This is a genomic window from uncultured Polaribacter sp., from assembly GCF_947497695.1.
In the GTDB taxonomy this organism is placed as follows: Bacteria; Bacteroidota; Bacteroidia; order Flavobacteriales; family Flavobacteriaceae; genus Polaribacter.
In genome coordinates, this window is sequence record NZ_CANMHM010000014.1 from 1 (window position 1) to 57,671 (window position 57,671).

The following is a 57,671-nucleotide window of genomic DNA, read 5'->3' on the forward strand; positions in this document are numbered from 1 at the left end:
AAGCAATGTAAAACTTATAGTTTTACATTGCTTTTTTTTAGTGCTTGTGAAAAAATAGCTTACTTCTGAAAGTGCCTCAAGAATACTCGATCATTTTTTAGAGCTGTTTTCTAAATTTTCGAGGTAATTTTTTTATCGATTTTATTTGAATGTTTTTGTAAAATACTTCTGCAGCTTCAGACTGAATTTGAATTCTACCTTTTGTTAAAGGTTCAATTTCTCCTTCAGCATTTTGGAATTTCGAATTATACAATGCCATCACTACTTTTCCATTTACAACATGCAAACTTGTTCCTTCAAAACAAATAAGTTCTAAAGTATTCCATTCTCCATGAGGTTTTTCATTATCAAAACCTTTATTTGCATGATTTGGAGGTAAACGTTGTAAACTAGAAAACGGGTGTAAAGTTCCGTTTTTTGTATAGCTAAATTCTTTTTCTCCATCTTTTTTTTCTGATGGAATATTTATTAAAGTACCACCTAAACCATAATAATCTCCTAAATCTCCTTCTTGTACTTGAAATTCTTGAGAAGACATCCATACATTCCAAAAAGTAGTATAAGGCCCATAACAGTGATATAAGATTCCACTATCTCTTTCCCTTAAAAGACGAGGTTCCCAAACTTTTTCTTCCCATTTAAATTGTAGTTTTAAATGATAGTTTTCAAACTCTTGCTTACTGGTTAAAGCACCATAAATTTCACCAGAAATATGTAATATATTTTCGCTGTTTTCTTTTTTAAAAACAAAAACATTTTTTGGATCATTATTTAAGCCTAAAGGTACTGCGTTTTTGCCATTACTATTTGGATCTACATTTTCTAAACCCTTAATAGTTTTATGAGGTGCTCCAATAAATACATCCCAATTTTTGGTGTAATCATCTTCAAAAAGAGGTGTCCATTTTTTAGTTGATGGTTGTTTTATTTGTTGCAAATTAGCAGCCCAAAGAATGCCTCCTTTTATCATTTTTTGAAAACGAATATCTAAATAAGAATCTTTTGTGTGGCCTAAACCTGTGTAAAAAACACGACCACCATCATAATGATGATGCCAAGTTATGGGATGATTTTTGGTGTTCATCTTTTTACCTTTATAAGAAGATTCATCAAGCAAAGCTAGTACATTTACGTGTTTGGCAACTGGCTTTAAAAAATTATACCATTCATCTTTAAACACAACTTTTTCTTCTAGATGAATTATGGCAGGATGTTCTGTAGTTTTATCTATAAGCAAAGTTGCATTTTGCACTTTTGGATGGTCTTTAAAAGTAGCTCCTACCATATTTGTAAACCAAGGCCACTCTTTTTCAGTATCAGATGCAGCATGGATTCCTACAAATCCATTTCCATTACCAATATATTTTTGGAATGCTTTTTTTTGATTTTCATTTAAAATATTTCCACTCGTATTTAAGAAAACAATTACGTTATAATTTTTTAAATTTTTTTGGGTAAAGTCGTTTCCATCTTCAGAAAAATCTATTTTCCAGTTTGTTTCTTTTTGCAGGCTTGTAAAGTAATTAATTCCAGCAGGAATCGATTTGTGCCTAAAAGCAGCTGTTTTGGTAAACACTAAAATGGCTGGTTGATTTTCTTGAGCAAATTCAGTAAAAAAAGAGAATAGGCAAAAAATTACAATTAGTTTTTTCTTTAAATTCATTTTTTAATTATTTAATACGTTCTATTTTTTCGTTTACGCATTTTATTAGCTTGTTTATTTCCTTTAAATTTCTCTTTTTCTGGATTCCAAATAAGTGTTTCGCCTAATTCATAAGCAATATTTGCAGCGTTGCAAACAGTGGCTGTTCTATGTCCAATTTCTGCGTGGCAAATAGGCTGCTTGTTTGTTTTTATGCCATCTATCCAATTTTGATAATGGTTTCCTTGGTTTTTCATTATAAATTCTAAATCCACATTAATGGCATCTTTTAAAATAGATGCAGGTGTTGTTTCTAGATAACCTCTGCTTACATCCATAGTGCCTTTTGTTCCAATAAAACGAACACCCCATTTTCTACCAAAATCTTCATGCACCATTTCAATGCCATTTTCATAAAACATTTTTAACCCTCTTTTTGCAGTTGTATTTTTTGGAGGTATAAATTTTACAGGACCTGTATGATCCATATTTAAACACCATTGTGCAATATCAAACATGTGTGCTCCCCAATCTGCTAAAAGTCCTCCACCAGTTTCTTTATAATCTCGCCAATCTGGATATTTTTGCACCAATTTAGGTGCAATTTTATCATTATAACCAATTAAAGGAGCAGGCCCACACCATTTGTTCCAATCTAGTCCATTTGGTATTGGTTCTGTTGGTAAATCATAAGTTCTTGCAGGATCTCCAACATTTACTAAAACTTTTTTAATTTCTCCTAATTTTCCAGAACTTACAATTTCTTTGGCAGTTATAAATTTAGCCCAAGAACGTTGCATGCTTCCTGTTTGAAAAATTGTATTTGTTTTTAGCACAGTATCTGCAATAGCTCTGCCTTCTGCAATGGTATTTGTTAATGGTTTTTCGCAATACACGTGTTTGCCAGCATTCATAGCATCTATAGATTGTATGGCGTGCCAATGATCTGGTGTGGCTACAATAATGGCGTCAATATCTTTTTGGTTAAGCAAATTGTTATAATCCAAATACGTATCTACTCCTTTAAAAGAGCTTAAATTTCTGTGTTTGGCATATAAGTTTTCAAGATTGTTTTTAAAAAAAGTTCTTTTAGAATTCCAAACATCAGCGCCAGCAATAATTTGAACGCCAGTATTTGAAAGAAATTTATTAGATAAGATATTGCCTTGTTTTCCCAAACCAATAACTCCTAAATTTATTTTATCACTGGGTGCAATAAATCCCTTCCCTAAAACATGTCTGGGCAGAATTGTAATACCTGCAAATACCAAAGAGGTGTTTCTTATAAACTTTCTTCGAGATAAAATGTTAGAGTTTTTATCTTTTCTGTTTGATGCACTTTTATCTTTTGTTTCCATTTTATTGCTGAATCATACTTGTTTTTAGAGTCATTTTTTTTCAAAATAAAATTCGTTTTTTTATTTTCAATTTTAAAAGATAACAAGATAAGTTTTTTTTACTAAAAATTAGATGCTAAAATATTCCAACGTTTTTTGTTGAATATAAGAACGTTAAAATACAATTAACAACAAGAAAAAAAACCTTACAGTGCAGGATACAAATAAATGATTATTTCTATACTATTGATATTCATAAAACAGTAAAAAGTAAATCGCAAAAATGAGAAGTATTGCACTTTTAATAATTATAAGTTTTGTAGGTATTGTAAATGCTCAAAACATTCGTCACATAGAAACTGTAAACGATAATTGGCATTTTTATAAAGGCGAATTAGAACTTCCTTTTTCTATTGATAAAACAAAAGTTTGGGAGCCTGTAACCATACCTCATTCTTGGAATACGCAAGATATTTTAGATGATACAGATGGGTATTATAGAGGAGATGGTTGGTATAAAAAAACAATGGTTGTTCCGCAGATTTATAAAAATCAGCAAGTATTTTTATTGTTTGAAGGGGCAAATCAAGTAACTACTTTATATGTAAATGGTAAAAAAATAGATAAAGATCATATAGGAGGTTACACCACTTTTGCAAGAAATATTACAAATGCTTTAAAAGTAGGGGAGAACCAATTATTTATAAAAGTAAATAATGCGCATAATGATGAAATTGTGCCACAATCTGCAGATTTCTCTTTTTATGGTGGTATTTATAGAGACATTCATTTAATTATTACCAAACCTATACATTTTGAAGTGGCTAATGTTGGTGCAAATTCGGTTTTTATTAGCACTCCAGAAGTTTCTAAAACCAAGGCAAAAATAGCTGTAAAATCTAAATTAGTAAGACCAAAAAAGGGAACATTTTATGTAAAACATTCTTTGGTTGATGCTGATAATAATCTTGTAAAAACTATAAAAACCAAATCTAAATTTGAAAAAGATAATGTTTCTGAGTTTTTAATTGAAAACCCTAATTTATGGTCTCCAGAAAAGCCGTATTTGTATAAATTAGTTACAGAAATTGTAGATAAAAACGATGTTGTTTTTGACAGAGTAGAGAATCCTGTGGGTTTTAGGTGGTTTCATTTTAATGCCAATAAAGGTTTTTTTATCAACGGAAAAAACACTAAATTAATTGGTACTTGTAGGCATCAAGATTTTTACGGAAAAGCAAATGCAGTAAGTGATGAAGTGCACAGAAACGATATGAAATTATTAAAAGAAATGGGTGTTAATTTCTTAAGAATTGCTCATTATCCTCAAGATCCTGCTATTTTAGAAATGTGTAATAAAATGGGAATTGTTGCTACTGTAGAAATTCCTTTTGTAGACAAGGCTGCTGCAAATGAGGCTGGTAAACAAAATAGTGTAAAAATGTTACAAGAAGCCATTCGTTTTAACTACAATCATCCTTCTATTGTCGCTTGGAATTTAGGGAACGAAACTACTATGAAAGCGCCAGACAAATTAGGCGAAGAATACACAAAACATTTTATAGAAACGCATAAAGTTTTAGCAGAAACCATTAAAGAAGAAGACAAAACACGTTATTCTTATTCCGTATTTTTTAGAGAACCAGCGTATCAAAATAAATTAGGCATTAGAAATACACAATTGGTAGGTTACAACAAATATTACGCTTGGTACAAAGACGAATTAGAAGACGTAGATAGAAATTTAAGAGATTTGGTAAAACGTACACTAGCTTTAAATCCAGGCAAACCTTTAATTTTAAGTGAATATGGAGGAGGAGCAGATCCAAGATTAAGAACGTATAACCCAACCAGATTCGATTTTAGTGTAGAATATCAATTTTTATTGCACAAAGCTTATATGAAAGCAATTTTAGAGATTCCAGAAATTGTGGGTGCCAATGTTTGGAATTATGCCGATTTTCAAGTAGAACACAGAAAAGATGCAGTGCCACACATAAATAATAAAGGTTTGGTTTCTGCTGATAGAAAAAAGAAAGATGCCTATTATTTATACCAAGCTTTATTAAATAAAACGCCATTTGTAGCTATTGCTTCTAAAGGATGGTCTAAAAGAGCAGGTATTGCAGATACAATTAATGGTACTGTTGCCACACAACCTATTACTATTGTTGGTAATGGAAAAGAAGTAGAATTACTTGTAAACGGAATCTCTTTAGGTAAAAAAATATTCGATTTTTCTACCACAACTTTTAATGTGCCTTTTCAACAAGGACAAAATTTAATTGAAGTAATTTCTGAAAAAGATGGAAAAACAATCAAAGATTTTACGCATATAGAATTCACGTTACAACCTAAAAACTTAAAAAGTAAAACCAATCCGTTTAAAGAAATTGCCATTAATGTAGGTTCTTATTGTTATTTTATAGAAACCAATAATGTAGATTATCTTTGGTTGCCAGATAAAGCATATACAAAAGGCAGTTTTGGTTTTATTGGTGGAGATTATTTAAGATTTAAAAGCAAACGAAGAAATAATATTGGTACCAATGTTAGTGTAAAAGGTACAGAAAACGATCCTGTTTTTCAAACACAAATTATTGGTTTAGAAGCTTATAAGTTTGATGTTCCAAAAGGTACGTATGAATTAACTTTAGCCATGGCAGAGTTAAAATCTAGAGGAGAAAATAGCATGGATATTTTAGTAAATGGTAAAAAAGTTTGGGAAAATCTAAATTTAAAAAAGGAGTTTGGTAATGACAGAAGTGTAACAAAACGTTTTACAATTTCTGTTTTTGATGAAAACGGAATTACCATAAATTTTAGGGCTTTAAAAGGAAAAACTAGGTTAAGTGGAATTAAATTAAGGAAGGTTAATTAAAAATTATTATTAAATTTTAGTTTATATGAATTTGTTTAAAATTATAGTAGAAAAAGTAATTTGAACAGTACATTTTTTTTGAATACGGAGCAATAAAAGTTATTTAAAATTGTAGATAATTACCTACAGAAATATTGTTTTTAAGAGAAAAAAGTATAATCGCTTTTAATAATGATTTAAACAGCATCAATATAGCAAATATGCTGTTTTGTAAAAGTTAGTTTTAGTTAGCAAAAAAAATAATAAAAAAAACAGTATAGTACAGGATACTGTTAGAAGATAAAATTTCTATATTGCGATATAAATTTATTATAAACTTAAAATTTTTTTAATTATGAAAAAACATTTACTTAAATTATCATTATTAGCATTTGTAATGCTTTTTAGTGCATCATCAATTCAAGCACAAGCATTATATACAGTACAAGGTTCATATAAGATTTCAACATCAGGTGTTACACCAGAACTTTACATGACAATTAGTCAATCAGGTGGTTTAGAGTGGGCAGCAGAATTGCCAGGTGATGATCCAACACAAGTTTGGACTATACAGGATCATACTATGCCACTTTCAGCAGGATATGTGCAAATTACTGCATCAATTCCTGGTCTTGCAGATTTTACTATGGTTGCAGATCAATCAAGTATTGATGCTAAAAACATTAGACTGACTGTCAGACCTGGAAATCCAATAATTGACACTGAAGATGCTAATTACGGTTTTGATCAATTTCAAAGAAGAAAAGCTAAAGTAGGTGCAGATGGTTTAGCTGACTCTGAAGGAACTAACCCAGCAGCTGGAAACAATGCTTTATTTGTGAAAATACCTTCTGAAGGAGGTTCTAGATATGGAGCAATACCAACTGCAGCAGGTGAAGCTGTTCAGTTTGATGGTGCAGGTATTGATGTACTTCAATATCATCTTATAGAAGAATTAGTTTTAGATATAAACACATTTAGCCAAGATGCTTTTACAGTTTCTAATCCTGTAAGTAGCCAGTTATTTATTAAAGGTGATACATCAGCAGTTAACCAAATTGTACTTTACTCTGTTTTAGGAAACAAAGTATTGGCTCAAACAATTAACAACACTAGTGGAAGTATCAACCTTAATGTAAGTAACCTTTCAAAAGGAATTTATATTGTTGAAATTAATGGTGAAAATGGTCAGAGATTAACAAAGAAAATAATTAAAAAATAAGTTTTAGTAACTTAATTTTTGTTATAAACATTCTATCTTTATTTTTAAAGATAGAATGTTTTTTTTTAATCAATTTTTAGAAAAATAATAAAATTATGAAAAGACTAGCTTTTAAAATGAAATTAAATCCTGGGCAAAAAGAGGAGTATACAAAACGTCATAATGAGCTTTGGTCAGAATTAAAAAAGCTTTTGAAAGATAATGGAGTAAGTGAATATTCTATTTTTTTTGATGAAGAAACACATACCCTTTTTGCTTTTCAAAAAGTATCTGGAGATGGTGGATCACAAGATTTAGCATCCAATGAAATTGTAAAAAAATGGTGGGATTTTATGGCAGATATTATGGAAGTAAATCCAAATAATTCTCCGATTTCAAAACCACTTGAAGAGGTTTTTTATATGCCTTAATTTTTTAATACCGAAGGTTCATATTTTTTATAAGAACTATTTGTTTTTATTTGCAGGTCATTGCAAGATGGTTTAGTTGTTTTTCAGCCTTAAATTTATAGAATTAAATAAAACAGTAAGAATGAAAAAAATTAAAAGCTATTTTCTAGGTTTCCAGACTATTTTCCTTTTCGTAAGTTTTTTTTCTTTTTCACAAGTAACTTTTGAGAAAGAAGTAAAAATTACAGATATAGGTTTACATTTTAATGGCAGCAAAGTAACAAGTGGTGCAAAATTTAATGCTGATGATGGAAATACCAATTCCTACGATTATTATTTTGGAACAAGTATATCAGCAAAAGGTGATTGTCTAAAAACGTATGGAGACTTTGTTTTTATGACTTGGTATAGAGGAGGAGAATCTGATCGTTATGTAATGTTAACACGTTACAATACTACAACAGGTAAAAGTGTAGATATAGAGTTTCCTCATAGACATACAGGATTTCAAAATAAACCTTGGATAGGCGAATCTCATAATACAATAGCAGTAGCTATAAGTCCTTTAGATGGCACAATTCATTTGTTATATGATATGCATGCTTATGGTACATCAAGACCATCAAATGGTAGTTTATCTAAAGATTATTTTAGATATAGTTATTCCGTAAAAAATGCTGCATCTCTTTCAGATGAAAATTTTACTTTAGACAAGTTTGTAAAAAACAGTGCTAATGGTTACAAACATTTAAGTTTAAATAGTGGTAAAACTGGTTATCCAGATGAAGAATATTCTAAATACGCAGCTTTAACCTACCCACAATTTTTCACTAACGACTTAGGAGATATTTTTATGTACATGCGTGAAGGTGGAAATAATAATGGTGCTTACAAGTTTTCTAAATACGATACAACCACTTCTGTTTGGTCAGATTTTACACATTTCAATGTCTTAAATGCCAAAAGTCAATCTGGTATAACGCACAATTGGGGACTTTATGGAAATATGAAATATGTAAATGGAAAAATAAGAATTGGTTTTCAAAGAAGATCTGCTAATAATAGCGATAAATATCTATATCAAAATGGAGTTTATTATGCCTATTCAGATAATCAATCAGGAGCAGATAGTTGGAAAAATCACTCTGGAGAATCTTTTACATTGCCTCTATATGATGCAGATAAAATTAAAGTAATGGAACCTGGAGATTATGTAAATACAACACAAGAAGATCAAGTATATATTGTAGGTAATTTTGACTGGACAGTTACTCAAAATGGAGATGTACATATTATTAGTAAGGTTCAGGATAGAGAAAATAATGTTACAAAATCTTTACATACCTACAAACCTGCTGGCGCCTCAGATTTTATAACTACTGAAGATTTTGCAGGGGGAACATCTATTTATACTGCAGGAGATGACGTATTTATTATTGGTCTAAAAAACAATAGAATTTTTGTACAAAAAACGCAAGGAGGAACAAATAAATTTACCACAGTTTATCAAGCAACTTCAGGCAGGTCTTTTGATCACGGAAGAGTGCACATTGCAAATGGGAAACTCTATTATTATTTAATGGAGAAAAAATCTGGAAATGCACAACCTTTGTATTTACAAATTATAGATTTAGACATTGTAAAAGAACCTTTTAGAGTTTCAATTACAGCTCCCGAAAATGGGCAAAAAGTTAAAGTCGGAGAAACTATTGCAATTACTGCAGATGCCGTTAATGAAAATGGATCAATCTCTAAAGTAGAGTTTAAAATTGATGATACTCTTTTTGAAACAGCTACATCAGCACCCTACAAAGTAGATTGGATTCCTTCTGCACAAAAAGAGTATAAATTACAAGCTATAGCTTACAATCAATCTAATGAATCAGTTACATCTACAGAAATTACTGTAACAGCAAGCGTATTTAATCCTGAAGATTTAACAGAAGATATTTATAGATTAAGAAATGTAGCCACAGGAAAATTTTTAACAGATTCAGGAGCAGCTGCTACACCAGTTACTATGACAGATTCTGGTATAGCACAAAATACACACTGGACTTTTGTAGAAAGTGGATCTTTTGTGAATATTGATAGCGAAACATATGGTGTTTTGCGTGGACCAGGAGCTGGTTTTGCTGGTGGAGCTTATAGGGTAGTTAGTACTGGTAAAGCACCACCAACTGCAGATAATGATAAAGTTTGGCAAATACATTATAACGCCTCAGATGAAACATATAGATTTCAATCTGGTAATAGTGGTCGATTTTTATACACTGAAGAGAATGGAAATGTAACCCATATTATAGTTAATGAAACAGATAACAGAAGTAAATGGAAAGTGATACCAACAAGTCAAACGTTAAGTATAGATGATAATAAAATAGCAGATACTTCAATTAATATTTATCCTAATCCAGCCAATAATAATTTTACAATAGCAGTTAAAGGAATAAATAAAGCTGATATTAAAATTTATAATTTGATAGGAAAACTTATTTATCAGGCTTCTACAGATAAAGAAACTACGCTAATTAATAATTTTGGAAAATTTAAATCGGGTATTTATTTAGTTAGAGTTATTGGTGATAATCATAATATTTACAACCAGAAGCTTATAATTGAGTAAAAAAGTAAGACATTTTATATTTTTAGAAAAGAAGGAAATAATTTAATTGTTTCCTTCTTTTTATTTAGATTATTTACGGACAGTTCAGGATAGTTTTTGAGAAAAAAAACAGCAACTTGCTTTATATCAAAATGAAATTCTAAAAATTTACAAAATCAACCTTAAACAATGTCTTTTAAAAGTAATTTCAGATGTATTTTTTACGCTATAAGTTGTTTAATCCTTGTGAGCTTAATTTCTTGTACAAAAGAAACTGTATTAGATAGTGCAGACGAGTTAACAATTTCAGAAGGTTTTAAAAATCCAATAGGTTTTTACAACTCAAAACCCACTTTCTCCTGGAAATTACCAGCTTCAGAAAGCAATAAAAGTCAATCTGCATATCAAATTGTAGTTGCAAGTACTCCAGATTTATTACCAGATAATGCTGATTTATGGGATTCTAAAAAACAAAAAAGTAATCAATCTACTTTTGTAAAATATCAAGGTCAAGCACTACAATCGCGTCAAAAAGTATATTGGCAAGTTAAATATTGGAATCAAAATGGAGAAGTATCTCAATGGAGTAATATCAATTCTTTTGAATTTGGGTTGTTAAAAAACTCAGATTGGAAAGCAAAATGGACAGGATTAGATACTGCAAAAGATAGCATTAAAGGTGTTAGAAAGTTTTTAATGCACAGACCACAATATTTAAGAAAAGGTTTTGAGTTAGCTTCTGATGTTGTTTCAGCAAGAATGTACATTACAGCAAAAGGTGTTTTTGATGTGCATTTAAATGGAAAAGACGTTAGTAACGATGTTATGACTCCGGGTTGGACACCATACAATCATCGTATAGAAACATTGACTTATGATGTTACAGAAATGCTATCTTTAGGAAAAAATGCATTGGCTGTAGAGTTAGCTTCTGGTTGGCATTCCGGAAGAATTAGCAGAGGTAAAGCGGTATATGAAAACTTTGCATCACCTAAAATTTTGTGTCAGTTAGAAGTGACGTTGAAAGATGGAACAAAAACAATCTTAGTTTCTGATGAATCATGGAAAGGTACTACGAATGGTCCAATAAGATTGGCAAGTCTTTATGATGGTGAAGTCTATGATGCTAACTTAGAAATTCCAGATTGGACAACCGCTACTTTTAATGATGCGTCTTGGGAAGTAACAGAAACAGAAGTTATTTCTGAAGATGTAAAGTTAGAGCCAAAGCGACATGAAACGGTTAAGACAACTGAGATTTTAGAAGATGTTGAAATTGTTTCAAGTACAAAATCCTCTGTAATATTCAATATGAAACAGAATATGTTGGGTGTTCCAAAGGTTAAAGTTCCTATGAAAAAAGGAGACACGCTTACCATTCGTTTTTCTGAAATGTTACTGTCAGATGGTACGTTTTATACTAAAAACTATCGTTCAGCAAAATCAACAGATTATTATATTGCATCAAAAGATGACATTATAGAGTATACACCAAAATTTACATTTCACGGATTTCAATATATAGAGTTATCGGGATTTGACAGTTCAGCAAAGCCAAGTTCTACTTGGATAAAAGGTTTGGTGCAACATTCTGATATTAAAAAGAACGGTTCATTTACATCATCGCATCAAAAATTAAATCAATTACAAAGTAATATTACTTGGGGGTTACGAGATAACTTTTTTGATGTGCCTACAGACTGCCCACAACGTGACGAACGTTTGGGTTGGACAGGAGATGCGCAAGTAATTGCACCAACAGCATTGTTCAATTATAGTACTCACGCTTTTTGGACGGCTTGGTTGCAAAGTCTAAGAGAAAATCAGTCTGAACACAAAAATGGTTTAGTGCCTTTTATAGTGCCAGATGTATTGCAAAACAAAAATGGTGGTTCTGGTTGGGGCGATGCCTGTGTTATTGTTCCTTGGGATATTTATAACATAACAGGAGATGTTACTGTACTTGAAGATAGTTATGAATCTGCAAAAAAATGGGTTGGATACTACCAATCTAAAGTTAGAAAAAAACCTTATATCCCGATAATGCATTCTTTTGGAGATTGGTTGCAGCCATATCCTTCTAAAAGTTTAAAAAAGGGAAATAGAGGAGATACGCCAAAGGAATTGATTAATACCGCTTATTTTGCGTATTCCGCACATTTAATATCTAAAATTGCTGGTGTTTTAGGTAAAACGGATGATGCAAAAAAATATGCAGCTTTATACAAAGCTGTTGCCAACGCTTTTGAAAATGAATTTTTTGATGAAAACGGAAAGTTTAAACAGGAAAGACAAACGCAAACAAGTTATTTACTAGGTATATATTTAGAATTATTTCAACCAGAAACCAAACTAAAAGCACAGAATCACTTGCTTGAAGAAATTAAGAATGCCGATTATCATTTAGGAACAGGATTTTTAGGAACACCAATTTTACCTAAGGTTTTAGATGATATGGGCGAAATTGATTTAATGTATAAAATACTATTTAAGGAAACTTATCCGTCATGGTTTTATTCAATCAATCAAGGCGCAACGACTATGTGGGAACGTTGGAATAGTTTTAGTAAAGCCGATGGTTACAACCCACAAAGTATGAACAGTTTAAACCACTACGCTTACGGTGCTATTGGACAATGGATGTATGAGCGCCTCGCAGGTTTAGCACCTTTGGCTCCTGGTTATAAAAAAATAAGAATAGCACCTTTACCAAATACTGAGTTTTTAACATCAGCTTCAGCAAGTGTAAAAACACCTTATGGAAAAGCGTCATCATCTTGGGAAATTGAAAACGGAACCTTTAACTTAGATGTCGTGATTCCTCCAAATACAACCGCAGAAATTCATTTACCAAAAGGAGCATCAAAAAGTGAATTATCTATAAATGGTAAATCAATAGATGAGCTTTCAAATATTAAATTGATAGAAACCAAAGACAAAATTGTTATTCTATCTGTAAAATCGGGAACATATCAAATAACAACCAAACTAAATTCTTATGAATAAAAAATCAATTTTCAATAGTTGTATCATCGTTTTTTTAAGCCTACTTAGTTTAGGTTTTATATCTTGTGAAGAACAGCCTGTATTAGAAAGTGCATCAGAGTTAACCATTTCAGAAGGTTTTAAAAATCCACTAGGTTTTTACAATCCAAACCCAACATTTTCTTGGAAATTACCAGTTTCAGAAAACAATAAAAGTCAGTCTGCATATCAAATTGTAGTTGCTTCAAGTCCAGATATGTTGCCTGATAATGCAGATTTATGGGATTCAAAAAAACAAGAAAAAGACCAATCAGTTTGGATAAAATATCAAGGAAAACAATTACAATCGAGACAAAAAGTATATTGGCAAGTTAAATATTGGAATCAAGATAAAGAAGCTTCAAATTGGAGCGCCATCAATCATTTTGAATTAGGTCTATTAAATAATAAAGATTGGAAAGCAAAATGGATTGGTTTAGATACTAAAAAAGAGAAAGTTTTAGGAAGTGAAAATAATATAATCCACAGACCACAATACTTAAGAAAAGATTTCGAATTATCTAATGATGTAGCATCAGCAAGATTATATATTACAGCAAAAGGTGTTTTTGATGTAGCTATAAATGGAAAAGATGTAAGTGACGATGTAATGCCTCCAGGATATACACCTTATAAAAAACGTATAGAAACCATTACTTACGATGTTAGCAGTTTCATAGAATCTGGGCAAAATACTATTGGTGTAGAGCTTGCTGCTGGATGGCATTCAGGAAGATTAGGATGGCAAAAATCTTATTGGATTGATACAGAAACGCCTAAAATGTTATGTCAATTGGAGCTAACTATGAAAGATGGTTCAAAAGAAATGATACTTTCTGATGAGAATTGGAAAGGAACTACAAATGGTCCTATTAGACTTTCAGAAATTTATGATGGTGAATCTTATGATGCCAATTTTGAAATACCAAATTGGAATACGAATAATTTTAATGATAAAAATTGGGAAACTGTAAATGCATTTTCGACCACTGATGACATTCGTTTAGAACCTAAAAGACACACAACTGTAAAAACAAAAATAGAACTAGCAACTAAAGAAGTTCTTGAAAAAGATGGTGCTGCAATTTTTGATTTTCAACAAAATATGGTGGGTGTGCCTTTGATAAAAGTTCCGATGAAAAAAGGGCAAACATTAAAGGTTAGATTTGCAGAAAAATTAGCTCCAGATGGCACATTCTATACAAAAAACTATAGAGGTGCCTTATCCACAAATTATTATACAGCAAGTAAAGATGGTGTTATTGAATACAAGCCAAAATTTACTTTTCACGGGTTTCAATATGTTGAGTTGAGTGGATTTGATAAATCAAAAGAACCGTCAAAAGATTGGGTTACTGGTTTAGTCCAATATTCAGATTTTGAGGAAAATGGAACGTTTACATCATCTCACGAAAAATTAAATCAGTTGCAAAGTAATATTGTTTGGGGATTAAGAGGTAATTTCTTTGATATTCCTACAGACTGTCCTCAACGTGATGAAAGAATGGGTTGGACAGGAGATGCGCAAGTTTTTGGACCAACCTCTATGTTTAATGCAGATGTGTATAAGTTTTGGGCAAGTTGGATGCAAAGTGTACGAGAATCGCAGTACGAAAATGGAGGGATTCCTTGGGTGGTACCAGATGTTTTAAATAATAACAAAGTAAGTGCTGGTTGGGGAGATGCTTGTACCATTATTCCTTGGAAAATTTATCTAAGAACAGGTGATAAAAAAATCCTCGAAGAAAATTTTGAAATGATGAAAGCTTGGGTTGCTTATCACGAAAACACCTCTAAAAATGGCATCTCTAAGATGGGCTTTTTTGCGGATTGGTTACAGCCACTTCCTGAAAATGGAGACAATAGAGGAGATACTTCTAAATCTTTAATCGGTACTGCATTTTTTGCACGCTCAGCAAAACTAACCGCTAAAACAGCCAAAGTTTTGGGTAAAACAGCTGAGTTTGAAAAATATAATACTATATATAAAAATGTAGCAAAAGTTTTTGAAAAACGTTTTTTTGAAAATGGAAAAGTAAAAGGTAAGAATGTCACAGAAACACAAACCTCTTATTTACTAGGTTTGGCTTTTGCATTAATTTCAGAGGAAAATAAAGCAAACGCTAAAAAACATTTATTAAGAAAAATAGAAGAAGCAGACAATCACTTAAGAACAGGATTTTTAGGAACTCCATTATTATCTAAAGTTTTAGATGAAACTGGCGAAATAGATTTAATGTACAAATTGTTGTTTAATGAAACCTATCCATCTTGGTTTTATTCCATCAATCAAGGCGCAACAACTATTTGGGAACGTTGGAATAGTTACAGTAAAGAAGAAGGGTTTAATTCTCAGAAAATGAATAGTTTAAATCATTATGCCTATGGTGCAATTGGCGAGTGGATGTATGAGCGTATTGCAGGTATTGCACCTTTAGAAGCAGGTTATAAAACAATTAGAATTGCCCCACAAGTTAGGCAACCTTTAACTTCTGCTGCTGCAAGTGTAAACGTTCCTTATGGAAAAATTTCTTCTTCTTGGGAATTGAATGGAAATGAGTTTCAGCTGCATTTAGAAATTCCGCCAAATACAACTGCAAAAGTTAGTATTCCTGGAGATATTACAAAAGCATTATTGCTAAATGGGAGTAAGGTTGTAGATGATGAAAATGTAAAAGTAGAAAGTAAAAAAGCACAATCTTTTGAGCTCTTAGTGCAACCTGGTAGTTACAAATTCACATCAAAATTTTAGTTGGTGTTTTTTAAGTATAATTAATTGTAAAAACTCAAAAAAATAAATGATTAGTAACAAAATACAATTATAAATTATATAATATATTTGGGCGTTCCCAAAAGGGTCGGGCTTTTCGCTATATCTTTTGTTTTTTATTTCCGTAAGTTTAGAAAATTTAAAAATCATATAGAATAGCATAAAACATCACTAGTATTTATAGAAAAAACAAAAGGATGTCGCTGCAATCCCTAACGCAATCTCGTTAATTCAATTAAATAAATTACCTTAACAAAAAGCTTATTAAAACACTAAATACCTTTAATAAATGAAAAAAATAGTATTCTTATTTTGTCTTACCTTATCTGTTTTCACAACTTTTGCTCAACAAGAAAAACCAAACGTATTAATTTTTTATGTAGATGATTTACGTGCAGAATTAGGATGTTATGGCAGTGAAACAGCCAAAACACCAAATATAGATAATCTAGCAAAAGACGGAGTATTATTCAACAAAGCTTACGTTCAGCAAGCTATTTGTGCGCCCTCTAGAATGAGTACTTTAACAGGTTTACGCCCAGAAACATTAGGTATTTATAGCATTTTTACACCACTTCGTAAAATACACAAAAAGGTAGTTTCTATGCCTCAATTGTTTAAGAAAAACGGTTATAAAACGGTTAGTATTGGTAAAGTCTATCATCATAGTGTAGATGATAAAAAAGTATGGACCAATTATTTTGGAAAAGAAGCAAATAGCTATGTAAAACCAGAAAATATAGCGTTAATGAAACGTTTAAAAGCCGAAGGCGTAAAACCACTTAAAGGGCCTGCTTTTGAAGATGCAGATGTTGCAGATGATGCTTATAAAGATGGGCGTGTATCTAATTACGCAATACAAACCCTAAAAGAAATTAAAGACGATAAGTTTTTAATGTTTGTAGGTTTAAGCAAACCACATTTACCTTTTAATGCACCAAAAAAATATTGGGATTTATTTGATAGAAATAGCTTTAAAATTCCTTCTAGAAAAAAACCAGAAGGAATGTATCGTTTGGCTTTGAGCAAATGGGGAGAATTAAAAGGCTATTATGGTATTCCTAAAGAGGGCGATTTAGACGATGAGTTAACAAAAACTTTAATCCACGGCTACCATGCTTCCGTAAGTTTTATTGATGCGCAAGTAGGTAAAATTATGCAAACTTTAGAAGAACTAGATCTTAGAAAAAATACGATGGTTATTTTTATGAGCGATCATGGTTATAAAATTGGCGAATATGGTGCTTGGTGCAAACATTCTAATGCAGAAATAGATGTAAGAGTTCCGTTAATTATTAGTAGAGAAACCAATTATAAAAAGAGAAATACAGGTAAAACTTCTAATGCTTTGGTAGAAAATGTAGATATTTTTCCAACTTTAGTAGAGGTTTGTGATTTAAAGAATGCTCCTGTTTCTGATGGTAAAAGTATAACCCCAGTATTAAATAAGCCAAATATAAAATGGGATAAAGCTGCCTATAGTGTGTATGCTAGAGGGACAAAAATAATGGGACTTACCACAACCGATGGAGATTGGAGGTATACAGAATGGAGGAATTCGACAACGCATAAAGTTTTAGAAGGAGAGTTGTATAAACATAAAAACAGCTTGGTTTCTTATGTAAATTTATATGGAAATAAAAAGTACAAAAAAGTAGAAAAGAGGATGAAAAAACTACTTGAGATACAATTTCCTAGTGATGGTAAAGCTTTTTTACAGCATGATATTCCAAAAAAAAATAATATAATTTTTTTTAAAAACTAAATATTTATTTGGGAGTAGTTCATAAGAAAACTTTTTATTTGAAGTGATTTTTGCAATAAATAGATTGGTGCTCTTTGTTTAAAATTTAACTTAACCTAGGAGTACAGGATACAACCCAAGAAAATCTTATATAGTTTTAGGGTATTATAAATTTTAGTATTTTTATTACATAAAAATTAAAAACATGAAAAAAATTGTGAGTTTAACTGTATGTTTATTTGCAGTAATTTGTCTTAGTAGTTGTTCTCAAGTAAAAAAAGAGGAAATACCTTGGACATCGTTAATTGAAGACAATACCCTAAATGGTTGGGAAATTAAAGGAGGTAATGCAACTTATAGTATTGATAAAGGGGTGATTACAGGAACTACTGTGAGTAATACACCAAATACTTTTTTATCAACAATAAAACATTATGATGATTTTATATTAGAGTTAGAATACAAAGTAGACCCTAGTATGAATTCTGGGATTCAAATAAGATCAAATAGTTTACCTCATTATAGAGACGGAATGGTACATGGTTATCAGATAGAAATTGATCCTTCTAAGAGAGCTTGGAGTGCAGGTATTTATGATGAAAAACGTAGAAAATGGCTCAATACACTTAAAAATAATCCAGAAGCTCAAAAAGCTTTCAAACAAAATGAATGGAATCATTACAGAATTGAAGCAATTGGTGATACATTAAAAACATGGATAAACAACGTGCCAGCAGCTTATTTAATAGATGATAAAACAGCATCTGGTTTTATAGGTTTACAAGTACATAGTATACATGGAGACAAAAAAGCAGGAACTACCATTTCTTGGAAAAATGTAAAGATATTAACTAAAGATTTGGCCAAATACTCAAAAAATACACCTATAGAACCAATTCTAACAAAAAATCAATTAACTATTGATGAAAAAAGAACGGGTTGGAAAATGCTTTGGGATGGAAAAACTACAAAAGGTTGGAAAGGAGCTAAATTAGATTCATTTCCAACAAAAGGATGGGAAATTAAAAATGGAGAATTATTAGTGCTTTCTTCTGGTGGAGCAGAATCAGCTGCAGGAGGAGATATTGTTACTGAAAAACTTTATGGAGATTTTGAGTTAAAAGTAGATTTTAAATTATCTCCAGGAGCAAATAGTGGTATAAAATATTATGTAGATACCAATATAAATAAAGGGCCAGGGTCATCTATAGGCTTAGAATATCAAATTTTAGATGATGCCCTACATATTGATGCAAAACGTGGAAGCCATGAAGGAAGTAGAACAGTATGTTCTCTTTACGATTTAATAAAAGCAAACCCTAACAAACCAATGAATGCTATTGGAGAGTGGAATAGTGCTTATATTAAATCAAAAGATAATCATGTAGAGCATTGGCTAAATGGAATGAAAGTTTTAGAGTATGATAGAGGAAGCAAAGCATTTTTAAAAATTGTGTCAAAAAGTAAATATAAAAAATGGCCAGGTTTTGGATTATTAGAAAAAGGTCAAATTTTATTACAAGATCATGGAGATCTAGTATCATTTAAAAATATTAAAATTAAATCATTATAATTTTATGACATCTAGAAGAAATTTTATAAAAAAAGCAACATTAGCAGGTGCAGCAATCACTGTTGGAAATTCTGCTATGGCAATGTCTGCTAAAAGTTACAGAAATATTATTGGAGCAAATGATAGGTTAAATATTGCAATAGCTGGTTTGGGTAGAAGATTAAATGCATTTAAAGGACCTATAGCAGCAAAAGAAAGTAATGTTAATTTATCATATTTATGTGATGTTAAAGAAAGTCAGCGTCTTAAAGGGTTGAAACAGTTTAGAGAGCATATAAATTATGATCCTAAATTAGAAAATGATATTAGAAAGGTTTTAGATGATAAGGATGTAGATGTATTAATAAATGCAACTCCAGATCATTGGCATACTCCAGGTTCTATTATGGCTATGAAAGCAGGCAAGCATGTCTATGTAGAAAAGCCATGTAGTCATAACATGTATGAAAATGAGCAATTGGTTAAAGCATCGAAACACTTTAATAAAGTGGTTCAAATGGGAAATCAACAACGTTCATCTGGACACACGATTGAAATTATAAATGAAATTCATAATGGTATTATAGGAAAACCATACAAAGCTGTGGCGTTTTATAATAATAGAAGAGGTGAAGTACCAGTACAAAAAAGTGCACCAGTACCAAATGGTTTAGATTGGGATTTATGGCAAGGTCCAGCCCCAAGAAGAGCATATACTTCTGAAACTTGGAATTACAATTGGCATTGGTATGGTTGGCAATATGGTACTGCAGAAGCAGGAAATAATGGAACGCATGAATTAGATGTAGCACGTTGGGCTTTGCAAGTTGATTTTCCAAATCATGTATATGTTGAGGCTGAAAAACGACATTTTTTAGATGATGGTTGGGAAATGTATGACGATATGGAAGCAACTTTTAAATTTGAAGATAACAAAACCATTAAATGGGATGGAAAATCCAGAAATGGATATGGTACTTATGGACCTGGAAGAGGAACAATCATTTATGGTACAGAAGGTTCTGTTTTTGTAGATAGAGGATCATATACTTTATACGGAAGAAATGGAAAGGTTATTAAAACCAGTGAAAACAAATCAAATGAATCAGGTTTAGCTTTAGGAGGTGGAGGAAATACATCAACAAAACATGTTCAGAATTTATTTGACACGATTCGTGGTAAAACTCAATTAACGGCTCCTATTGATGATGCTAGTAAAAGTATGGCAATGGTACATTATGCCAATATTGCTTATCGAATTAATAAAGGGTTTGATATAGATGCTATTTCAGGTAAAATGTATGATAGAGATGCCATGAAGCTCTGGTCTCGCGAATATGAATCTGGCTGGGAACCAAAATTTTAATAAGCAACAATACTACTAAAGCCTGATAAATTTATCAGGCTTTATAATTAGTACTAAATTAATTTCTAAAAATAATAGAAAGTTTTGAAATGGATAGACGTAAATTTCTAATAAAAGGAGGTGCTGCAACAGCAGCAGTAATAGCATCATCATCTGTTTTTGCTAGCATTGGTAATGAGTTAGGTTCTAAAAAAATTAATATCGGTATTATTGGTACTGGTCAGAGAGGAAGTGGTTTAATACCTTTTATAAACGAAATTAAAAATTTAAATGTACATGCCTGTTGTGATATTATACCCTTTAGACTTAATAATGCATTGAGTAGAACTAATGGAAAAGCAAAAGCATATAATGATTATAAATTATTATTGAGAGACAAAAAAATTGATGCTGTTGTAATAGCAACACCCTTTAATACACATTCTCAAATAGCAATTGATGCTGTAGAAGCAGGGAAACATGTATATTGTGAAAAGACAATGGCTAAAGGTTATAAAGGAATTTATGATTTGGTAGCTAAAGTGAAACAATCTAATATTATTTTTCAAACAGGTCATCAATACCATAGTTCTAGGCTCTATACCCATGTAGTTAAAATTATTAAAGAAGGCAAAGTAGGAAATATTATAGCGTTTGACTGCCAATGGAATAGATTTGGTAATTGGAGGCGTAAAGTGCCAAAGCCTAACTTAGAAAAAGCAATTAATTGGAGAATGTATAAAGCTTATTCTGGAGGGCTTGTTGCAGAATTATGTTCGCATCAAATAGATTTTGTGAATACTATTTTAGAGCAAAACCCATTACAAGTTATGGGAACAGGTGGTGTTGATTATTGGAAAGATGGTAGAGAAACCTATGATAATATTCACTTAATTTACAACTACCCAGAAGGTGTTAAAGCTAAATTTACTTGTTTAACAAGCAATGCAAAAGAAGGGTATCAAATTAAAGTGATAGGAGATAAGGGTACTTTAATAATAACCACAAATTCAGCAAAATTTTATCCAGAGGGTAAAAAAAGAAAGAAAATTAAAGCACCTAAAGATGTTGATGGTGTTTCTGGTGCTACATGGCAAAAAGATGATTTAGGTTATGGAGAACCTATCAATATTGTTCATGACAACCCAAGCAAACAAGCATTGTTAGATTTTAGAAATAGTATTTTAGATAAAAAAGAACCAGTTTCTAATGTTATTACTGGAGCCAAAGCAGCTGTTTGTGTACAAATGGGTTTAGATGCCATGTATAAAAACGAAATTATATATCAAGATTTAAAATTTGAATTTTAATAAAATTTATGAGTCACAAAAAAATATTTTATGAAATAGTATTTTTACAGAAACTATATTAACAGAGATGCTTTTTTAAACTAATTTGTTGTAATTAAAACTTTTGGTTACACTATTTCAGATTTTTAGTTTAATGATTTATCATAATTTTATACAACTTAAAACAAGTTGACAATATGATAGATTATATAATGTTAGATCTTAATTCTAGTGTCCCAAAATACATACAGATTATTGATTGTATAGTTAATAATATTAGTAAAGGTCAATTTAAAATAGGAGATAAAATGCCCTCAATGTCTAAATTGAGTAAAGAGTTTTATATTTCTAAAGATACTGTAGAGAGAGCTTATAGGGTTTTAAAAAAACGAAGAATCATTATTACCATCCAAGGAAAAGGGACTTATATTGCAGAGACTAGAGCAATTTCAAAACCTAAAATTCTTTTTTTAGTCAATAAGTTAAGTCCTTATAAAATAAAAGTATACAATTCATTTTTAGAACAACTAGAAGATAGTTCAATAGTAGATATACATAGTTATCATTGTGATGAAACATTGTTTCTAGAATTAATGAAAAAATATGAGTCATCTTACGACTATTACGTAATAATGCCACATTTTAGAACCAAAAACTTATTACATGTTAGTACAACAGACAAAGTAACTGAAGTTATAAAAAAAATACCTAAAGAAAATTTAGTTTTATTAGATAACAGTGATCATAAAATAGAGGGTGATTTTAATGAAGTTTATCAAGATTATAAAAATGATGTTATTGATGCATTAAATAAAGGGAATAAAAGTATTGCTAAATACAATACAATAACAATTGTATATCCTAAGACCTCTTTTTATCCTTATCCAAAAAGTATTTTAGAAGGTTTTAAACAATATTGTGCCCAAAATAGTTTTAAATTTAAAATTATTGAGGAGGTAACTCTACAAACCTCAATAGCACCTAAAAACTTGTTTATTACATTGGTAGATAACGATTTGGTTAAAATTGTAAATAAAATAAAAAGCAGTAAATACAAATTAGGAAAAGATATTGGGGTAATTTCATACAATGATAGTCCTTTAAAACAACTATTAGGAATTACTGTTATAAGCACAAATTTCTCTTCTATGGGAAAAGAAGCTGCAAGAATGATTTTTGAAAAGAAAAAAGAAAAGGTTCAAATTCCCGTTAACTTTATCAATCGAGAATCGTTATAAATAAAAATTTTTTAAATTAAACTAATTAGTAAATACAATCTTAAAAAGAGACTTCCTTTTTTTTATAAATAATAGTATCAATTAAAATGTATTTTTTACCTTAGAGGATATATTTTTTATTTTTAGATATAATTAGTTTTTAATGAAGCAGAAACAATTTTTATTATTATTTATATTTGTTACAAACTTATTATCTGCTCAGGTAAATAATTTTAATTTTAGAAGTATTAATATTTCTGACGGACTTTCCAACAACACAATTACATCAATAAAAGAAGATAAATTTGGGCAAATATGGTTTGGAACAAGTAATGGATTAAATAAATATAATGGACAAGAGTTTACTATATACAGAAATGTTCCAAGAGATAAATATAGCATAAGCAATAGTGGCGTTTCTGATATCTTAGTTGATAAACAAGGATATATCTGGGCAGGAACTTTTAACGGTTTAAATAGATTTAACCCAAAGACTAATACCTTTAAAAGGTATTATAAGAGGCCTTCAAACAAAAATTCTCTAACAAATAGTTTTATAATTTGCAGCTTAGAAATGCCAAAAGGTAATATTTGGTTTGGAACTTCAAATGGTGTTTCTATTTATAATGAAAAGAAAGATACCTTTAAAAGGTTTTTACAAGGGGATTCACAAAATGGAATAAGATCTATATATGATATTTATCGCGATAAAAAACACAGAATTTGGCTAGCTACTAATAATGGTATTGTAAAAGTTGATAGGGACAAGAATAAAAAATTTGTAGTTAAAGAATATAAAAAAGATTCTAGTAGAACAGATTTTATTATTAATAATATTTTAGATGTATCATCTAACATTATTGGTCTTGGTACCAAATACAATGGCTATTTGTATTTTAATACCGATACTGAAAAGTTTATGCGTCCTAAAGAAATAAATATACCCCAAAATTTAGATATCAGGGACCTTCAATTTGATAATGATAAAAATTTATGGATCGCCACAACAAGTGGTCTTTTTATTGTAAACCCAGAAAATAGAACAACTTATATCAAAGAAAATAATGTAGGTAATTATAATACAACCCAAAACTTTATAAGAAACATTTACAAAGATAAAAAAGGGTTTATTTGGTTAGGCACTCAAAATGGAGGGGTAATTACTTGGGATAAATCTTATCAAAACTTTTTACATTTTAACAATAAAAAAGTATACAATAATATTACAAACAGTATTGTTGCAGATAAAAATGGGAATATTTTCTTTGCAACAGAAGCAGGTATTATTAGCATGTTAGATAAAAAAGGGAATGTTTCTGAAATATTTAAAATAGTAAGTTCAGAAAAAAATATCAACTACCCAATTAAATCGTTATACTATAATAATGCTAACAATTTATTGTTTATAGGTACACAAAACAAAGGGCTTATTGTTTATGATGTAAAAACTAAAAAAACTCGTGAAGATCTTATATCTAATGATTTGCAAGCTTTAATAGGTAACTCTCTAATATATGATATTAAAAAAGATTCTAAAAATAATTTACATATTGGTACTTTTAGTAAAGGATTGATTCGTTACAATTGCGAAACAAAAAGAATTAGAACTTTTACAAAAAATAAAATAACTACAAACATTGTAAAGAGTATTTTTATTGATGATAATGACGATTTGTTAATAGGAGGTTTGGGTGGTGTTTCCGTAATAAAAATTGATAAAAATGGAGATGCTATAACAAAAAAATACTTTAAAAAAAGGCCTTTAATAACGTATAATATTAGTGTTGTAATAAAGGATGCTAATGACGTAATTTGGGCAGGAACTACCACAAGAGGTTTATATCGTATTGAAGGGGATAGCTACAAGCCTATTACTTTCCCTGATAGAAATAAGTTTTCTACAGTTAATTCAATCTTAGAAGGTGAAAAAGGAATTTTATGGCTAAGCACAGATATTGGTATTGTACAATACAACACTGTATCAAAAAAGAGTTTTACTTATGATCATAATAATATTATTGCAAATAATACTTTTAGAGAAAATGCTGGTTTAAAAATTGGGAATCAGTTTTATTTTGGAGACTTATATGGTGTTACAACTTTTAATCCTAAAAAGATTGTTAAAAGTAAAGTTGTTCCTAAAGTTATTTTATCTGAATTAAAAATAAAAAATGAAATTGTAAACATAGATAAAGAGAATGGAATTTTATCTAAAAGTTTAAATTATACAAAAGAATTAGATCTAGATTATTATAATTCTAATTTTTCTATTAGTTACGCATTGCCAAATTATATAAATTCTAAAGGAAATAAATATGCCTATCGTTTAAAGGGTTTAGACAATTCTTGGACCTTTACAAAACAAACAGAAGCTTTTTTTACCTTACAAAGTGCAGGTTCTTATACATTTCAAGTAAAAGCTGCCAACCATGAAAATGTTTGGAATAATACACCAACTAATATAAAAATAAGAATTCATCCTGCGCCTTGGAAAACATGGTGGGCTTATGCTTTTTATCTCTTTATATTTCTTGGAATAGTTTACGGTTTTATGTGGTTTTTTCAATCAAAATCTAGATTAAAAAATAAGTTAGAATTAGAATATATTGCCAATAAAAAGAACGAAGAATTAAATAAAACAAAACTTCAATTTTTTACTAATATCTCTCACGAGTTTAGAACTCCCTTAACCCTTATTGTAGCTCCACTTCAAAATATTTTATCAAATTATACAGGTTCTAGCGAAGTTTATAAAAAATTAAAAATTATAGAAAGTAGTACCAATCATCTCTTAAGATTAATTAACAGATTAATGGATTTTAGAAAGTTAGAAAATAATCAATTTCAGTTAAAAGCTGCAGAAGGCAATATTGTTAAGTTTTTACAAGAAATTTTTCTATCGTTTACAGAACATGCTAAAGATGGTAATTATAAGTATCAATTTAGCTCTTCAGAAGAAGAAATTTTGGTGTATTATGATCGATATAAATTAGAACGTGTATTTTATAATTTGATTTCAAACGCATTTAGATACACAAAAAAAGGAGGTGCTATTTTTGTAAAAGTAAAACAAGAAAATAAACAAGTAATTATAGAGGTAGAAGATACAGGAGTTGGAATTTCAGATGAATTTATAGATAAAATATTCGATAGATTTTTTGAAGTAGCAGTTCATAACCAAACAGATGTAAATCATTTAAAAGGCACAGGTATTGGATTGTCTATTGCTAAAAACATCGTAAAATTACATCATGGAGATATTTCTGCTGTAAACATAAAACCCAATGGTGCAAAGTTTTCTGTAGCGCTTAAATTGGGCAAGCAACATCTTTTAGATAAAGAAATTATCAAAGATTTTAAAAAAAGTGATGATGTTTCTCAATACGTAACACAAATAGATTTATCTGAATATGATAGCAAACCAGACTATAAAGAGTTAACATTAGAAGAAAAAAAATATACCATATTGATTGTTGAAGATAATTTGGTTTTAAGGTCTTTTATCAAAGAAATTTTAAAAGAAAAATACAATGTTTTGTTGGCAGAAAATGGCGAAGTAGCTTTAAAAATGGCTATTAAGCACCTACCAGATTTAATAATTAGCGATGTTGTAATGCCAAAAATGGTAGGTACAGAGTTATGTTCTAAAATAAAAACTACATTAGCAACTAGTCATATACCAGTAATTTTATTAACATCTAGAACCTCTTTAATTTACAAGTTTGAAGGTTTAGAAAGTGGTGCAGATGATTATATTACAAAGCCTTTTATTTTACAAGAATTTAAATTAAAAATTAAGAATATCTTACTTTCAAAACAAAATTTAAAAGATAAATTTATTTCAGATAGTAGTTATAAATCTCTAGATGTTTCTTTAACTTCATTAGATCAAAAATTACTAGAAAAAGCATTTAAAATTGTGAAAGACAATATCTCGAATCAGGATTTTAATATTGCTCAATTTTCGGAAGATTTAGGTGTTAGTCGCTCTATGTTGTTTACCAAAATAAAAGCTTGGGCAGATGCTACACCAAACGATTTTATTCAAGAAATAAGGTTGAATCATGCTTCAAAATTACTAGAACTTAATAAACTTAACGTTTCTGAAGTGAGTTATAAAGTGGGTTTTAAAAGACCGAAATATTTTAGTCAATGCTTCAAGAAAAAATACGGGTTAACACCAACAGAATTTTCTGAAAAATTTACCACTAACTTGTAAGAATTCTTATTTATAACTTATTCTATTATAAATAAAATCAAATATTTTCATATCCTGACAGTACAGGATTATTTTTTAGTTTAAAAAAGTTATGTTTGATTTTTCTGTTCATAAACAAAAAAATCAAATGAATAAACTACTATTAACCTTTTTTTTACTAGCATACACAGTTATATTTAATGCTCAAAGAATAGAGACTAACTTCAATAACAATTGGAATTTCATTCCAGAAGATAACCCATCATTTTCAAAAGAAATTTATGACGTTTCATCTTGGAAAAATTTAAACGTTCCACACGATTGGTCTTTTGAAAAAGGTGTTAGAAAAGGTGGAGATCAAGGTCAAGGTGGTGGTTATCATGATGGTGGAATTGGCTGGTACAGAAAGCAATTCAATATAAAAAAAGAAAGTCTTTCAAAAATCACTTACATCAATTTTGATGGGGTGTATATGAATAGTGAAGTTTGGGTAAATGGCAATCATTTAGGAAAACGACCTTATGGATATATTAGTTTTAAATATGATATTTCTAAATATTTAAAAGAAGGGAAAAATACAATTGCAGTTAGAGTTGATAATAGTCTAGAGCCTTCAGCAAGATGGTATCATCCTTGTGGAATTTACGCGCAAGTAAAATTAATAGAAGTAAATCCTACACATTTTAAACCCAATTCTATTTTTATAAAAACACCAACTATTTCAAAAGAAAAAGCAAAGGTTACTATTGATGCAAAAATCAACGGAAAAATAAAGGATTTAAAATATGAAGTAAAATTATTTTCTTCGGATGGAAAAGAAATCACTAAAAAATGTGAGAAACTAAAAACAGCAAACCCAACTTATCAATTTGAGGTAAAAAACCCACAATTATGGAGTCCAGAAACACCTGTTTTATACAAAGTTGTCACTCAAATTTTAGAGGGTAAAAAAGTAATTGATGAAATTGAAACTCGATTTGGTTTCAAAACTGTAAAATGGGAAACTAAAACAGGATTTTGGTTAAATGGAGAAAACGTAAAATTAAAAGGTGTTTGCGAACATTGGGAAGGTGGCCCAGTTGGAGGTGCTTGGACAAAGCCTTTATTACGTTGGAAATTACAATCTTTAAAAGATATGGGCATCAATGCCATTCGTCCTTCTCACAACCCAACGCCACCAATGTTTTATGATATTTGTGATGAAATTGGCTTGTTGGTCATGGATGAAATTTTTGATGGTTGGCACAAAAAAGCACCACAAGATTACGGTAAACAAGCGTTTGATGTATGGTGGCAACGTGATGTTACAGAATGGATTACCAGAGATAGAAATCACGCTAGTATTTTTGTCTGGAGTTTAGGAAACGAAACGCACAGTCCAATTGGTCCAGAATTGGTAAAATTCGGTAAAAAAATAGATCCAACACGTTTATTTACTTCAGGCGCAGGAAATCCAGAAGATATGGATATACTGGGTGTAAATGGAGGTTCTGAAACCAAAAGCTTTATAGATGGTATGAATGGAAAAACATTAGAAAAAGCCTTTATTTCCACAGAAGCGCCACATACTTGGCAAACTCGTGGATATTACAGAACACAAACTTGGTGGAGAGACAATGAATTACCAGGAACGTATGAATTGCCAAATCTAACCGAAAAAGAAATCTTTTTTTACGAAGGCATCAACCCAAAAAATTGGAGAAACAGAAAACAAAGTTTCAATTCGTCTTATGACAATGCTACAGTAAGAGTTTCTGCAAGAAAATATTGGGAAGTAATGCGTGATAATCCTTGGCACAGTGGTCATTTTAGATGGACAGGTTTTGATTATTATGGAGAAGCAGGTTTGGTTCACGGAGGTTTACCTTTCAATTTATTTATGGGAGGAGCTTTAGATGTAGCAGGTTTTAAGAAAGATTTATTTTACTTTTATAAAAGTCAGTGGACAAAAAAACCAATGATTCATATGTTGCCACATTGGTCGCATCCAAGAATGAAAAAAGGAACGGTTATTCCTGTTTGGGTATATTCTAATGCAGATGAAGTAGAACTATTTCTAAACGGAAAATCACTAGGAAAAGACAAACCAGGAACCATTTGGAACCAGATGCAATGTGAGTGGATGGTACCTTACCAAGAAGGAAAATTAGAAGCAGTTGCTTATATTGATGGAAAGGAAGTCAAAAGAACGTCTTTTGCAACCAGTAAACAACCTTCAAAATTAAAAACAAGCATTCAAAAATTAGACGCAGAAGATAGTTTTACAACAAGTTATATTATTACTTCAGAAAGTTTAGATGAAAATAACAATCTGTATCCTTATGGAGAAAATAAAGTCTATTATAACATTATTGGTGATGTAAAAACCATTTCTATGGAGAATGGGAATCCTATTGATCCAACAAGTAGAACAAAATCAGATTTTAGAGCCTTGTTTTTCGGTAAAAACAGATTGTTTTTAAGAGCGTTGCCCAATGCTAAAAAAGCATCAATTATTACAGCATCAATTTTAGGAGATAAAGCACTTTTTACATCAAAAAAAATAACTATTGATGCAAAACAAATTTCGGTTTTAGGGAATTCAAATTTTAACGAATTAACTATTTTATATGCTACAAATGGAGAAAATCCAGAAACCAATGGAATAACATATAAAAACGCTTTTGAAGTTTCAGAGGGGACTATTGTAAAAGCAATTGTAAAACAAAATGACAAAATCGTTTTAAGATTGGAAGAAAAATTCGGTAAAGACGAAGGTTTATTTTGGGGCGATGCAAACTCTAAAGATATGTGGATTGGTAGAGGTGTAAATATTTCTGCAGAAGAAGGTATTTTAAAAGGAAGTGCAACAGCCAGTACAAAAGCAAGACGCTTTAAAGGTTCTGGTTTTGTAGATTTTAAAGGCGGAGAAGGTTCTGTAGAATTTTATCAAGAAAATGATGGAGAAGGGGGCGATTATAGCATTCGTTTTAGATATATGCACAACAATGTAGGGAAATTACATCCTTTAAAATTATATGTAAATGATGAATATATTAGAACCCTAGAATTTAAAGCCACAGGTGGCTGGGAGAAGTCTTGGAAATTTGTACCAACCATTATTCGTTTAAAAGCAGGTGCAAATAGCATCCGTTTGGAAACTACAGGACAAAGCGGGCCTTTTATAGATGAGTTGTTTATTGATTAAATTTTAATGATTTGTCAGTTCAAGAGATTCCAATTTTTTTATTGAGATGGTATCGAGAATTAATTCATAAAAAAGTATAATGAAAAATCGTTTTATATTTTATCTACAACTAGTTTTGATGCTTTTAGTAAGTGTTTCTAGTTGTACGAATGCTCAAAATAAGGCTAAAAACGATAATTATTTGCTTCAAAAAGCAGATTCATTATTAACGGTAAAACCATTTTCAGTAGTTAATAAAACAGGGTTGCCACCTAGTAAAAACAAACATGATTACATGAGTATTGGGCCTTATTGGTGGCCAAATCCAAATACAGCCAACGGTTTGCCTTACATTAGAAAAGATGGAGAAATAAACCCAGAAACACGAAATAATTTTACAGATTATGTAGAAAAAAACAATTTTATTTCTGCTGTAAAAACATTAAGTAAAGCCTACCAGACAAGTAATAAAAAGAAATACGCTACTAAAAATTTAGCATTGATTAAAGCTTGGTTTTTAGATGATGAGACGAAAATGAATCCGAATGTGAATTTTGGACAATACATTCCAGGAAAATCAGAAGGAAGATGTTTTGGAATTATTGAGTTTGGGGGAATTACAGCAGTTTTGCAATTTTTAGATGTAGCCAAGGCAAATAATTTACTCGATAAAAAAACCGAACAAGGAATGTATGATTGGTTTCTGGAATATAGCAATTGGTTACAAAACAGCAAACTAGGCAAAGAAGAAGCCACAAGAAAAAATAATCACGCAACACATTACGATGTACAATTGCTAACTATTTTAATGTACCTAAATAAAGTTGATGAGGTTAAAAACTATTTATCAACAACCACAAAAGCAAGAATTTTTAGTCAAATAGAACCCGATGGAAGTCAACCACTAGAACTAGCAAGAACCAAATCATTTTCGTATTCCGTTATGAATTTACACGGATTTTTAGAATTGGCAGAATTGGGTCAAAAAGTGGGCTTAGACTTATGGAACGTCACTTCAAAAGACGGCAGAAGTATAAAAAAAGGCTATGAATTTATGTTGCCTTATATAACCAACAAAAAAAAGTGGGAATACAAACAAATTAAAAGTAAAAAACACCCAGAAGATAAATTAATAGCCGATTTAAAAAAGGCTCGTCAATTATTTAAAGAAGATAATTTTGATGAAGCATTAGCTATGATAAACCAAAGAAATACACTGAAACATTAATCTATTTTAAAAAAAAAAATAGGAAATAATCTACTTATGAAGTTACAAAGAAACTTTCTTTTTTTAATGTTGCTCATCACCATTGGTTGTAATAAATTCAATGATAAAAAAGAAGTAACGGTTTCTTATCCACAAAACTTACATGAGTTTCACAAGAATGTATGGACTTATTATACAAATAAAAATGTAGAAGATGCAAAAATAGAAGATTTGTTGGCTGATTTAGCACAAAATGGTGCATTTACTACAATTGATTATACCAACAAAATTAGAAGCAATTGGCCGGTGAAAGAGCATTTGCAAAATGTGCAAGATTTAGCCATTAATTATAACAATACATCTTCTAAATATTATCAAAATAAAAAGCTTTCAGAACAGATTCATACAAGTTTAAATTACTGGTTAGACAACGATTTTTTAAGCACCAATTGGCACGATCAACAAATTGGTGTTCCAGAATTGTTGTTACCAACGTTGTTTTTAATGGAAAACGAATTGACCAAAAAACAGCTAAATAAAGCCGAAGTTTTACTGCAACGTGCCAAAATAAAAATGTCTGGGCAAAATAAAGTTTGGTTGTCTACCAATGTATTGTTGCGTTCTTTATTGTTTCGAAAATCAGATTCTGTGGCCCTTGCCAGTACAGCCATTCAAAGCGAATTAAAAATTGCAAAAAGAGTGGGCGTAAAATCAGATTGGTCGTATCACGAACATGGTGCACAATTGCAATTTGGTAATTATGGCTTGTCGTATTTAGAAGATATGATTAAAACCTATACGTTCTTAGGCAATACACCTTTTCAATTTCAAAAAGATAAGATTAAGTTTTTAAGAAACATCATTTTAGAAGGTCAGCAATGGATATTGTACAATAATAGTTACGATACAAATGCCTGTGGAAGACAGCTTTTTCCTAATGAGCAAATTAACAAAGCGAATCGTTTAAAAGCCTGTATTCAAAAAATGAAGGTTTTAGATGAAGAATTTACAGAGGCTTTTAATGATGCTCTAAACTCTAAAAAATTATCAGTAAATAAGCATTTTTGGAAATCAGATTTTCAGGTGCATAGAAGGAAAGACTTTTATTTTTCGGTTAAAATGAGTTCAAAGCGTGTGGTAGGAACTGAATCTGTAAACAAAGAAAACGTACAAGGCTATTATATGGGCGATGGTGTTGCTCTTTTATCTACAAACGGAAAAGAATACGAAAATGTGTTTCCTTTTTGGGACTGGAAAAAATTGCCTGGAACAACAATAATTCAAGATAAAAAACCACTTCCAATCATCAAGTTTAAAGAATTTAAAACCAACAGCACTTTTGTTGGTGGCGTTAGTAATGGCAAAAACGGAATTGCTGTAATGGATTACAATAGAGACGGATTAAAAGCCAAAAAATCGTGGTTTTTAATTGATGATACAATTGTATGTTTAGGCAGTGGTATTTCAGCAAATACAAATTATCCTGTAACTACAGCTGTCAATCAATCTTTTTTAAAAGGCAACGTTGTTGTAGGTAAAAATGATGCAATACAAACCAACTTAAGAAAAGGAAACGCAATACAACCCAATTGGATTTTACACGATAATATTGGATACCTATTTCCAAAAGAAGGAAACATCAATTTTTCTACAAACATTTTAGAAGGCAGTTGGAATAAGGTGGCAAAACGTTACAGACCAGTATTATTAACAGAACATATTTTTAAGTTATGGATCAATCACGGTACACAACCAAGAGATAAAAGTTATAATTACCTACTTGTGCCAAATGCAACTCAAGATAAAATGTTGCGTTTGCAAAAAAATAATCCATTTAAAATTATCAACACAAAACAACAACAGTCTGTAGAAAGTTTAGATAAAAAACAAGCAGGAATTGTTTTTTACAAAGCAGGAACATCAAAAATTAAATGCGGCATTACTGTAGACAAACCTTGTGTGGTTTTAATAGAAGAAAAACCAAATCAATTAATGTTGGCAGTAAGTGATCCTTCACAGCAACTAAAAAATATTAACGTCACAATTCAGGGAAAATATATTGTAGAAAACAGCAATTATAACAAGGGAAAAACACAATTTACAGTCAATTTACCTCAAGGAGAATATGCTGGTAAAACTGTAGAATTAACATTAGAGAAAATTTAGTGAAGGAATGAAAAAAATAATAGTATTTGTAGTCTGTTTTGTATTCATTTTATTTTCGTGTAAGAATGAAAATACAAATACCAATTCAGCAAAAGAAATCAATTTAAAAGCAGGTTTTCAAAATCCACCACAAGAAAGCAAACCTAGAACTTGGTATCACATTAATAGTGGAAATGCTTCCAAAGAAGGTTTTACAAAAGATTTAAAAGCCATAAAAGAAGCAGGTATTGGTGGCGTATTGGTGTTTAATGTTTCTATGGGTTTGCCAGAAGGCGATGTAAAATACAACTCGCAAGAACATCGAGATGTTTTAGCACATGCTGCTAAAGAATGCGAAAAACTAGGATTAAGTTTTGGTGTGCATAATTGTGATGGTTGGACCTCTAGTGGAGGACCTTGGGTAACTCCAGAAAACGCAATGAAAGTTGTGGTGAATAGCCAAGTAATTGCTAAAGGAGGTAAAGAAATCAGCATAAAATTACCACAACCACCAGCAAGACATAATTTTTATAAAGACATTGCAGTTGTTGCGTATCCGTCTTTAGAAACAGAGTTAACAGACCATAGCGTAAATCCTGTAATTACATCGTCAGATAAAGCCTTTAATGTAGCTTTAGCAACTGACAAACAAACCAATACACACGCAGATTTAGGAGCAAAAAATTGGGTGCAATATGATTATGGAAAACCACATACAATTCAATCTATGTCTGTGTTTATTAACAAAAGAAAAGGACGCTTAAAATTGTTAAAATCAAATGATGGTGTCAACTTTACTTTGGCTCATAAACCCAATGAAGAACGTATTGGAAAAGACGAATGTTATTTTGAAGAACATTTTAAACCCACTACCGCACGTTATTTTAGAATAGTAACCGAATTAGATACAGGAATCTACGAAATGCAGCTTTCTGCCAACCATACTTTGGGCAATAAGTTAGAATTTACTTCTTATAGAAAACGTAGAAGACCTTTAGGAAATCCTGATGCAAATACCTACATCAAAAAAGAAAATATTATTGTTTTAACTGATAAAATGACGAGTAATGGTGATTTAAAAACAACATTACCAAAAGGAAACTGGACAATTATGCGTTTTGGATTCACAGCTTCAGGAGCAACAAATGAACCAGCTTCTGACGAAGGAACAGGATTAGAAGCTGATAAATTCAGTAAAAAAGCATTAAAAATTCATTATGATGCTTTTGTGGGTAAATTGGTAAAACAAGCAAAAATTGATGCACCAAATGCTTTACAATATGTAGAGATTGATAGTTATGAAGTTGGGCCACAAAACTGGACTGATGATTTGGAACAACTTTTTCAAGAAAGATTTGGGTACGATTTTACACCATTCTTATTGATGTATGCAGGAAAATCTATAGAAAATAACGAAACTATTGAAGCTGTTTTTTGGGATATGAAACAATTGATTAGCGATTTAATGGTCACTAATTACTTCGATTATTTTACAGAATTATGCCATGAAGATGGCTTAATTTCTTATGTAGAACCTTATGGATTTGTGGGCCCTTTTAATAGTTTAGATGCTGGTAGAAGTGCAGATATCCCAATGGGAGAGTTTTGGTTAGGAAAACCCAATAAACACAAACGTGCTGCAGTTTCTGCGGGGCATATTTATGGGAAAAACGTAATTTCTGCAGAGGCGTTTACAAGTACCAAACTCAATTGGGGTTTTCATCCTGCTTTAGCCAAACAAAAAGGCGATTACGAATGGACAAACGGAATTAACGAATATATGTTTCATCGTTTTGCGCATCAATCTAACACACACGTAAAACCAGGAATGAGTATGAGTTTTGTGGGTTCACATATAGATCGTACGCAAACTTGGTGGGACAATGCAGGTCCTGAATGGTTCAACTATTTGGCTAGAGGTTCTTATATGTTACGTCAAGGAGATCCTGTTTTAGATGTGTTGGTTTTTGTGGGCGATAGAGCTCCAAGTCACGTTATTCACGCCAATCAAATGCGACCTAAATTACCTGCAGCGTACAAATACGATTGTGTGAATTCTGATGTAATTATCAACCGTTTAAAAGTAGAAAACGGAAAATTAAAATTACCAAATGGAATTACCTATAATGCGTTGTCTTTACAGAGAAACGATATCATCAATTTAGAAACTTTAAAAGGTATTCATAAACTTTCACAACAAGGGGCTTTAATTGTGGGTAAAAAGCCTAAAAAATTAGGAGGATATTTAGTTACTAAAGAAATGCAAACCGAATTTGATACTTTGGTAAATGAAATTTGGTCGAGTAAAAAAACGTATAACACTGGTAAATGGGAAGAAATTTTTGAGGCAAATAACATTCAAAAAGATTTGATTGTTGAAGGACAACCCGATTTTAATTTCTATCACAGAAGTACTGAAAAAGAAGATATTTACTTTGTGTACAATCACAACCTTACAGAACCAGAAACCTTAAACTGTAGCTTTTTAGTAGAAGGAAAAGTACCTGAACTTTGGAGTGCAGAAACAGGAGAAATTACCAAATTAGTGGAGTACACCACTAAAAACGGAAGAACAGATATTGCTATTAAAATGAATCCACAAGAATCGGTTTTTGTAGTGTTTAAAGATGTAAAAAAGGAACAACCTAAAGTTAGTTATGAGGAATCTAATACGTTGCCAAAACCATCATTTGGTTTAGATAAAGACAATAATTTAGAAGTTGAAGTTTATGAAAACGGAAATTACAATGCAATTGTAAATGATTCAGAAAATTGGAATATTAACGTCAACGATATTCCGAATTCTGTTGAAATAAAAGGCAATTGGACAATCAATTTTAGAGAACAAGACTTTTACAAAGCCAGCCTAAAAACAGATAAATTATTCGATTGGACAACACACGAAACTGAACAAATAAAACATTATTCAGGTACAGCAATTTATAAAACAACTTTCAACATCGAAAAAGGTTTATTGAAATCAGACCGACAATTTCAAATCAATTTAGGCGAAGTAAATGTGATTGCAAAAGTCATTTTAAACGGAAAAGAAATTGGTGTAAGTTGGTTAGCACCTCATCAATTAAATGTTACAAATGCTTTAAAAGAAGGCAAAAATTCTTTAGAAATTCAGGTAACCAATCAATGGACAAATCGCTTAATTGGTGATGAAAAATTACCAAACCAAACAGGATATAATGTAAAAAGAGGAAGTCCTGGTTTTGGAGATTCTGAATTTAGAGGCAAGTTTAAAAAAATGCCAAAGTGGTTTAGAGATAATCAACCACTTCCAGAAGGCCCAAGAAGTACATTTAGTGCCTATTCCTTTCAAAAAGCAACAGATAAATTATTGCCTTCTGGATTGTTAGGACCTGTCACTATTTCATCATCAAAAATTATTAAAAGAAAATAACCAATGAAAAATATAGCTGTTTTAATTCTATTGTCTCTTTGTTTTGGATGTAATCCTCAATCAGAAAAAGAAACACAAACTATAACTTTAGAAGAAGGCTTTAAAAATCCTCCAAACGAAGCCAAAGCCAGAACTTGGTGGCATTGGATTAGCGGAAATGTCTCTAAATCTGGAATTACAAAAGATTTAGAAGCGATGAAGGCAGTAGGAATTCAAGAAGCACAATTATTCAACGTGCATCTAGGTTTTTCAAAAGGCCCTGTTAAATATCTAAGCGAAGAATGGTTAGATTTATTCAAGTTTTCTGCGGAAGAAGCCAAACGTTTAGGTTTAGAAATGGCATTTCATAATAGTGCAGGTTGGTCGTCTTCTGGTGGTCCTTGGGTTACCGAAGAAAACGCGATGCAAACTGTCGTTTTTAGTGAACTCTTAATTTCAGGTGGAAAATCAATAAAAGAAACCTTACCAAAACCAAAAACCAAATTTGACTATTATAAAGACATTGCTGTTTTGGCATTTCCAAAACCAAAGGAGACAAAAAAAATAGATGGTTTAGATTATAAAATATTATCCGAACGTGTTCGTAATCATTTATTACCAGACACTAAAGATATTGCTAAAGCTTCAATAGTTTCAAAAGAAAAAGTTATCGATTTATCAGATAAGTTTTCCAATGATGGAGTTTTAGAGTGGAATGCTCCAAAAGGAGATTGGATTGTTTTAAGATTTGGACATACACCAATTGGTACAACAAATCGTCCTGCACCACCAGAAGCCAAAGGTTTAGAGGTTGATAAAATGAGTGAAACTGCGGTTGATGCCTATTGGAAAGGTGGAGTTCAGCCAATAATTGATAAACTTGGAGATTTAATAGGAACCACTGTAAACAATTGTTTGATTGATAGTTACGAAGTAGGTTCTCAAAATTGGACTGCTGGTTTAGAGCATCAATTTAAAGAACTAAGAGGTTATAATTTAACATCGTATTTACCAACTTTAGCAGGCTATTATGTAGAAAGTGGAGAAATTACAGAGCGTTTTCAGTGGGATTTTAGAAGAACTATTGGCGATTTAATAGCTGAAAACTATTATGGACATTTTGCAGAATTATGCCATAAAAACAAACTAAAATTTTCTGTAGAGCCTTATTGGGGACCTTTTGATAATATGCAAGTTGGCGCCAAAGGAGATATTGTTATGTGTGAGTTTTGGAGTGGTGGTTATCCGTTTTTTGACTCGTCAAAATTTGTGTCTTCTATTGCTCATTTAAACGGAAGTAGTATTGTTGGTGCAGAATCCTTTACAGGAATTGGTGGTTGGGACAAACACCCAGCAACTATAAAATCTATTGGCGATAAAGCTTGGGCAGAAGGCATTACACGTTTTATATTTCATTCGTACGTTCATCAACCTTGGGATATTGGACCAGGAATGGCGTTAAGTTATCACGGTTTCGATTTTAATCGTTTGAATACTTGGTGGAAGCAAAGCAAAAGCTATCTAGATTATATTGCCAAATCACAATTTTTATTACAACAAGGCACTAATGTAGCTGACGTTTTGGTGTTTACTGGAGATTCTTCTCCAAACACCGCTTTTTTATTACCAGAACTAAAAAAATCTGGTTATGATTATGATTTAATTGGAGCTAATAAACTAGCAGAATTATCTGTAAAAAATGGAAAAATCGTTACGAAATTTGGTGTAGCTTATGAAGTATTGCTTTTACCAGATAGTGATTGGATAACTGCTAAAACATTAAAAATAATAAAGGCTTTGGTTAAAGATGGAGCCAAAATTATTGGGAAAAGACCAAAAAAATCTCCAAGTTTAACCAATTATCCACAGAACGATGTTGTTATTAAAAATACTGCTAAAAAACTTTGGGATTCTAATTCGATTAAGGATGTTTCCATCCATCAATTTTTAGAGAAAAATAAACTTATACCAGATTTTTTAGTTGAAAAAGGCAGTAAAGACGACATTAGTTTTATTCACAGAAAAACAGCAGAAGCAGACATTTTTTTTATCGCCAATACAAAAAAAGAAAGTAGAGAAATTGTTGGAAGATTTCGAATAGAAGACAAACAATCTGAACTATGGAATGCAGAAACTGGCGAAATAAAAAAAGTAGCAGTTTGGAAAAATAATGAAGATGGAACCATAAGTATTCCTTTAAATTTAAAAAGTGAACAAGCTGTTTTTGTCATTTTTAAAAAAAATTCAGTAGATAAAAATTACATTGTTGAAGCTGATGTAAAATTAGAAAAACCAAAACCAACACCTTTATCAAACTTAAAAATAATCAAAGCAGAATTTGGTAATTTTTTACAAGAAGGATTGATAGATATTACAGATAAAGTAGTAAAAGTTGTAAAAAACGGAAAAGTAAATTTTAAAATGTCTAGGGCTTTTTGTGATTGTGATCCAGCAATGGGTTATGTAAAAGAGTTTAGAATGGAGTATCAAATTGGTGATAAAGTCGAACATATTCACGCAGAAGAAAGAGAGCTAGTTAGCATTGATGCTGGTAATCAACCACTCAAAATAATTTCTGCTGTGTTTGGGAAATTCAAAGCAGAAACCAAAGGAGTTCCTAAAAACTTTGAAGCTTTTGATGTTACTAAAAACATTCAAAAACAATTAGTTTCTGGGAATTTGAACATCAAAATTTCAGATGAATTGGTAAATGGCAAAACATTAAAAAATCCTGATAATTTTCTAAAAATTACATTTGAAACCGATGGAAACTTAAGAACAGCTATCATTCCTGAAGGCGAGTTTTTGAACTTAAACAGATCTGAACCTTCTTCAGAAATATACAAGGATAATGGTAATATTATTTGGAAAACACCTTTTTCTGGAAGTTTATCCTATAAAACTTCCTTAGGAAAATCAAAAAAAGTAGCTGTAAAAGTACCAGAATCTATGGTATTATCTGAAGATTGGCAGGTTACTTTTCCTTTAAAAAACGGAACATCAATTAAAAAGAATTATAGAACACTAACATCTTGGTCAGAAGCAAAAGAAGAAGAAATTCAATATTTTTCTGGAACTGCGATTTATGAAAAGGAATTTACGCTAACTAAACAACAATTATTAAAAGAATATGCTTATGAATTGGATTTAGGCAGTGTTTCAATAATTGCAGAAGTTTTTATTAATGATAAAAAAGTAAGCACTTTGTGGAAAGCACCTTTTAGGGTATCTATTGATGATTATGTAAAAGAAGGTAATAATAGATTAAAAATAAAAATCACAAATTTATGGGTAAACCGTTTAATTGGAGATGAACAACAACCTTTAGATTACAAAAGAAGAGGCACAAAAACCAAAGCCCTTCCTAGTTGGTTGTCAAATCCAGAATCTCGTGATTCTAAAAGACAAACCTTCTCCTCTTGGAAACATTGGAGTAAAAATGATGAATTAAAAATGTCAGGATTATTGGGACCTGTCAATATTAATGTGTTTAAATTTAAGATCTTAAAATAGATTTTTACATAAAAATTAGAAAGAATATATTAATTTTTTCCAACTCAATTTTCATTTTTAAGATGTTTAGCAGTGTATAATCAAACTTATTTAAACACAATGAATTAATTTTTTTGTCAGTAAACTTCAATCAAAATAAACCAACTAGAAAAACTTCCTTATAAGACAAAAGTTACATAAGTAAAATGAATAGATATTTTTGAAATGAGAAAAATGAAATGTCTAAAAATACTTTTTAAATAAGCAGGAGACTCAAGGATAGTTTGGTCAATTTGTCTTCTTAATTTTAAAGTCTTAACTATTATCAGTTATTTTTTGACAGACAAAATTCACAAATTGTTACAATAATAGACGTTAAATTAAATTTCATCAAATGAAAAAAATTGTATTCTTATTAATTCTAATACAAAGTTTTGTTGCAACATCACAATCTTTAGAACATCCAATTATTTGGACTACTGCTGCTGAAAAACCAGCAATTTTACAAAAAATTCAAAATTATGATTGGGCAAGTAACATTGTATCTCAAATAAGAGGGCTTGTAGATACTAAAGTAAATGCTCATATTTCCAATCCAGCAGCATTTTTAAATACTATTCCAGCATTAGCCGCAGACGATAACGTATCTGAAGCAAATGCAGGTTCTGCCATTTCAGGACATGCTTCAATTTTAAATCACGCATCATACGCAGCTATGATTTATTATCTTTCTGGAGAAGAGAAATATGCTCAATTTGCTGCAGATGTTTTATGGTATTATATAGAAGAACTTGCTCCAAGAACACCAGATAAGACTGCAATGAGCGGTAATTACTTTGCAGATCCTAGAACAGGCTATTTGCAATTTGCGATTGCATATGATTTTATGGTGAATTATTTAAAGAAACCAGAAACGAAAGTGTATCAAAAATCTTCAGATAATAAAATTCCTTTCGATAATGTAAAAGCTCAAAAAGCAGTACACAATATTGCAGTAAATGCTCTAGGAGAATTTACTGGTCAAGACACCAGATATGGCAAAGTAGTTAGTAATCACCCTATTTTAACTGCACCAGGTTCTTTATTTACCATACTTTGTGTAGAGGATGATGCTGAAAGAGAAAGATTGTTTACTATTTTTTGGGAAACAGGAACAAAACGTCAAAATTCTTTTACCAAAACTGTTTTACCAATATTTGGAGATCAAGGTATTTGGCCAGAGCCTATAAGCTATAGTTTTATGCCCAATGTAACTATGGTACTCAATATGGTAGATAGATTGAAGCCAGAATTGAACGTTTTGAACAATTACACAAAAATATTAGACGGAAATTTTCTATTTGATAATTTAAGGCATCCTAACAGGACTTTTGTACGATTTGGCGATTCTAAAAGATACAGTGATCAAACAAGAAAAATTTACAGATACACACACAATTTTGCATCAAGAAAGGGGTTAAGCGATTATGTTCAAAAAGCAGAAATAGCTTTAAGACAAGCATATGACGCTGTTGGAGGTTATACACCAAACATCAAAATAAGTACGTATGAAAACGTAGATGCTTTTGAACAATTGTTTTGGGCTACAGATATACCTAAAACTATAGCTGGAGAAATTGATTTTGAAAAACCAACTGTTATTATCAAACACGCAGGAGTCGCCTTGCAACGTAATTTAGTAAAAGAAAATAATGAAGATTATGGTCTTACTGGTATTATAGGAGGTGCACACTATGTGCATTCTCATGCTACAGGAATTACTATGGAATTGTATGGGGCTAATTATATTATGGCTCCTGGTGCAGGGTTACCCAAAACAGTTGCAGAAAGGAAATTACCAGAACACACAAATTATTTTTGGCGACATGCAGGAAATAATACAATGATTGTTAACGGGACTACGCACGGTATTCAACCCGGTTCTTGGAATTCAAATTCTTATTTATGGATGAACACCACCGTTAATGAAGCTGCAGAACCAAAACATTTGGAAGATCCTATTAACTCTAATTTTAGTTTTGCTACACAATTCTTAGACGATAAGGTTAATAATGACCAACAAAAAAGAACCTTAAGTACAATTAGAACCAGTAAAACCACAGGATATTATTTTGATATGTTTCGTTCAAAATCTTTGGGCGAAAATAATTTTCATGATTACATATATCATAATATAGGTGATGTAACGAATGTAATGACAATGGATGGAACAGAATTAGCGGTTTCTCCAACAACCAGGTATCAAAATGATATTGGCGATTTACAAAAATCTCCAGGTTGGCGATTTTTCGAAGATACCAACGTTACACAATCTACAGATGCAGCAATACAGGTTCGTTTCGATTTGAATGAGACCAACACGTATATGAATATGTTTGCTCCATCTGGAGTTTCTAGAGAATACACAAAAGCTTTAGGGCCTGCAACTCGTGAAGCTAAAGGAGGATACATAAATAAAAAAACACAAATACTTGCCATAAGACAAGAAGGAGAGGCTTGGGACAAACCGTATGTTCATATTTTTGAACCTTCTAAATCTATAAATACAAGTGTTAAATCTGTTGAGCATTTATATAGAGATAACGTTATTGTTGGAGCTAAAGTAGAGAGTCAAATAGGTGATAAGGTCATTGTAGATTATATCCTTACACAAGAAGATGCTACAAAAGTACTTAGTATTGCTAGTTTAGGCATCAACTTTACGGGTCACTTTGCAATTATACGACATGAACAAGATCTTGAAAAAGCGTTCATTACATTATACATTGGGGAAGGTAAAAGTTTGTCTTTTGGAGAACATTCGTTACAAGTAGGTAATGAAAATAAAGGGCAAAAAATTATTGAAGTAGCAGTTGATAATAGTAGAGTTCTTGGATTTAAAAATCTTGTGAATAATCAAGAATTTGCGAAAGGTGCAGATGTAACAGTTGAAGCATTGGTAGGTACAGATTTTACAGAAGCTACATTATATGTAAATAATACAAATGTCGGTAAAAAAACAGTAGCTCCATTTGTTTGGTCTTCTATACCTGAATTAACAAACCTAACAGAACTTAACTATGTACTTAAAATTGAAGCTAAAGATGCACAGGGTAATGTTGTAGAAAGGTCGTTAACCATTGTAACACCTAATCAATGGGCATATACTTCAGATAATCAACCACATTCTGTTCCAGGGAAAATAGAATTTGAACATTATGATAATGGTGGAATTGATATTGCGTATTGGGACAAGAAAAATCAAAATAGTTCATCATTTAGACCAAATGAAATGGTTGATATTAGTACTAATGGGCAAATTGTGAGAGATATAAAAAATGGAGAGTGGTTAGAATATACTATTGATGTTACCCACGCAGGAAATTACGAATTAGAGGTTACACATCAAACAAGAAGAAGTCCAGCATTTAAACAACTTACGGTTTCTTTTCCTGATGAAAATATAACATTTTTAAGTGATGTGATCTTAACCAATACTGGTACTGGTACATATTTAACAGAATCTATTGGAAGATTTGATATGGAAGCAGGACAGCATGTTCTAAGGTTTAGTATGTTAAATTTTGGTTTCGATTTAGATTCTTTTGAGTTAAAATTAAAAAGTCTTTCGGTATCAGAAATACAAAATGAAGATAAATTTAATCTAAATGTATTTCCTAATCCTACAAGTGATTCTTTTACAATAAAAGTGAATAAATCTAATTGGAAAAACGTAAGCATTTATAATGTTCTTGGTAGAAGAGTTTATACGAATAACAAGATTCAAAACGAATTAACGATTAATACTCAAGAATATAAAATGGCAAGTGGAATGTATTTTATTGTTGTTCAAGGCGAACAAGGAAATCAATTTACAAAAAAACTCATCGTAAAATAATGACAAGCAATGATTCATAAGCGTTATATTGTTTTATTTTTCTTAGTATTCATCCTATTGGGTTGTAAGTCAAATAAAAATGACTTACAAGGCAATGATGGAGAAAACCAAATGGTAGACTATTTTGCAGACAACGGTTTTGGAAATGCAGTTGCGATTGTGCAACATCCTTCTGGCGTTTATTACAAAGGGATTACCTACGTAGCTTACCAAGGAGCATTAGAAGATCCTTACGTAGCTTCCTATAATCATACGACTAAAGAATGGAAAGGTCCGTTTAAAGCTGGTGTTAGCCAAATGGGTAAAGACCCAAATCGAAAGAAAAAGATAGATAATCATGGCAAGCCTGCACTTCTTATTGATGATGCAGGTTATATTCATATCGCTTTTGGAGGTCATGGAGGAACTCCCTCAGATGGCAATAATCCTTTAGGAAATCATCATTATGGAAAAAACCTACATGCAGTTTCTAAAAAACCTTTAGATATTTCTGAGTGGGAAACACTAGATAATATTTCCATATTTGGTACATACAGCCAGTTTGTAAAAATGGATAATGGAGATATTTATTTGTTTTATCGTCATGGAGCGCATAGAAGTAATTGGGTGTATCAAAAGTCTACAGACAATGGTGTTACTTTCAACGAGCCAGTTTCCTTTTTAAAACACAAACGTCAGCAAAATATCGAAGCTGAAGATTCTTGGTATCCTTGGGTAAGTAAAGGAAATGGAGATGATATTATTGTAGCATTCGATTATCATATTTGTAGAGACAACAAAAATAGTCAAGATGCAAGAGGACACATTCCAGAAAGGCATAATTTGTATTATATGGTTTTTGATACAAAAAAAGATATCTGGAAAAATGTTAAAAATGAATCTTTAGAAATGCCTTTAACTAAAGAAATGGCAGACGAAAAAGCATTGGTAAATAAGATACCAAACGATTGGACTTTTCAGGCGATTGCAGATGTAGATCCTAATGGAAATCCGCAAGTTATTGTGCTAGTTGGGCCAGATATTGGTGCTAAAAGAAGCGGTCCAAAACGATTACAACATTATAGATGGAATGGACAAGAGTGGCTGCAAAGTAAGAATACTGATTTGCCTAGAGGAAATGGAGATTTGGAAGTAACATCAGCAAAAGAAGTTAGCATTTATTTAGAAAGTGAAACAAACAATGATGTTGGCGAAATAAGCAGATGGGATAGTTTTGATGGAGGAGCTTCTTTTAAAAAGAACAAAATTTTTTTAAGTAAAGAAAATTCAGGATTTGTAATATCTGCGCTTATTGATAACCCACATCCTGATGCTAGAATTATTGTTGGGCAAAAAGAAGAAGGCTCAGATTTTAGAAAAATGTATCTTGTAGGAGATAATGGACCCATAAAACGAAATAAAAAAGAAACTATACTTGAAAAACCATTAATAAAACAAACCAAAAAATAATAAATCGAACCTAAAATGAAAATGATTAAAAAAATATCCCTAGTAATATTTGCTGTAAGCATTTTAATTTCTTGTGGTAAAGAAACTAAAAAAGAGACCGAAAGTACGTCTAGTAAAGCGCAAAATCAACCAAACATTGTATTCATTTTGTCTGATGATCAATCTTGGACAGATTATAGTTTTATGGGTGATGAAAATATAGAAACTCCACGTTTAGACAAGTTTGCTTCCGAAAGTTTAACTTTTACAAAAGGTTACGTTCCTACTCCTTTATGCTCTCCGTCATTGGCTTCAATAATTACAGGTCTGTATCCTAAAAACCACGGAATTTTAGGAAATGATAAAGTTTACGATCGTGTAAAAGGAGATCGTAAAACAAGTCAAAAAAATAGGGCAGAAGCATATAAACCCATCATTTCTGCATTTGAAAAACAAACTACATTGCCAGATATGTTAAAAGAAAAAGGCTATTTGTCGTTTCAAACAGGAAAATGGTGGCATGGAAATCACAAAGTTGGTGGTTTTGATTATGGTATGACCCATGGAAACCCTAAAAGAGGAGGAAGACATGGAGATTATGGTCTTAAAATTGGAAGAGAGGGTTTAGATACCATAAACAATTATGTAGATTTAGCATTAAAAGAAAAGAAACCTTTCTTTTTATGGTATGCTCCATTTTTACCTCACAGACCTCATAACCCACCACAGCATTTGTTCGAAAAATATAAAAAGAAAACAGACTCTGAGCATTTGGCAAAATATTGGGCAATGATAGAGTGGTTTGATGAAACTTGCGGACAGTTATTCGATTTAATAGAAGAAAAAGGTTTAACAGAAAACACCTTATTTGTGTATGTATGTGATAATGGTTGGAGACAAAACCCTGATAAAAGTGGGTATATGTCAGATTCTAAACGTGCTCCTTATGATATGGGGATTCGTACACCAATCATGTATAAATGGGCAGGTAAAATAAAACCTAAAATGGATACAGAAACCGTTGTTAGTAGTATAGATATGGTACCTACAGTTTTAGATATTTTAAATATAGAAAAACCTAATAATTTACCAGGAATAAGTGTTTTAGACAAAGAAACGTTACATAAGCGTAAAGGTATTTTTGGAGAAGTGTATGCACACGATTTTGATACCATTGAAAATAGTATGTTTTACAATATGGCAATTTTTCCACCTTACAAGATAATCGTTCCAGACCCAGTTAGAAAGAAAGGTGAAGTTGTTCAATTATTTAATATTGATGAAGACCCTTATGAGAAAAAAAATATTGCAGCAAGTAATCCTGAAATTGTGAAAGATTTAAAAGAAAAAATAGCAGGATTTAGAGCTAATTAAAGAATATAAAATTATGAAAAAAAGTATATTATTAGTGGTTTTATTGGTGAGCATATTTTCCTGTAAACAAGAAAAATCCGATCTAAAGAAAAACTCAACCTCAAAACCAAATGTACTTTTTATTGCTGTAGATGATTTAAACAATTGGATTAGTCCTATTCAAAATTTTTCAAATGTAAAAACGCCCAATTTTGATAGGCTTGCAAAAATGGGCATTACATTCACAAACGCACACGTGCAAGCTCCATTATGTGGGCCTTCAAGAGCTTCTTTAATGACGGGTTTACGTCCATCAACCACTGGTATTTATGGAATGACGCCAGACAATCAAATCCGAAGAAAAGATAATCCTGCAACAAAAGATATTAAGTTTCTGCCAGAGTATTTTGAGCATAATGGGTACCATACAATGGGAATTGGAAAGTTATTTCATATTCACGCTCCAGATAGTGTTTTTAACGAATCTGGAGGTCGTGTTAGAGGTTTTGGTCCTTATCCTAAAAAGCGTTTTGTTTGGGATGGTTTTGGAACATCAAAATCTAAAAAAGAAAAATACGGAAGAACAAGTACAGATTGGGGTGCTTTTCCAGAGAATGACACTTTAATGCCAGATTACAATTCTGTAAATTGGGTTGCAGAACGTCTACAAAGAGATTACGAAAAACCATTTTTTATGGGACTTGGTTTTTTACGAGTGCATGTGCCTTTGTATGTGCCTCAAAAATGGTTCGATTTGTATCCTTTAGATAAAATTGAAACACCTCCATACAAATCAGATGATTTAAATGATATTCCACCTGTAGGAATGCAAATTAACGATTTACCAATGATGCCATCTACTGAATGGGCAAAAGAAAGTGGTGAATGGAAAAAAATTGTTCAGGCTTATTTGGCCTGTATAAGTTATGTAGATTACGAATTGGGTCGTGTTTTAGATGCTTTAGAAAATAGTAAATATGCAGATAATACGATTATCGTTTTGTGGTCGGATCACGGATACAGATTAGGAGAAAAAGGAACATTTGCAAAACACGCACTTTGGGAAACTGCAACAAAAGCGCCTTTGCTATTTGCTGCTCCAAATTTGCCAAAAGGAAAGAAAATTAATGCGCCCGTTGAAATGTTGTCTATTTATCCGACTTTGTTAGAATTAAGTGGCTTACCAGCTTACAAAAGAAATGAAGGGAATAGTTTAGTGGCTATGATGCAAAATGACGCAGGAATTGACAACTCTTTTGCCTTAACAACTTTTGGTATGAACAATCACGCCATAAAAAAAGATGGTTTTAGGTATATTCAATATGAAGATGGAACTCAAGAATTTTACGATCATAGTGTAGATCCCAATGAATGGAATAATGAAGCTAACAATCCTAAATACAAGCTTCAAATTGAAGAAATGAAAAAGCTTTTACCTAAGGTGAATTCTAAATGGGATGCAAAATCCAACTATACATTTCAACCTTATTTTGTGAAGCAGAAAGTTAGAATTGGTACTAATTAAATCCAGAAATTATATTAAAATTTTAGATTTAATAATTGTTTTTGTTAAAGAATGGTTAATTCAGTACAGAACAGGACAATAACTTATTATTGTTAAAGTATTTTGCCTAATATTCTTTATAATCTATTAATGCAAACGATTAACAATATGAAAAAAAATTTGGTTTTAGTGCTGCTTGTTTTTTTCTTTTCAAGTATACATGCTCAGGTTCAAGTGTCCACAGATTTTACAGACGATGCTAATAAAAAAGAACCTTTGCATAATATTTGGTCTATCGCTAATAGAATTAGTCCCCAAAATGGCTCTAATATTCGTCCTGGACTAAAAATGAACATTGTAAGAATGATTGGTGGAATCAAGAAAACTGTAAATGGACAAAACGTAAAAGACTTAGATTTTGATACCTGTTTATACGATTCTATCAATAATAAATATGTCTATAAATTTGAGCGTTTAACGGACAGATTGGATAAAATCATCAACTCTCAAACAGAAATTCATCAAATTGTACTAGACCAACCTTCTTGGGCTTTTCAACACGGTTATACTTTTATTCCAGCAGGAACTAGAGATAATGTTAATTTTAGAGAAGATGAGCAAATATCCATTTATGGAAACTCATTACCACCAGCCAATAAACAAGCGTATCATGATTATATAAAAGCGTTAATGACACATTTAGTAGCTACTTATGGTGAAGAAAAAGTATTGTCTTGGCGTTTTAGAGTAGGTTCAGAAATTGAAACACCAGATCATTGGTTTGGCACTAAACAGGATTTTATCGAACATTTTGAAAATACTGAAAAAGCGGTAAGAGCAGTGTTGCCAAATGCTGTTATTGGTTTGCACACTAGAGCCCCAGATTTTTTATTCAAAAACGGATCTGTTTTAAATTACAAAGGAGAACCTTTTGCTTCTTTTGCTGAAGATTTAATTGAATATTGTGCTGATAATAATGTAAGATATGATTTTTGGGGAGTCTCAGACTATGTGGTTTTAGGTAGTGGCACTTTACGTAACATGAGCATTAAATATGATCATTTATTTGCAGATTTAGTAAATCATCCAAAATGGAATGCCAATGCTATTATTGATTTAATGGAGTATGCTACTGTAACTACTATGAATGGTGCTGATGGCAAAGGATTTATCAACGCAGAAACAACCCATGCAGAAATTGTTGAATTGTATTTTTCTAACATTTATTATAAAAATAAAGACAAAGGTTTAGATTTAATATACAGATGGGGTAATAGAACAGGGTCTCAAGATCCTCCAGGAATTACTGTATTAAATACAATGAATGATAAGAATCGTTATACAACAGTGGTTACTGGAGCTCCACAAACTTCTACAAATGACTTGGATGCCATTTTTGCAAAAAAAGAGAATGAAACAGAATATGATGTATTACTTTATAATTATAACAATAGTTCTTTAACCTATAGAGATAGCGAAAATGTAAACGTTTCTTTTACATCAGAATTAGCTGAAGGGACAACTTTGTATTACAGAAATATAGCTTACAGTAAAGACAATAATAAATTGCAGAATTTTTTAAAAGAAAATGCTGGCTTTGTAAAAAGCGGATTTGACAATAAAGGTGAACCAGAAAGAATTCTAACCGATGCTGGTTTAGCGGCTTATCAAGTTTACGAAAACCCAAATTCGCATAAATATTCTGAATGGAAAAGTATTGTAACTACAGCACGTACAGATGGGAAATCGGGATCTATAATTAGTGTAGATACAGAAATACCTTCTTTTGCATTCGAAAAATTTGAGTTTAGAACCGAAGATTATTTTCAGTCAACCATAACACCAGCAACTGTGGTTTGGACAACTACAGAAGATTTTGAACCTTGGACAGCAGTAAGTTCTGGAATGAGTATAAATAAAGATGATGACAAATTAACCTTAAATTATTCAAGCGGATTTGCATTTCCTATGGCAGCAATTACAGGTTTAAATATCAATTCAGATTTGTATGAAACGTTACAATTGGTAGTTAAAAATACTACAGAAGGTTCTACGTTACAAATGGCTGCTAATGTTCCAGGTACTGAATTTGCTTCAGGAAGAAAAAAAATTACAATACCCAATGATGGTGAATGGCATACGATTAATGTAGATTTAACAAATTGGTCTCATTGGACAGGAACTATTAATGAATTTAAAGTATATGAAAGAGTAAGCACAGGTAGTATTGTTTTTGATCGAATTGAATTCATGACTAAAAATGATGTTGAGGTTTTTGATGTATCAATTAGTAAAGAAGGTAATGGTTTACTTAATTATATAAGTGGAACCTCTTTTTCAGGACAAAAATTTAATTTAAATGCAATTCCAGATCAAGGTTGGGAGTTTCAAGGTTGGACAGGTGATATTGTAAGTTCAGATAATCCTCTAGAAATTACAGTAAGTTCAGACTTAAACATTAAAGCTGTTTTTGTTCAAGAAAGTCTTTCTATTGACGAGAACAACTTAATAAATGAATTTGTTGTTTTTCCAAACCCAAGTTCAAATGGAGTATTTACCATTAAAAATCATACTCTAGAAAATTGGGAAATTTATAATTTAAATGGAGCTAAAATTCTTTCAGGAAAGGGACAAGTAATTGATGTTTCTAGTTTTTCAAAAGGATTGTATATCCTAAAACTAGAGAATACTTTTAAAAAATTATTATACAATTAAAAATTGTAAAAAAGTAAAATTTAAATGAAGAGAATATCGCAAATCTCAATTATCTGTTTTTTAACACTGATATTGTTTAATTGTAACTCATCAAAACAACAAAAAAAAGAGAGTAATCGTAAACAACCAAACATTGTATTCATTTTTGCTGATGATTTAGGTTGGGTAGATGTAAGCACAGGAAATACAAACAAAAACAACGGTTCTAAAATTTTTGAAACGCCTGTAATCGATAAATTGGCAACACAAGGAATGTCTTTTACAAATGCCTATACCAACCAAAATTGTGCGCCATCAAGAGCGGCTTTAATTAGCGGACAATATGCAACAGGTTTAGATAATCAGGTGTATAATGTAGGTTCTTTAAAAAGACAAGACAAAAGAACTAAAGGATTTCCAAATGTACTTATTGAACCTCACAAGCAAAAAAAGGTAATTGCAGAAGAGGGTATCAATATGTTTGATGTTTTAAAAACAAAAGGCTATCAAACTGCTTTAGTTGGTAAAAGTCACGGAACTCCACATCCTTTAAAAGGTGATTATGGTATAGATTTACCAGCAGATATTCATCACATTATAGCAGCTCCAATTAACGGAAAAAGAACAAAATCTTTCTATTTAGCACTAAATTCCGATAAAAAAGGATGGACGTTTAATTCAGAATTTGTAGATAAATATGCAAATCCTTATGATGATGAATACATCAATACAACTTTAAAGCCTTATCAATCTCAAGGAAATTTAGAACTTTTAAAAGGAACACCAAAACATCTTACAGATGCCATTGGAGATTTTTCTGTAGATTACATAAAAGAAAAAGCAAACAACGAAAATCCTTTCTTTTTGTATGTGCCTTTTCACGCAGTTCATTCTGATGTTACAGGTAGAAAAGATTTAACTGAAAAATATGCAAAAAGAGGATTGAATCCAAGAGTTGCAGAATATGCATCTATGATTGAGTTGTTAGATCAAAATGTTGGAAAAATAAATGATGCCCTAAAAGATCCAAATGGAGATGGCGATTTTTCTGATGACATCACCAACAATACTATTTTCATTTTTTATTCTGATAATGGAGGGCTAAGAGAAAATAATCCACTGAAAGGTAAAAAAGGAAACTTAACAGAAGGTGGTCTTAGAGTTCCATTAATTTTTAGATATCCAGATGTGATAAAAGAAAATTCCATAACCAATCAAGCAGTGCATTGTATCGATTTTTTACCAACTTTAGCAGATTTGGCTGGAGTAGATGTTACTACATTAAAAAAGAAAGATGGAAGTAAACCTAAATATGATGGAGTTTCTTTTGCAAAAGTTTTAACAGGAAAAGCAAAAAGAATTTCAAGAGATAATTTGTTTTGGCATCTTCCAGGATATATGGATGAACGTTTTTCGCCAACAACTTTAATTCAAACAAGAGTAGGAGAAGAATATTTTAAGTTGTTTTATTTTTATGAAACGGAAGCATTTGAAATGTATAACATCACCAAAGATATTTCAGAAAAAAGAAATATTTTAAAGAATCCTTCATCCAAAGAAATGGAAATTGCATTGCAAATGAATGCAGATATGTTAGCTTGGTTAAAAACCAATAATGCACCAACAGGAACTTGGGTAAAAAACAAAGAAAAAGTGCCTTATCCTAAAGTAGAAGGTGTAAAAAAGTATCAACAATAGAATTTAAGAAATGAGTATAAAGTCCTTGGTTTTACCTTTTTTAATGTTGCTAAGTTTAGCTTTTACAGGATGTATTGGTAACAATAAATCTAACAATGTTGCTAAAGTTGATGTACATCAGAATGAAAAACCCAACATCATATTTTATTTAGCAGACGACCAAGATGTGTACGATTATGGTTGTTATGGTAACGAAAAGGTGAATACAGCAGCAGTAGATAGGTTGGCAAAAGAAGGAATGTTATTTACCAATGCATTTACAGCTCAAGCCATTTGTGCACCCAGTAGATCTCAAATTTTCACTGGAAATTATCCTGTTAAAAATGGTTGTTTTGCCAATCATACAGCAACAAGACCCAATATGGAAAGTGTAACTTCTAGGATGAAAAAATTAGGTTATGAAGTTGTTCTAGCAGGAAAAAGTCACGTAAAACCATCAAGTGTTTATCAATGGGATAAAGAATGGGAACCTGTTCCTAAAAAAGATGTGCCAAGAGATTACATTCCTTTAGACAGTATTGAAAATTATATGAAAACTATAAAAAAGCCTTTTTGTATGTTCATCACTTCAAAATATCCACATGGAAAATATTTTGATGTTAAAAATCCAGATGCTAACGACCTTAAATTTTATCCTTTTAATGAACATAAAAAAAATGATAAATCGTATGTTAAAAGTAGGGCAGGTTACTACAGAAGTATAGCAGAAGACGATACACAGATTGAAAAAGTATTGGAATTTGTTGATGCTCATTTAGATGAAAACACTTTGTTTATTTATAGTGCAGATCATGGAGTTTCAGGAAAGTTTACCGTAAAAGACATTGGTTTAAAAGTACCTTTTGTAGTACGTTGGCCTAAAGTGATTAAAGCAGGAACAACATCAAATCAGCTGATACATTATACAGATGTATTACCAACTTTTATGGATGTTGCAGGAGGTAAAGTACCCGAAAATGTCGATGGTAAAAGTTTCTTATCCATTTTAAAAGGAAAAGATGAAGCAATTAACAATTATGTGTATGGAGTAAGAACCAATCAAAATATTCTGAATTCAGAGATTTTTCCATCAAGAATGATTCGTGATAAACGTTACAAATACATCAGAAATTTTAATTCATTAGAAGTTGTTGAACAAAATTTAACCGGAAAACCAAATGTAGATTATTTTATAAAAAGAGGAGCAAACAAATTTAAAAACGAACCTTTTGAAGAATTGTACGATTTAGAAAATGATCCTTTTGAACAAAACAACTTAGCAAATAACCCTGAATTTAAGTTGATGAAAAAGCAATTATCAACAGATATGTTTACTTGGATGAAAGCTCAAGGCGATATTTTGGATGATAACAATGGGAATATGCCAATTATTACGCCCAAAGGTAAAAAAGGATTCAAGTTAGACCAAGATACTCCAAGAAGAAAAATTCCAGATTCTATAAAAAATTCACTCACAAAAGACGATTATATCGTTATAAAACATTGGTAATATTATGGTGATAAAAAAACTTTTTACTTACATATTTGCTTTATCCATTCTTTTAGTTTCCTGTAAATCCTCAAAAGAGAAAACTGAAGCTACTCAAAATCAAAAACCAATGAATGTTTTGTTCATTGCTATAGATGATTTACGTCCAGAGTTAAATATTTATGGGGCAAAACATATAAAATCTCCAAATTTAGATAAACTAGCTAGTGAAAGCTTGGTCTTTAATAGAGCCTATTGCAATGTACCTGTTTGTGGTGCTTCAAGAGCGAGTTTACTAACCAGTATTCTACCAACAAAAACACGTTTTATAGATTATAGAGCAAAAGCACAAGAAGATGTTCCAAATGCAAAAACGTTACCAGGTCTTTTTAAAGAAGCTGGTTATACAAGTATTTCTAATGGAAAAATTTTTCATTATAATAAAGATGTTCAAGAAGCAAGTTGGAGCGAAAACCCTTGGATGCCACAAGGTGGACATAGAGTAAGTTATGACCCTAAAACTAACGACGTGATTATGAAATCTGGAAATGGACGTGTGTATGAAGCTCCAGAAGTTGATGATAGTGCTTATCCAGATTATAAAATCGCACAAAAAACGATCAAAGATTTACGCCGTTTTAAAGAATCAGGAGAATCATTTTTTATGGCTTGCGGATTTTTTAGACCTCATATGCCTTTTTATGCACCTAAAAAATATTGGGATTTATATGATAGAGATTCAATAGAGATTGCAGATAATCGTCATTTGCCTGAAAATGCTCCAAAATCTTTAAGAGGTAGTGGAGAATTTAAAAGCTATAGCTTTGGTGATTATAAACCCAATACAGAAGAATTTCATAAAATGATGCGTCATGGATATTATGCTTGCGTTAGTTATGTAGATCAGTTAGTTGGTGACGTTTTAAATGAGCTTGAAACACTTGGATTGGCAAAAAACACAATTGTAGTAGTTTGGGGAGATCATGGTTGGCATTTGGGAGAGCATGAGTTTTGGGGAAAACACAATACTTTACATAACGCTTTACAGGTACCTTTAGTGGTAAAAGTTCCAGGAAAATCAACAGGAAAACATACTGAAGCATTGGTAGAAAGTGTAGATATTTATCCAACTCTCTGCGATTTGGCAAACATACCTGTACCAAATTATATTATGGGAAAAAGTTTTAAAGCTACTTTAGATAATCCTGAGAAGTCTTTTAGAGCATATACTTATGCTCGTTTTAAAAAAGCAGATGCTATAGTAACCGATGATTTTACTTATTCTCTGTTTGAAAATGGAGAAGAGATGTTATATAATCGTAAACATGATCCAGCAGAAAATAAGAATATGGTTGCAGATGTTAAATATAAAGAGGTGCTTAAAGAAATGCGAAATGCATTAAAAAGAAAACAAGAAAAGGCAAATAAATACAAATAAAAGAACTTGCTGTTGAATTGAGAGCAAAGTGGGGAAAAGATTTTTTACTAAAATAATTTAATAAAATGAAAAATTTCATCACTTTAATAGTAACTATTTCACTTTTAACTAATTGCAGTCAGTTAAATCAGGTTAAAAAAACAGAAAAGACACAACCTATTGTAATTCAATTTATCATCGATGGATTGATGAAAGATGCAGTAGAAACAGCCATAGCAGCTGGTGCAAAAAATTTAAAATATTTTGCAGACAATGGTGTTGTTGTAGAAGATGCATATTCTAACAGTCCTGTTGGAAGAGTAAAATTACCAGATGGAACTGAACCTTGGAGAGGAGCATCACCACCAAATATTGGCATGCATACAGGAACTCATGTCTTTGAAAATCAGCAACTAGATGATATATTTTTATCTGCAAGAAGAAAAGGAATCAAATCTGTTTATGTTGGTGGGCATACTTTATACGATGTGTTTACCACAGCAGACACTCATTATGCAGAGATAATACCAGATAGTACAGTTGTAGATTTAGGTATCAAGCATATCAAAAAAGATGGTGCAAGATTGGTGAGATTGCATTTACAAGAAATAAGAAGTTCTTGGAAAGGCCCGAAAGAAAAAAACAATCCAAACTCTAAATATATTAAAGCTATTTTAAATGCTGATGCTGCATTAGGAAAGTTGATAGCGTTTTTGAAAAATGAAGGCTTATGGGTAAACTCTTTTTTTGTGATTTCTGCAGATCATGGAATGGGAACTTTAAGAAAAAGTAACCATCTTTCAGAACAATTATCATCATGGCAAATTTATATGAATTTTTACGGCCCAGGCATAAAAAAGGGAGGTACAATACCTTATGCAGAATCGCCTGATGTTGCTCTAATGACCAATTATTTTATGGGACTAAAATCCCTTAAAGGTTATGATTTAAAATTAAATTATTTAAAAAACAATAAGACAACTGGCGTTTTTTTAAAAAATATTTTTGAAGGAAATCCTAGAGATATACATCATCCAAAATGGATAAAAACATATTTAGAAAACAATCAAAATTCTCCACCAAATGATTATTTGCATTATAGAGAAGCTATGATAAGGTTTATCAATGAATAGAAATTCATAAAAAGAAATGAAATTAAAAAGCGTCTTATTGTTTTTTGGGATTTTCGTAATTTTTCAAGCACAAAGTCAAGAATTAGAGCGTCCATTTATTTTAGTAAAATCAAGTGAACGAAATCAAATTTTAAATAAGATAAAAACTAAACCTTGGGCGAATAAAATTTACACAACTCTAAAATCTAATACAGATGAACAAGTTGATAAATTTTATAAAAATCCAACAAACTATCTTAAAAATTTACCTTTCAATTGGGCAGAAGGAAAAGAAAAAGAGTTCCCTCCTTTTTTAAAAACAGATCATATAGAAAACGGAAAGCATAGAAATTTAGACAATGCCACAGATAAAGAATGGAAACCTGCAGCATTATTAATTGAAAATTTACAAATAGCTTTAGATTGTGGTTATCTATATTATTTAACACAAGATGAAAAATACGCACATGTAGCCAGTAGTATTTTGTATTCTTTTACAAAATCCGTTCAGAAATCAAAAATATC

General features: G+C 31.1%; 29 protein-coding genes (1 of these 29 running past the window's edge). 27 read left to right on the forward strand and 2 right to left on the reverse strand.

All coding sequences use genetic code 11. The features are described from left to right. Window positions 1-97 precede the first annotated feature (97 nt). Window positions 98-1,663, reverse strand: coding sequence for a ThuA domain-containing protein (locus tag Q0731_RS11490; protein WP_299064215.1), 1,566 nt, complete (start codon window positions 1,661-1,663; stop codon window positions 98-100). An 11-nt stretch (window positions 1,664-1,674) separates the two neighbouring features. Further along, window positions 1,675-3,000: a Gfo/Idh/MocA family oxidoreductase gene (locus tag Q0731_RS11495; RefSeq protein ID WP_299064217.1), complete on the reverse strand. Its 1,326-nt coding sequence runs from the start codon at window positions 2,998-3,000 to the stop codon at window positions 1,675-1,677. A gap of 262 nt (window positions 3,001-3,262) precedes the next feature. Here Q0731_RS11495 and Q0731_RS11500 point away from each other — a divergent pair, with 262 nt between their 5' ends. The 27 genes from Q0731_RS11500 to Q0731_RS11630 form a co-directional block, all read left to right on the forward strand. Continuing rightward, a complete protein-coding gene (locus tag Q0731_RS11500) occupies window positions 3,263-5,860 on the forward strand; it encodes a glycoside hydrolase family 2 TIM barrel-domain containing protein (protein WP_299064219.1) in 2,598 nt (865 codons plus the stop codon). Between the two features lie 334 nt (window positions 5,861-6,194). Next, complete coding sequence (locus Q0731_RS11505; protein WP_299064221.1) at window positions 6,195-7,061, forward strand: T9SS type A sorting domain-containing protein; 867 nt, start codon at window positions 6,195-6,197, stop codon at window positions 7,059-7,061. A gap of 95 nt (window positions 7,062-7,156) precedes the next feature. Then, the gene (gene rhaM / locus Q0731_RS11510) at window positions 7,157-7,471 is read left to right on the forward strand and encodes an L-rhamnose mutarotase (RefSeq protein WP_299064223.1); all 315 of its coding nucleotides are present in this window, start codon (window positions 7,157-7,159) and stop codon (window positions 7,469-7,471) included. Window positions 7,472-7,592: 121 nt separating this feature from the next. Further along, on the forward strand, window positions 7,593-10,076 hold the full coding sequence (locus tag Q0731_RS11515; protein WP_299064225.1) for a BNR-4 repeat-containing protein: 2,484 nt from the start codon (window positions 7,593-7,595) through the stop codon (window positions 10,074-10,076). A 225-nt stretch (window positions 10,077-10,301) separates the two neighbouring features. After that, on the forward strand, window positions 10,302-13,061 hold the full coding sequence (locus tag Q0731_RS11520) for a family 78 glycoside hydrolase catalytic domain (protein WP_299064227.1): 2,760 nt from the start codon (window positions 10,302-10,304) through the stop codon (window positions 13,059-13,061). Beyond that, window positions 13,054-15,831: a family 78 glycoside hydrolase catalytic domain gene (locus tag Q0731_RS11525; protein WP_299064228.1), complete on the forward strand. Its 2,778-nt coding sequence runs from the start codon at window positions 13,054-13,056 to the stop codon at window positions 15,829-15,831. Before Q0731_RS11520 ends, Q0731_RS11525 begins: the two co-directional genes overlap by 8 nt. Before the next feature lie 307 nt (window positions 15,832-16,138). Then, complete coding sequence (locus Q0731_RS11530; protein ID WP_299064229.1) at window positions 16,139-17,614, forward strand: sulfatase; 1,476 nt, start codon at window positions 16,139-16,141, stop codon at window positions 17,612-17,614. Between the two features lie 184 nt (window positions 17,615-17,798). Further along, window positions 17,799-19,166 (forward strand): DUF1080 domain-containing protein, encoded by a 1,368-nt coding sequence (locus Q0731_RS11535; RefSeq protein WP_299064230.1) that lies wholly within the window; start codon window positions 17,799-17,801, stop codon window positions 19,164-19,166. 4 nt (window positions 19,167-19,170) lie between these two features. Continuing rightward, complete coding sequence (locus Q0731_RS11540; RefSeq protein ID WP_299064232.1) at window positions 19,171-20,511, forward strand: Gfo/Idh/MocA family oxidoreductase; 1,341 nt, start codon at window positions 19,171-19,173, stop codon at window positions 20,509-20,511. An 89-nt stretch (window positions 20,512-20,600) separates the two neighbouring features. After that, the gene (locus Q0731_RS11545) at window positions 20,601-21,800 is read left to right on the forward strand and encodes a Gfo/Idh/MocA family oxidoreductase (protein WP_299064235.1); all 1,200 of its coding nucleotides are present in this window, start codon (window positions 20,601-20,603) and stop codon (window positions 21,798-21,800) included. A 176-nt stretch (window positions 21,801-21,976) separates the two neighbouring features. After that, window positions 21,977-23,017 carry a GntR family transcriptional regulator gene (locus Q0731_RS11550; RefSeq protein ID WP_299064237.1) on the forward strand — a complete coding sequence of 347 codons (1,041 nt, stop codon included), beginning with the start codon at window positions 21,977-21,979 and terminating at the stop codon, window positions 23,015-23,017. A 142-nt stretch (window positions 23,018-23,159) separates the two neighbouring features. After that, a complete protein-coding gene (locus Q0731_RS11555; RefSeq protein ID WP_299064239.1) occupies window positions 23,160-27,215 on the forward strand; it encodes a two-component regulator propeller domain-containing protein in 4,056 nt (1,351 codons plus the stop codon). A gap of 127 nt (window positions 27,216-27,342) precedes the next feature. Next, complete coding sequence (locus Q0731_RS11560; protein ID WP_299064241.1) at window positions 27,343-30,381, forward strand: sugar-binding domain-containing protein; 3,039 nt, start codon at window positions 27,343-27,345, stop codon at window positions 30,379-30,381. Between the two features lie 118 nt (window positions 30,382-30,499). Further along, complete coding sequence (locus Q0731_RS11565; protein ID WP_299064243.1) at window positions 30,500-31,588, forward strand: alginate lyase family protein; 1,089 nt, start codon at window positions 30,500-30,502, stop codon at window positions 31,586-31,588. 36 nt (window positions 31,589-31,624) lie between these two features. Continuing rightward, complete coding sequence (locus Q0731_RS11570; RefSeq protein WP_299064245.1) at window positions 31,625-33,733, forward strand: polysaccharide lyase 8 family protein; 2,109 nt, start codon at window positions 31,625-31,627, stop codon at window positions 33,731-33,733. A 7-nt stretch (window positions 33,734-33,740) separates the two neighbouring features. Next, the gene (locus Q0731_RS11575; RefSeq protein WP_299064247.1) at window positions 33,741-37,124 is read left to right on the forward strand and encodes a glycosyl hydrolase; all 3,384 of its coding nucleotides are present in this window, start codon (window positions 33,741-33,743) and stop codon (window positions 37,122-37,124) included. 3 nt (window positions 37,125-37,127) lie between these two features. Further along, window positions 37,128-40,616 (forward strand): glycosyl hydrolase, encoded by a 3,489-nt coding sequence (locus tag Q0731_RS11580; RefSeq protein ID WP_299064248.1) that lies wholly within the window; start codon window positions 37,128-37,130, stop codon window positions 40,614-40,616. Window positions 40,617-40,989: 373 nt separating this feature from the next. After that, window positions 40,990-44,472: a T9SS type A sorting domain-containing protein gene (locus Q0731_RS11585; protein WP_299064250.1), complete on the forward strand. Its 3,483-nt coding sequence runs from the start codon at window positions 40,990-40,992 to the stop codon at window positions 44,470-44,472. 9 nt (window positions 44,473-44,481) lie between these two features. Beyond that, window positions 44,482-45,921 (forward strand): BNR-4 repeat-containing protein, encoded by a 1,440-nt coding sequence (locus tag Q0731_RS11590; RefSeq protein ID WP_299064252.1) that lies wholly within the window; start codon window positions 44,482-44,484, stop codon window positions 45,919-45,921. 21 nt (window positions 45,922-45,942) lie between these two features. After that, the gene (locus Q0731_RS11595; protein WP_299064254.1) at window positions 45,943-47,274 is read left to right on the forward strand and encodes a sulfatase; all 1,332 of its coding nucleotides are present in this window, start codon (window positions 45,943-45,945) and stop codon (window positions 47,272-47,274) included. A gap of 13 nt (window positions 47,275-47,287) precedes the next feature. Further along, entirely contained in the window at window positions 47,288-48,778 is a 1,491-nt protein-coding gene (locus Q0731_RS11600) for a sulfatase (protein ID WP_299064256.1), read from the forward strand. 147 nt (window positions 48,779-48,925) lie between these two features. Further along, on the forward strand, window positions 48,926-51,472 hold the full coding sequence (locus tag Q0731_RS11605) for a T9SS type A sorting domain-containing protein (RefSeq protein WP_299064258.1): 2,547 nt from the start codon (window positions 48,926-48,928) through the stop codon (window positions 51,470-51,472). Window positions 51,473-51,496: 24 nt separating this feature from the next. Beyond that, the gene (locus Q0731_RS11610; protein WP_299064260.1) at window positions 51,497-53,149 is read left to right on the forward strand and encodes a sulfatase-like hydrolase/transferase; all 1,653 of its coding nucleotides are present in this window, start codon (window positions 51,497-51,499) and stop codon (window positions 53,147-53,149) included. 10 nt (window positions 53,150-53,159) lie between these two features. Beyond that, entirely contained in the window at window positions 53,160-54,638 is a 1,479-nt protein-coding gene (locus Q0731_RS11615; protein WP_299064262.1) for a sulfatase, read from the forward strand. A gap of 109 nt (window positions 54,639-54,747) precedes the next feature. Then, on the forward strand, window positions 54,748-56,055 hold the full coding sequence (locus Q0731_RS11620) for a sulfatase (RefSeq protein WP_299064264.1): 1,308 nt from the start codon (window positions 54,748-54,750) through the stop codon (window positions 56,053-56,055). A 65-nt stretch (window positions 56,056-56,120) separates the two neighbouring features. Further along, window positions 56,121-57,167: an alkaline phosphatase family protein gene (locus Q0731_RS11625; protein ID WP_299064266.1), complete on the forward strand. Its 1,047-nt coding sequence runs from the start codon at window positions 56,121-56,123 to the stop codon at window positions 57,165-57,167. A gap of 16 nt (window positions 57,168-57,183) precedes the next feature. Beyond that, window positions 57,184-57,671: the beginning of a heparinase II/III family protein gene (locus tag Q0731_RS11630; protein WP_299064267.1), read on the forward strand. Its footprint extends 1,999 nt past the window's final position; the window shows 488 of its 2,487 coding nt (coding positions 1-488); its start codon is at window positions 57,184-57,186; the stop codon falls past the right edge of the window.

Coding starts and splice junctions, on each gene's coding strand:
- Q0731_RS11490 (WP_299064215.1), bottom strand. CDS start 1,663: ATGAATTTAAAGAAAAAACTAATTGTAATTTTTTGCCTATTCTCTTTT.
- Q0731_RS11535 (WP_299064230.1), top strand. CDS start 17,799: ATGAAAAAAATTGTGAGTTTAACTGTATGTTTATTTGCAGTAATTTGT.
- Q0731_RS11545 (WP_299064235.1), top strand. CDS start 20,601: ATGGATAGACGTAAATTTCTAATAAAAGGAGGTGCTGCAACAGCAGCA.
- Q0731_RS11580 (WP_299064248.1), top strand. CDS start 37,128: ATGAAAAATATAGCTGTTTTAATTCTATTGTCTCTTTGTTTTGGATGT.
- Q0731_RS11495 (WP_299064217.1), bottom strand. CDS start 3,000: ATGGAAACAAAAGATAAAAGTGCATCAAACAGAAAAGATAAAAACTCT.
- Q0731_RS11505 (WP_299064221.1), top strand. CDS start 6,195: ATGAAAAAACATTTACTTAAATTATCATTATTAGCATTTGTAATGCTT.
- Q0731_RS11620 (WP_299064264.1), top strand. CDS start 54,748: ATGAATGTTTTGTTCATTGCTATAGATGATTTACGTCCAGAGTTAAAT.
- Q0731_RS11530 (WP_299064229.1), top strand. CDS start 16,139: ATGAAAAAAATAGTATTCTTATTTTGTCTTACCTTATCTGTTTTCACA.
- Q0731_RS11500 (WP_299064219.1), top strand. CDS start 3,263: ATGAGAAGTATTGCACTTTTAATAATTATAAGTTTTGTAGGTATTGTA.
- Q0731_RS11610 (WP_299064260.1), top strand. CDS start 51,497: ATGAAGAGAATATCGCAAATCTCAATTATCTGTTTTTTAACACTGATA.
- Q0731_RS11570 (WP_299064245.1), top strand. CDS start 31,625: ATGAAGTTACAAAGAAACTTTCTTTTTTTAATGTTGCTCATCACCATT.
- Q0731_RS11605 (WP_299064258.1), top strand. CDS start 48,926: ATGAAAAAAAATTTGGTTTTAGTGCTGCTTGTTTTTTTCTTTTCAAGT.
- Q0731_RS11515 (WP_299064225.1), top strand. CDS start 7,593: ATGAAAAAAATTAAAAGCTATTTTCTAGGTTTCCAGACTATTTTCCTT.
- Q0731_RS11565 (WP_299064243.1), top strand. CDS start 30,500: ATGCTTTTAGTAAGTGTTTCTAGTTGTACGAATGCTCAAAATAAGGCT.
- rhaM (WP_299064223.1), top strand. CDS start 7,157: ATGAAAAGACTAGCTTTTAAAATGAAATTAAATCCTGGGCAAAAAGAG.
- Q0731_RS11625 (WP_299064266.1), top strand. CDS start 56,121: ATGAAAAATTTCATCACTTTAATAGTAACTATTTCACTTTTAACTAAT.
- Q0731_RS11560 (WP_299064241.1), top strand. CDS start 27,343: ATGAATAAACTACTATTAACCTTTTTTTTACTAGCATACACAGTTATA.
- Q0731_RS11595 (WP_299064254.1), top strand. CDS start 45,943: ATGATTAAAAAAATATCCCTAGTAATATTTGCTGTAAGCATTTTAATT.
- Q0731_RS11615 (WP_299064262.1), top strand. CDS start 53,160: ATGAGTATAAAGTCCTTGGTTTTACCTTTTTTAATGTTGCTAAGTTTA.
- Q0731_RS11540 (WP_299064232.1), top strand. CDS start 19,171: ATGACATCTAGAAGAAATTTTATAAAAAAAGCAACATTAGCAGGTGCA.
- Q0731_RS11555 (WP_299064239.1), top strand. CDS start 23,160: ATGAAGCAGAAACAATTTTTATTATTATTTATATTTGTTACAAACTTA.
- Q0731_RS11600 (WP_299064256.1), top strand. CDS start 47,288: ATGAAAAAAAGTATATTATTAGTGGTTTTATTGGTGAGCATATTTTCC.
- Q0731_RS11575 (WP_299064247.1), top strand. CDS start 33,741: ATGAAAAAAATAATAGTATTTGTAGTCTGTTTTGTATTCATTTTATTT.
- Q0731_RS11585 (WP_299064250.1), top strand. CDS start 40,990: ATGAAAAAAATTGTATTCTTATTAATTCTAATACAAAGTTTTGTTGCA.
- Q0731_RS11590 (WP_299064252.1), top strand. CDS start 44,482: ATGATTCATAAGCGTTATATTGTTTTATTTTTCTTAGTATTCATCCTA.
- Q0731_RS11550 (WP_299064237.1), top strand. CDS start 21,977: ATGATAGATTATATAATGTTAGATCTTAATTCTAGTGTCCCAAAATAC.
- Q0731_RS11525 (WP_299064228.1), top strand. CDS start 13,054: ATGAATAAAAAATCAATTTTCAATAGTTGTATCATCGTTTTTTTAAGC.